Source organism: Yokenella regensburgei ATCC 49455 (assembly GCF_000735455.1).
Lineage (GTDB): Bacteria > Pseudomonadota > Gammaproteobacteria > Enterobacterales > Enterobacteriaceae > Yokenella > Yokenella regensburgei.
The window spans coordinates 57672-115342 of the sequence record NZ_JMPS01000008.1; the positions used below are offsets into that span (position 1 = coordinate 57672).

Genomic DNA, 57671 nt, shown 5'->3' on the forward strand with positions numbered 1-57671 from the left:
CCGACCCACCGTTTACTGTATCAGGCGTTTCCATCGATTGGCGGGATCGTGCATACCCATTCCCGGCACGCTACCATCTGGGCGCAGGCGGGGCAGGCGATCCCGGCAACCGGTACCACGCATGCCGACTATTTTTATGGTGCGATCCCCTGCACGCGAAAAATGAGTGAGCAGGAGATTAACGGCGAATACGAATGGGAGACCGGCCGGGTAATCGTCGAAACCTTCCGACAGCAGCACCTCGACGCACAGCAAATGCCCGGCGTGCTGGTGCACTCTCACGGCCCCTTCACGTGGGGCAATAACGCCGAAGAGGCGGTGCACAACGCCATCGTGCTGGAAGAGATCGCCTACATGGGCATTTTCTGCCGCCAGCTGGCGCCGAAATTACCCGATATGCAGCAAACTCTGCTGGATAAACACTACCTGCGTAAACACGGGGCGAAAGCGTACTACGGGCAGTAATTACTGTACAAAACCTCAGTAAACGAACTAAAACCAGGCTATACTAACGCCTGGTTTTATTTTGTGAGAATGCAGCGTGGTGCAGGCGCAAGAAGGCTTTTTACTCACCCGTCACTGGCGGGATACTCCTCAGGGCACGGAGGTCTCCTTTTGGCTGGCGACTGACGCTGGTCCGCTGCACGTCACCCTGCCTCCGCAGGAATCCGTCGCCTTTATCCCAGCGCAATTTATCGATACCGTTACCACGCTCCTCAAACGTGAAAACGGCTGGCGACTGGCGCCGCTTGCCCTAAAGGATTTCCATCGCCAGCCCGTCCAGGGGCTTTACTGCCGATCGCACCGCCAGCTGATGCGGCTGGAAAAGATGCTGCGGGAAAACGGCGTCACGGTCTACGAGGCCGATATCCGCCCCCCCGAGCGCTTCCTGATGGAGCGTTTTATTACCGCCCCGGTATGGGTTGAAGGCACTTCTCAGGGCAATGCGCTGGTTAACGCACGCATGAAAGCGAGCCCACACTATCGCCCTGCGCTCAAATGGGTGTCTCTCGATATCGAAACCACCCGACATGGTGAGCTGTATTGTATTGGTCTTGAGGGCTGCGGCCAGCGCATTGTCTATATGCTTGGTCCGGAAAACGGCGACGCCACCGGACTCGATTTTCAGCTTGAGTACGTCAACAGTCGCCCGCAGCTGCTGGAAAAACTGAACGCCTGGTTTGCCGAGCACGATCCGGATGTAGTCATCGGCTGGAACCTGGTGCAGTTTGATTTGCGAGTGTTACAAAAACACGCCGAGCGCTATCGTATTCCGCTGATGCTTGGGCGCGGCAACCGCGAGATCGAGTGGCGCGAGCACGGCTTTAAAAACGGTGTGTTCTTCGCCCAGGCTGACGGACGGCTTATCATCGACGGCATTGAGGCACTAAAATCCGCATTCTGGAGCTTCAGTTCCTTTTCGCTCGAAGCCGTCTCGCAGGAGCTGCTCGGCGAAGGAAAGTCTATTGATAATCCCTGGGATCGGATGGACGAAATTGACCGTCGATTCGCAGAAGATAAGCCCGCACTTGCCACCTATAACCTCAAAGACTGCGAACTGGTAACGCGCATTTTCCATAAAACGGAAATCATGCCGTTTCTGCTGGAGCGCGCCACCGTCAACGGCCTGCCAGCCGACCGCCACGGCGGCTCCGTGGCCTCTTTCAGCCATCTCTATTTCCCACGAATGCACCGGCTGGGTTATGTTGCTCCCAACCTCGGAGAAGTGCCTCCGCAGGCAAGCCCCGGCGGCTATGTGATGGATTCGCAGCCCGGTCTGTATGACTCGGTACTGGTGCTGGACTACAAAAGCCTGTACCCCTCGATCATTCGTACCTTCCTGATCGATCCGGTAGGCCTGGTGGAGGGAATGGCACAGCCTGAAGCGGAACACAGTACCCCGGGGTTTCTCGGTGCGTGGTTCTCACGCGAGAACCACTGTCTGCCGGAGATCGTAAGCCAGATCTGGCACGGTCGCGACGAAGCCAAAGCGCACAAAAACAAGCCGCTATCGCAGGCGCTGAAGATCATCATGAACGCCTTTTATGGCGTACTCGGTACCAGCGCCTGCCGCTTTTTCGATCCCCGTCTCGCGTCCTCGATAACGATGCGAGGCCACGCGATCATGCGCCAGACCAAAGCGCTTATCGAAGCGCAAGGCTATGACGTTATCTATGGCGATACCGACTCCACCTTCGTCTGGCTCAAGCGGGCGCACAGCGAAGAGGAAGCGGCGCAGATTGGCGCGCAACTGGTGCAGCACGTCAACGCCTGGTGGGCGGAAACCCTGCAAGCGGAAAACCTCAGCAGCGCGCTGGAGCTCGAGTATGAAACCCATTTCTGTCGTTTTCTGATGCCAACCATTCGCGGAATGGAAACCGGCAGCAAAAAGCGCTACGCCGGCATGATTCAGGAGGGCATCAGCCAGAGGATGGTATTTAAAGGTCTGGAGACGGTGCGCACCGACTGGACACCGCTGGCGCAGCAGTTTCAGCAATCACTGTATCTGCGTATTTTTCGTCACGAGCCGTACCGTGAGTACATTCTGGAAACTATTGATAAACTGATGGCCGGCGAGCTGGATGAACAGCTGGTATATCGCAAGCAGCTTCGGCGTCCGCTGGAAGAGTATCAGCGGAACGTGCCGCCGCACGTGCGCGCCGCGAGACTTGCCGACGAGCATAACGCCCGGCTGGGACGCCCGCTACAGTACCAACGCCGCGGCAGTATCAAATACATCTGGACCACCGGCGGCCCCGAGCCTCTGGCCTATCAGCAATCTCCGCTCGACTACGAACACTATCTGGAAAAACAACTGGCTCCGGTAGCCGATGGAATTCTCCCCTTCGTTGATGACGATTTTGCTACAATACTGACAGGGCAAATGGGGCTATTTTGATACGTGACGAATAACGCGGCTTCCAGTACCATAGCGCCCTTTCCATTCCTGGACCCAATTTTGACTCACCGCCACACTCGCTGGTGGTGATGAATTATTGCCTGCAATTTATAGAGACAGAGCCGAACAACTATGCCTTTTACACTTGGTCAACGCTGGATCAGCGATACAGAGAGCGAACTGGGATTAGGAACCGTGGTAGCGCTTGATGCGCGTATGGTTACCCTACTTTTCCCGGCGACAGGTGAGAACCGTCTGTACGCACGCAACGACTCCCCAATCACCCGCGTGATGTTTAATCCGGGCGACACCGTCACCAGCCACGACGGCTGGCAGCTCCGCGTTGATGAAGTCCTTGAAGAAAATGGCCTGTTTGCCTATACCGGCACCCGTCTGGACACCGAAGAAGAAAACGTCACCCTGCGTGAAGTACTGCTCGACAGCAAGCTGGTGTTCAGCAAGCCGCAGGACCGTCTGTTCGCCGGGCAGATTGACCGTATGGACCGCTTTGCACTGCGCTATCGCGCACGTAAGTACCAGAGTGAGCAGTACCGCATGCCGTGGAGCGGCCTGCGCGGCCAGCGTACCTCTCTTATTCCGCACCAGCTGCATATTGCGCACGACGTAGGCCGTCGCCACGCCCCGCGCGTACTGTTGGCGGATGAAGTTGGCCTCGGGAAAACCATCGAAGCCGGGATGATCCTGCACCAGCAGTTATTGTCCGGCGCCGCCGAGCGCGTACTGATCATCGTTCCGGAAACGCTGCAGCACCAGTGGCTGGTAGAAATGCTGCGCCGCTTCAACCTGCGCTTTGCGCTGTTCGATGATGAACGTTACGCCGAAGCCCAGCACGACGCCTATAACCCGTTCGAAACCGAACAACTGGTACTGTGCTCACTGGATTTCGTGCGCCGCAATAAAGAGCGCCTGACACACCTGTGCGATGCTGAATGGGATCTGATGGTCGTCGATGAAGCCCATCACCTGGTCTGGAGCGAGGACGCCCCTAGCCGCGAATACATGGCTATCGAACAGCTCGCCGAGCGCGTACCCGGCGTTCTGCTGCTGACGGCAACGCCGGAACAGCTGGGCATGGAGAGCCATTTTGCCCGTCTGCGTTTGCTGGATCCGAACCGCTTCCATGATTTCGAGCAGTTTGTTGAAGAGCAGCAAAACTACCGCCCGGTTGCCGACGCTGTCGCCCTGCTGCTGGCCGGTACCCGTCTGGGGAACGAACAGCTCAATACCCTTGGTGAGCTGATTGGCGAGCAGGATATTGAACCGCTGCTGCAGGCGGCAAACAGCGATAGCGACGATGCTGAAGCGGCGCGTCAGGAGCTTATTGCCATGCTGATGGACCGCCACGGCACCAGCCGTGTGCTGTTCCGTAACACCCGTAACGGCGTGAAAGGCTTCCCGAAACGCGAACTGCACACCATCAAACTGCCTCTGCCGACTCAGTATCAAACCGCCATTAAGGTTTCCGGTATTATGGGGGCGCGTAAGAGCGCCGAAGAACGTGCTCGCGATATGCTCTACCCGGAGCAAATTTATCAGGAATTTGAAGGCGAAACGGGTACCTGGTGGAACTTCGATCCGCGCGTGGAATGGCTGATGGGCTATCTGACCAGCCACCGTTCGCAAAAAGTACTGGTTATCTGTGCAAAAGCAACCACTGCGCTGCAGCTGGAGCAGGTTCTGCGCGAACGTGAAGGTATTCGTGCCGCCGTGTTCCATGAAGGCATGTCTATCATCGAGCGTGACCGCGCTGCTGCCTGGTTCGGTGAAGAAGATACCGGTGCTCAGGTGCTGCTGTGTTCTGAAATCGGTTCTGAAGGCCGTAACTTCCAGTTTGCCAACCATCTGGTGATGTTCGATCTGCCGTTCAACCCGGACCTGCTGGAGCAGCGCATCGGGCGACTGGACCGTATTGGTCAGGCGCACGACATTCAGATCCACGTACCGTATCTGGAAAAAACGGCGCAGTCGGTGCTGGTACGCTGGTATCACGAAGGTCTCGATGCCTTTGAGCACACCTGCCCGACCGGGCGCACCATTTACGACAGCGTCTATAGCCAACTGATTAACTACCTTGCCGCGCCGGAAACCACTGAAGGATTTGATGAGCTCATCAAATCCTGCCGCGAACAGCACGATGCGCTGAAAGCTCAGCTTGAGCAGGGTCGTGACCGTCTGCTGGAAATCCACTCCAACGGTGGCGAAAAAGCGCAGGCGCTTGCACAAACCATCGAAGAGCAGGATGACGAGACCAGTCTTATCGCGTTTGCGATGAACTTGTTCGATATCGTTGGTATTAACCAGGACGATCGCGGGGAAAACCTGATTGTGCTGACGCCGTCCGATCACATGCTGGTTCCGGATTTCCCAGGGCTGCCAGAAGACGGTTGTACCATCACCTTTGAGCGTGATGTGGCGCTTTCTCGCGAAGACGCCCAGTTCATTACCTGGGAACATCCGCTTATTCGTAACGGACTCGACCTGATCCTCTCCGGCGATACCGGCAGCAGTACAATTTCTCTGTTGAAAAACAAAGCGCTGCCGGTAGGCACCCTGCTGCTGGAACTGATTTATGTCGTCGAAGCCCAGGCGCCGAAACAGCTGCAGCTTAACCGCTTCCTGCCGGCGACTCCGGTACGTATGCTGCTCGACAAAAACGGTAACAACCTCGCAGGCCAGGTAGAGTTTGAGAGCTTCAACCGTCAGCTGAGTGCCGTGAACCGCCACACCGGAAGTAAGCTGGTGAACGCGGTCCAGCAGGATGTTCACGCCATTCTCCAGTTGGGTGAAGCTCAGGTAGAGAAAGCGGCGCAGGCGCTTATTGAGGCTGCTCGTCGTGAAGCTGACGATAAGCTCAGCGCAGAGCTGTCACGCCTGGAAGCGCTGAAAGCCGTCAACCCGAACATTCGTGATGACGAACTGGCAGCTATTGAAAGCAACCGTCAGCAGGTAATGGAAAGCCTGGCAGAGGCGGGATGGCGTCTGGATGCACTGCGTCTTATCGTCGTCACTCACCAGTAACAGGAGTCCCTGATGGGAATGGAAAACTACCATCCGCCGCAGGATCCGTGGTTGGTTGTCCTCTACCAGGACGAGCATATTATGGTGGTCAACAAGCCGAGCGGCTTGTTGTCCGTGCCTGGTCGCCAGTCCGAGCACAAAGACAGCATCATGACCCGCATCCAGCGTGATTTTCCGCAGGCGGAGTCGGTGCATCGTCTGGATATGGCGACCAGCGGTGTGATTGTAGTGGCCCTGAATAAGGCGGCTGAGCGCGAGCTTAAGCGCCAGTTTCGCGAGCGCGAGCCGAAAAAGCAATACGTGGCACGCATCTGGGGACATCCGGAAAAAGCACAAGGAATGGTGGATTTGCCGCTGATATGCGACTGGCCGAACCGGCCAAAGCAGAAAGTTTGCTATGAAACCGGAAAAGCGGCGCAGACCGAATATGAAGTGGTTGAATTTGCGGAAGATAACACCGCCCGGGTGGTGTTAAAACCGATCACCGGGCGTTCTCATCAGCTTCGTGTTCATATGCTGGCGTTAGGCCATCCGATTCTGGGGGATCGCTTTTATGCTTCCCCGGAAGCGCTGGCGATGGCTCCGCGCCTGCTACTGCATGCTGAAATGCTAACGATTACTCATCCGGTCTACGGCAACAGCATGACGTTTAAAGCACCGGTCGATTTTTAAATCGTGCGCACGATGCCGGATCAGCAAAGCGTATCCGGCAACAAGCTAAAAATATTATTTAAATCCTTTCTGCTCTTTAATCAGCTCGTAAGCTTTCTGGATTTCCTGCGCTTTTTGCTTCGCCATCTCCATCATTTCCGGCGGCAAACCTTTCGCGACCAGCTTATCCGGATGGTGCTCCGCCATCAGCTTACGATAGGCGCGCTTGATGGTGGTGCTGTCATCTGACGATTTCACACCCAGTACGTTACAGGCATCTTCGAGCGTTGGCCCACGCTGAGCCTGTTGCCATCCGCCGCCCTGAGACTGCTGCTGGTAGCCACCGCCAAACTGTGCGCCACCCTGCATCATGCGCAGGAACATTTCAAACTGCTGGCGCGAAATACCCAGCTCATCGGCAATAACAAACAGCACTTCACGTTCATTAGGATGCAAACTACCGTCGGCAAAGGCCGCCTGAATCTGAATTTCCAGAAACATCCGAATTAAATCAAAGCGTCCAAAACAGACGCTACGCAGCTGACGCATTTTTTCGCGCAGCGGATAGTTGTCGGATTTGCCTACACGAAACGCCTCTTGCGCGGCGGCGCGGGAATCGCCATGCAGATTCATGCGATCCATCAGCTGAGTCGCAATATGGATATCTGCTTCAGTGACGCGGCCTTTTGATTTGGTTAAATGCCCCATCACTTCGAAGGTGGTCGCGAAAAACAGCGACTGTCGCTGCTGTTGATTCACAAAGCCATGCAGCCTGCGCGCGCGGGCCTGATCGAACAAATGACCAACGATAAGCCCCAGCACAACGCCCCAAAAGCCACCGCCCATCATCAGCGCAATAGCGACACCAATCACTTTACCCCAATACTGCATATACTCCCCAAATCGTCCAATTCGTCATGCCAGCGGCTAAAATATGCATTATCATACTCGTCATTCTGCACCGTGCCTAACACCACTGGTGCTAAACGGGAATATACTCGAATGATTCGAGCGGCAATGACGAGGATTAAGACTAGCGTGTTGATGTTGAGTACGTTAGTCTCTGACCGTTTGCCAGCAATGCTTGCCATAGATGACGGAACAACAAATACAACGTATGAAAAAACGTATCCCCACCCTCCTGGCCACGATGATAGCCAGCGCCCTGTACAGCCAGCAAAGCCTGGCCGCCGATCTTGCATCGCAATGTATGCTGGGCGTTCCGAGCTATAACCGTCCTCTGGTGCAGGGCGACACGAATAACCTGCCAGTCACTATTAATGCCGATCATGCGAAAGGGGACTACCCGGATAACGCTATTTTCACCGGCAATGTGGATATTAATCAGGCGAACAGCCGACTGCAGGCCGATGAAGTGCAACTGCATCAGAAACAGGCTGAAGGACAGGTGGATCCCGTACGTACGGTCGATGCGCTCGGCAATGTACACTACGATGACGAGCAGGTAATCCTGAAAGGTCCGAAAGGCTGGTCGAATTTAAATACCAAAGATACCAACGTCTGGAAAGGGGATTACCAGATGGTGGGACGTCAGGGCCGCGGTACGGCGGATCTGATGAAACAGCGTGGTGAGAACCGCTACACCATTCTGGATAACGGTACCTTTACTTCCTGTCTGCCGGGTTCGAATACCTGGAGCGTTGTCGGCAGCGAAGTCATTCATGACCGTGAAGAACAGGTGGCAGAAATCTGGAACGCCCGCTTTAAGCTCGGCCCGGTGCCCGTGTTCTACAGCCCGTATTTGCAGTTACCGGTGGGCGATAAGCGCCGCTCCGGTTTCCTTATTCCGAACGCGAAGTACAGCACCACTAACTATTTCGAATTCTACCTGCCGTACTACTGGAACATCGCACCAAACTTCGATGCCACCATTACCCCGCACTACATGCATAAGCGTGGCGGCGTGATGTGGGAGAACGAATTCCGCTACCTGACCAAAGCAGGAATGGGTACCGTTGAATTCGACTATCTGCCTACCGATCAGGTCTATAAAGACGAAAATCCGAATGTAGATAACAGCCGCCGCTGGTTGTTCTACTGGAACCATAACGGCGTGGTCGATCAGGTCTGGCGTTTCAACGCCGACTACACAAAAGTCAGCGACCCTAACTACTTCAACGATTTCAGCTCCAAATACGGTTCCAGTACCGATGGCTACGCCACGCAGAAATTCAGCGTCGGCTATTTCGTCGATAACTTTGACGCCACACTTTCCACCAAGCAGTTCCAGGTGTTTAACACCAACGGCAACAACTCTTATGCCGCCGAACCGCAGCTGGACATGAACTTCTATCAAAACGACGTCGGTCCGTTTGATACCCGCGTTTATGCGCAGGCGGTGAAGTTTGTCGGTACCAACAGCACCGCGCCGGAAGCGACGCGACTGCATATTGAGCCAACCATCAACCTGCCGTTATCTAACGGCTGGGGCAGCATCAATACCGAAGCCAAGCTGATGGCCACCCATTATCAGCAGACTAATCTCGACAGCTATAACGCCGCCAACCCAAATGCGCAGCTGGATGATACCGTTAACCGCTTCCTGCCGCAGTTCAAAGTCGACGGTAAGATGGTCTTCGAACGCAATGTCGACTGGTATGAGGGTTACACCCAGACGCTGGAACCGCGCGTACAGTACCTCTACGTCCCGTACAAGGACCAGAGCAACATCAACATGTACGACTCAACGCTGCTGCAGTCTGACTACAGCGGCCTGTTCCGCGATCGCGCCTACGGCGGTCTGGACCGTATCGCTTCCGCAAACCAGGTGACCACCGGTGTCACCACGCGTATTTATGATGAAAACGCCACGGAACGTTTTAACGTTTCTGTGGGTCAAATCTACTACTTCACCCAAGCGCGCACCGGAGATAACAATACCTTTAACGATAACGACCAGACCGGTTCCGTTGTCTGGGCAGGCGACACCTACTGGCGCATCTCCGATCGCTGGGGTCTGCGCAGCGGTGTGCAGTACGACACCCGCCTGGATAATATCGCTAACAGTACTTCCAGCATCGAGTACCGCCGCGACGCGGATCGGATGATCCAGTTGAGCTACCGTTACGCCAGCCCGGAGTATATTCAGGCGACGTTGCCGAACAATACGTCTTCCGAGGATTACTGGAAATCTCCGCAGTTTAAAAACGGGATTTCGCAGGTCGGGATGGCGGCAAGCTGGCCTATCGTTGATCGCTGGTCCATCGTCGGTGCCTACTACTTCGACACCAACGAGAACAAACCTGCCGACCAGATGCTCGGTCTGCAGTACAACTCCTGTTGTTATGCGCTGCGCGTCGGCTACGAACGCAAGCTCAACGGCTGGGATTCGCAGAACAACCAGGGCAAGTACGACAACGTGATTGGTTTCAACGTCGAACTGCGCGGTCTGAGTTCCAACTACGGACTCGGCACCCAGCAGATGCTGCGTTCGAACATTCTGCCGTATCAAAGCTCTTTGTAACGTAACAGACTTGAACCCGCCGGACTGGCGGATAATTGAAATGGAAAAAGTATGAAGAACTGGAAAACGCTGCTTCTCGGTCTCGCCATGATTGCGAATACCAGCTTCGCGGCCCCGCAGGTTGTCGATAAGGTAGCAGCCGTCGTTAATAACGGCGTTGTTCTGCAAAGTGACGTCGATGGTCTGATGCAGTCAGTTAAACTGAACGCAGGCCAGGCCGGGCAACAGCTGCCCGATGACGCCACGCTGCGTCATCAGATCCTTGAGCGTCTGATCATGGATCAAATCGTTCTGCAGATGGGTCAGAAAATGGGTGTGAAGGTCACTGACGAGCAGCTCGATCAGGCCATTGCCAATATCGCCAAGCAGAACAACATGAGCATGGATCAGATGCGCAGCCGTCTGGCCTACGATGGGCTCAACTACAACACCTATCGTAACCAGATCCGCAAAGAGATGATCATCTCAGAAGTACGTAACAATGAAGTGCGCCGCCGCGTTACCGTTCTGCCACAGGAAGTCGACGCTTTGGCAAAACAGATTGGCAACCAGAATGATGCCAGCACCGAATTGAATCTGAGCCACATCCTGATCCCACTGCCGGAAAACCCAACGTCCGATCAGGTGAGTGAAGCTGAGAGCCAGGCGCGCAGCATTGTTGACCAGGCGAACAAAGGTGCCGACTTTGGCAAACTGGCTATCTCCTACTCTGCTGACCAGCAGGCGCTGAAAGGCGGACAGATGGGCTGGGGACGAATTCAGGAACTGCCTTCTATTTTCGCTCAGGCATTAAGCACCGCGAAGAAAGGCGATGTGGTTGGCCCTATCCGTTCCGGTGTCGGTTTCCATATTCTGAAAGTGAACGATATGCGTGGCCAGTCACAGGGCGTGAAGGTGACCGAGGTTCATGCTCGTCATATTCTGCTGAAGCCATCGCCTATCATGAGCGACGATCAGGCCCGCGCGAAGCTTGAACAGATCGCGGCAGACATCAAGAGCGGCAAAACCACCTTTGAGAAAGCAGCCAAAGAGTTTTCTCAGGATCCAGGTAATGCTAACCAGGGTGGCGATTTAGGCTGGAACTCCCCGAGCATGTACGACCCGGCATTCGCCGATGCGCTGATGAAACTCAGCAAAGGTCAGGTTAGTGCTCCGGTTCACTCCTCCTTTGGCTGGCACCTGATCCAGATGCTGGATACGCGCAACGTTGATAAAACCGACGCCGCCCAGAAAGACCGGGCTTACCGTATGCTGATGAACCGTAAATTTGCGGAAGAAGCAGCCACCTGGATGCAAGAACAGCGCGCCAGCGCTTATGTGAAAATTCTGAGCAACTAATGACTCATCGTGTCGTTATCACTCCCGGCGAACCCGCCGGGATTGGTCCAGACCTCGTCGTCCAGCTCGCCCAGCGCGAGTGGCCGATGGAGTTGGTGATATGTGCCGACAGCGATTTACTCACAGACCGGGCGGCAACGCTCGGTTTGCCGTTAACGCTCCTGCCCTATCAACCTGACCAACCCCCGGTTCCCCAGCGCGCCGGTACTCTGACGCTGCTGCCCGTTGCTTTACACGCTCCTGCCGAACCAGGCAGACTCAATGTGCTGAACGGTCCTTATGTGGTTGAAACCTTAGCACGCGCCTGCGACGGTGCCGTTAACGGCGAATTTGCAGCCCTCATTACTGGCCCTGTGCACAAAGGTATCATCAACGATGCCGGCATCGCCTTTACCGGCCATACCGAATTCTTTGAAGAGCGCTCGCGGGCAAGCAAAGTGGTGATGATGCTGGCAACGGAAGAGCTTCGGGTGGCGCTGGCTACAACGCATTTGCCGCTGAAAGCCATCAGCGATGCGATTACGCCCGATCTGTTGCGCGAAGTGATTACCATCCTGCACGATGATCTGCAGAACAAGTTCGGTATCAAAAACCCACACGTGCTGGTCTGCGGCCTGAATCCGCATGCCGGTGAAGGTGGGCACATGGGAACGGAAGAGATAGACACCATCATCCCGGTGCTGGAAGAGATGCGTGGAAAAGGTATGAATCTGAGCGGACCGCTGCCGGCGGATACTCTGTTCCAGCCCAAATATCTCGACCATGCCGACGCCGTGCTCGCAATGTACCACGATCAGGGTCTGCCCGTGCTAAAATACCAGGGCTTTGGCCGTGGCGTGAATATCACACTCGGTCTACCCTTTATTCGAACCTCTGTCGATCACGGAACTGCGCTCGATCTCGCAGGCACCGGAACCGCAGAGGTCGGCAGTTTTATTACGGCGCTTAATCTCGCCATCAAAATGATTGTTAAATCTAAATGAATAATCGAGTCCATCAGGGCCACTTAGCCCGTAAACGTTTCGGGCAGAACTTCCTCAACGATCAGTTTGTGATCGAAAGTATCGTCTCGGCCATCAATCCACAAAAAGGTCAGGCTATGGTCGAAATCGGCCCAGGTCTGGCAGCACTGACGGAGCCCGTTGGTGAACGCCTCGATAAACTCACCGTTATCGAGCTGGACCGCGACCTGGCGGCACGCTTACAAACCCATCCGTTCCTTGGCCCGAAGCTGACAATTTATCAGCAGGACGCCATGACCATGGACTTCGGCAAACTGTCCGAAGAGTTGGGCCAGCCGCTGCGCGTCTTCGGCAACCTGCCTTACAACATCTCTACCCCGTTGATGTTCCACCTGTTCACCTATACCAACGCCATTGCCGACATGCATTTCATGTTGCAAAAAGAGGTGGTGAATCGTCTGGTTGCAGGACCGAATAGTAAAGCGTATGGTCGATTAAGCGTCATGGCGCAGTATTATTGCCAGATTATCCCGGTACTGGAAGTACCGCCAGGCGCATTTACGCCGCCGCCAAAAGTGGATTCTGCCGTTGTCCGCCTGGTGCCGCACGCGGTACCGCCGAACCCGGTGAAGAATATTCGTGCGCTCAGCCGCATTACCACTGAGGCATTTAACCAGCGTCGTAAAACTATTCGCAACAGCCTGGGTAACGTGTTCAGCGTCGAGGTGCTCAACGAGCTGGGTATCGATCCGGCACTGCGCGCCGAGAACATTTCTGTCGCCCAGTACTGCCAGTTGGCAAACTGGTTGACGGACAATGCGCCCCAGAAGGAGAGCTAAAGTATGATCGATTCGCCCCGTGTGTGTGTTCAGGTGCAAAGCGTCTACATCGCATCCCAATCATCCCCGGATGATGAGCGTTATGTCTTTGCGTATACCGTTACCATTCGCAACCTGGGGCGTTCGAGCGTACAGCTGCAGGGCCGTTACTGGCGTATCACTAACGGCCATGGGCGTGATACCGAAGTTCAGGGTGAAGGTGTTGTGGGTGAACAGCCACACATCGCCCCCGGCGAAGAATTCCAGTACACCAGCGGCGCGGTTATCGAGACGCCGCTGGGTACCATGCAGGGCCATTATGTGATGGTCGATTTTCATGGGGAGCAATTCTTAGTCGATATCCCCGTTTTCAGTCTGGCTGTACCTGGGCAAATTCACTAATACATGTCTACATATCTCATTGGCGACGTCCATGGTTGCTACGATGAACTGGTCGCGCTGCTCAGGCAGGTCGATTTCGCCCCTGAGCGCGACACGCTCTGGCTCACCGGCGATCTGGTTGCACGTGGCCCGGGCTCACTGGAAGTACTGCGCTTTGTAAAATCACTTGGCGACTGCGTGCGCCTGGTGCTCGGCAACCATGATTTGCACCTGCTGGCGGTCTTTGCGGGCATCAGCCGCAACAAGCCAAAAGACCGGCTGACCCCGCTTCTGGAAGCACCGGATGCCGACGAGCTTATCAACTGGCTGCGCCGCCAGCCGCTGCTGCAGATTGATGAAGAGAAGAAACTGGTGATGGCGCATGCCGGGATCACGCCGCAGTGGGATCTGGCTACCGCAAAACAGTGTGCCCGCGATGTTGAAGCGGTACTGAGCAGCGACTCTTACCCGTTCTTCCTCGACGCCATGTATGGTGATATGCCGAATAACTGGTCCCTGGACCTGAGCGGGCTGTCGCGTCTGAGATTTATCACCAATGCCTTCACGCGTATGCGCTACTGCTTCCCGAACGGCCAGCTGGATATGTACAGCAAAGAGTCCCCGGATAGCGTCCCCGCGCCGTTAAAACCCTGGTTTGATCTGTCTGGACCGGTGACCGACGAGTATAGCGTCGCCTTTGGCCACTGGGCATCTCTGGAAGGTAAAGGCACACCGGAGGGCATTTATGCTCTGGATACCGGTTGCTGCTGGGGCGGGGTGCTGACCTGTCTGCGCTGGGAAGATAAAGCGTACTTTATTCAGCCTTCTAACCGCCATCTGGATCTGGGTGAAGAAGAAGCGGTTGCCTCCTGACAGCGCCTTCCTACTGGCGAAAAAAAAGCCCCGTCTCGGGGCTTTTTTATTAACGACGTTCTAAGATCTCGAAACAGTAGCTGTGCGAGTTCTGTCCGTCAGCATCGTGAAACTCGCTGAAGGTGGATTCCCAGTGGTCAGGATCGTAATCCGGGAAATGGGTATCACCCTCGACTTCCGCATCAATGTGCGTCAGGTACAGGCGCTGCGCTTTTGGCAGGAACTGTTCGTAAACACGACCACCGCCAATCACCATAATTTCTTCCACGTTGCCACAGGCGGCAATCGCTTCATCAACCGATTTTACCCACTGCACGCGATCGTCAGTACCAGGCTGGCTGCTGATCACGATATTCTTACGCCCAGGCAGCGGGCGACCGATGGATTCCCAGGTCAGACGACCCATTACCACTGGCTTATTTAACGTATTGCGTTTAAACCAGGCGAGATCGGCAGGCAGGTTCCACGGCATAGCGTTTTCCATGCCAATGACACGATCTACCGCTAACGCCGCAATCAAACTGATCATTGAATATTTCCCGGATGCAAAAAATTGTCGCCACTATACGGAAAGCGTAATCTTTCGTCGACTGGCGGTAGAGTAAAGAAAGCGAAAAATTTCCGAATTGCTGGCGAGTCCACGTCCCTGCGATGGACTGCCAGCATTACAGTGGTTATGAAACAAAACGTTAGCCGTAAAGTTTGCGTAACGTCACATTTTGTCTCAGGCGGTTGGTTTACTTTCCGGCTCATCATTGACGTCGCCGGTATGCTTACCTTCTTCCGTTCCCTGCCAGCCGTGGCGCTGAATCAAAGACAGATGATTACGGTCTTCGTTGATGATCCCGGTGAGCATGGTACTCGTCCGTTTGTATACAGCAGCAAACGAGGCATCGTCTTCTTCCGCCATATCCACCATCTCTTCCACCATCTGAATATTGAAGCGGCGGAACAGGTCGGCCCGCTCGCGCGCCTCATAGGCACCCAGACCAAGAGCCTCCAGAACCATACGCCCGGTTTTCAGCGCCCCTTCGAAGGTTTCACGCTCCGGTGCTTCAACCCCTGCCTGACGCAGCTGAATGTAATGATCGACATCGCGGGCGCGAGAAATAATGCGCAGCGACGGGAAGTGCTCTTTTACCAGCTCGGTCAACTGCATGCTGGCCTGCGGGTCGTCGATGGCGTTGATAATCACCTCCGCCTTTGCCGCTCCCGCTGACTCAAGCAGATCCACTCGTGTGGCATCGCCATAGAACACTTTCATTTCAAATTTGCGCAGGGTTTCCACATGGTCCGGATCGTGATCGAGGATAACCATTTTAACGCCGCTTGAGAGCAGCAGACGCCCGGCAATCTGCCCAAAACGTCCGAAACCGGCAATGATGACGCGCGGTTGCTCTTCATCGATTTCATCTGCTTCGCGTTCATCGCCAGCGGTTTTCTCGAAGCGACTTAACAGAACCAGCAGAACCGGCGTTGCCGCCATCGACAGTGCCACCGTCAGGGTCAGTGCCTTCGCCCATTCTGGATCGAGCACGTCAGCCATCTGCGCAGCACCAAATACCACAAAGGCGAACTCACTCCCCTGCCCTAACAGAGCGGCAAACCAGCGACGCTGCGCCTTAGGCACTCCCAGCGGGCGGGCAACCAGCCACAGCATGATAAGCTTGATGGCAAGGAACCCGGCCAGCAAAATCAGGATCCTCAGCGGATGCGTCATCAGGGTGCCAAAGTCCACCGACATTCCGACGCCGATGAAGAACAACCCCAGCAGCAGCCCTTTAAACGGTTCGATATCGCTTTCCAGCGCATGACGGTATTCGGAGCTCGCCAGCAATACTCCGGCGAGAAACGCCCCCATCGCCATCGACAATCCGACTTCTTCCAGCAACAGTCCAAAACCAAACACGAGGAACAGTGCCACGGCGCTGAATACTTCACGCAGCCCCGAACGCGCGACAAAACGCAGAACCGGGCGCGTCACATAGCGCCCGAGCAGCACGACCAGCACCAGTGCGCCCGCCACTTTCAAGGCCGAAAGTGCAAACGCGCCAAGCGTTGTGGAAGCACCGCTGGCCGCCAGCAGTGGGATCATCGCCACCAGCGGGATCGCGGCGATATCCTGAAACAGCAACACCGCAAATGCACTGCGCCCCATCGTGGACAGCGTTAAGTTGCGTTCATTCATTGCCTGCATGGCGATCGCCGTTGATGACAGCGCAAGCGTCATACCGATGAGCTCCGCCACCTTCCAGTCGAGCCCCAGCAGAATACAGAATCCACCGATCAGCACGCCGCAGGCCACCATTTGCAATGCCCCGCCGCCAAATACCGATGCGCGCAGCTTCCACAGCCGCTGCGGATCCAGCTCGAGGCCAATCACGAACAGCATCAGCACCACGCCGATTTCAGCGAAGTGGAGGATGGACTCAGCATCGGTCACCAGCCGTAGCCCCCACGGGCCAATAATACAGCCGGCAATCAGGTAACCGAGCACTGAGCCAAGACCAAGGCGTACAGCAATCGGCACAATCAGCGCCGCAGAACCAAGGTAAATCAACGCCTGTATGAGCGTATGGCTATCCATGATGCGCCTCCTGCCACTCTATCAACCGCTGTTTATAGTGCCGCGCCTGCGCCTGCAGCGTTTCATCATCACAGATAAACGTACAATGCATCGCAAACGGCGGTAACCACTTCAGACCGCAGTAAAGCGCGGTGGCCTGCAGAGGCTGAGAAAGAACGTCAAACCCTGGGTGAGAACCGATATCGAAATGGCTTTCGCCACCGCCGGTAGTCACCGCCCACATCAGGCTTTTGCCGTTCAGCGCCTTTCCGCCATGGCCATAAGCCCAGCCGTGCGACAGCACTTTATCCATCCACAGTTTGAGAAGAGGTGGGACGCTGTACCACTGCATTGGATGTTGCCAGACGATGAGGTCAGCGCGGGAGAGCGCTTCCTGCTCGGCGGCGATATCGATATTGAAATCGGGATAGAGGTGATAAAGGGAGCGGATCTCAACGTCGTCGAGTTCCCTTGCCTGCTCAATCATCCGTTTATTCGCATGCGAGTGATGCGGATACGGATGTGCATAAATAATCAAAATCATCTGTTAGCCTGCCTGCACTTCCTGTTGTTATCCGCAAAGTGTAGTCAGAATGCGGGCAGGCTAACAGTGAATCTTTGTGATCAAGCTGGTTGATAAAATTGAACTAGTTGTCCAGCTCCCCCATCGATTTCACCTGATCGCGGTTAATCTGCTCCGTTTTTCCGGTTTCCGCATTTTTGTAGGACACAAGGCCAGTATCACTATCTACCTGTGGTTTGCCGTCGGTCACGATGGTTCTACCGTCGGTGGTTTTCACCGCCTGGTTAGAAGAGCAGCCCGCAACCATAAAGAGGGATGCTGCGGCAAAGACGGAGGCTGTCAGAAGCGTGTTACGCATAGTGTTCTCCCTGTTTTCAGTGAAAATCATTATCAGTCTAACGATTTTAGGCTAACGGACTGACAGGAGATGGAGAACCAGAACACTCTGAAGTCGCTAAAAAGACGTAGGCCCGGTAAGCATATCGCCACCGGGCCTACGGGATTACGAGAGGATGAGGATTATTTGCTAATCTTCGCGTGCATCTCCTGCACCGAAGTCACCTTCTCAGTCGCATCCGCATTCAGCGCCATGGCTGTTGCGAAACCGCCGTTCAGGGTGGTGTCGTAGTGCACTTTGTACTGCAGCGCGCTGCGGCGAATCAGCTTGGAGTCTTCAATCGCCTGGCGACCTGCGGTGGTGTTGATGATGTAGGTGTACTCGCCATTCTTAATGCGGTCCTGAATGTGCGGACGGCCTTCATGCACCTTGTTCACCAGGCGCGGGTTGATACCGGCTTCGCCCAGTACAATCGCGGTACCGTGGGTGGCATCAAGCTCGAAGCCCTGTTTCAGCAGCTTGGCGGCTAAATCCACCACACGTGCCTTATCGCCTTCACGTACCGACAGCAGCGCACGACCATTACGCTTCATCGTAGAGTTACTGCCGAGCTGCGCTTTGGCGAACGCTTCCGCGAAGGTGCGGCCGACGCCCATGACTTCCCCGGTAGAGCGCATTTCTGGCCCTAACAGCGGGTCAACGCCCGGGAATTTGTTGAACGGCAGCACCACTTCTTTCACCGAGTAGTACGGCGGGATAATTTCTTTGGTAACACCCTGCTGGCTCAGCGTCTGGCCAACCATCACGCGCGCGGCTACTTTTGCAAGCGGTACACCGGTCGCTTTAGAGACAAACGGGACGGTACGTGCAGCACGCGGGTTCACTTCAATCAGGTAAACTTCGTTGTCTTTCACCGCGAACTGAACGTTCATCAGACCACGAACCTGCAGTTCGAAGGCCAGTTTCTGCACCTGCTGGCGCATCACATCCTGAATTTCCTGGCTCAGCGTATAGGCTGGCAGAGAACAAGCGGAGTCACCGGAGTGAACGCCTGCCTGCTCGATGTGCTCCATAATGCCACCAATCAGCACCATTTCGCCGTCGCAGATGGCATCCACGTCCACTTCCACCGCGTCGTCGAGGAAGCGGTCGAGCAGCACTGGCGCATCGTTAGAAACGCTGACTGCAGTCTGGAAATAGCGCTTAAGGTCGGCTTCGTCATAGACGATTTCCATCGCGCGGCCACCCAGAACGTAGGACGGGCGCACTACCAGCGGGTAGCCAATCTCTTTTGCCTTCTCAACGGCCTGTTCGATAGCGGTCACAGTGGCGTTTGCTGGCTGCTTCAGCTTCAGACGGTCAACCGCATGCTGGAAGCGCTCGCGGTCTTCGGCACGGTCAATGGCGTCCGGGCTGGTACCGATAACCGGTACACCGGCCGCTTCAAGCGCACGCGCCAGCTTCAGCGGAGTCTGGCCACCGTACTGCACGATAACGCCCTTCGGCTTCTCGATGCGCACGATTTCCAGCACGTCTTCCAGCGTTACCGGCTCAAAGTACAGACGGTCGGAGGTGTCGTAGTCGGTAGAAACGGTTTCCGGGTTACAGTTGACCATAATGGTCTCATAACCGTCTTCACGCAGCGCCAGCGAGGCGTGAACGCAGCAGTAGTCGAACTCAATGCCCTGACCGATACGGTTCGGGCCGCCGCCGAGGACCATCACTTTATCGCGGTCAACGGACGGGTTCGCTTCACACTCATCTTCATAAGTGGAGTACATGTAGGCGGTGTCGGTAGCAAATTCAGCCGCACAGGTATCCACGCGCTTATAGACCGGGTGCAGGTTGTACTGGTCACGCAGTTTACGGATTTCTGCTTCGCGAACCCCTGCCAGTTTTGCCAGACGCGCATCGGCGAAGCCTTTACGCTTAAGCGTGCGCAGGAAATCGGCGTCGAGGCCGGTGATACCGATTTCAGCCACCTGCTCTTCCAGGCGCACCAGCTCTTCAATCTGTACCAGGAACCAGCGGTCGATGTTGGTCAGGTTAAATACGCCATCGACGGACAGGCCCGCACGGAACGCATCGGCGATATACCAGATACGCTCGGCGCCAGCGTCTTTCAGTTCGCGGCGGATTTTGGTCAGCGCTTCCGGGTCTTCAAGGCTCACTTTCGGGTCGAAACCGGTAGCACCGACTTCGAGGCCACGCAGCGCTTTCTGCATGGATTCCTGCTGGGTGCGGCCAATGGCCATCACTTCACCAACCGATTTCATCTGGGTGGTCAGACGGTCGTTAGCACCGGCAAATTTTTCGAAGTTGAAGCGTGGGATTTTAGTCACGACGTAGTCGATAGACGGTTCGAAGGAAGCCGGAGTGCGGCCGCCGGTGATGTCGTTCATCAGCTCATCAAGGGTGTAACCCACCGCCAGCTTGGCGGCGACTTTAGCAATCGGGAAGCCGGTTGCTTTCGAGGCCAGCGCCGAAGAGCGGGACACGCGCGGGTTCATTTCGATAACAATCAGTCGACCGTTTTTCGGGTTCACCGCGAACTGAACGTTAGAGCCGCCGGTTTCCACACCGATCTCACGCAGCACCGCCATCGAGGCGTTACGCATGATTTGGTATTCTTTATCGGTCAGGGTCTGCGCTGGTGCAACGGTGATGGAGTCACCGGTGTGAATGCCCATGGCGTCGAAGTTTTCGATGGAGCAGACGATGATGCAGTTGTCGTTCTTATCACGCACCACTTCCATCTCGTACTCTTTCCAGCCGATCAGCGACTCATCAATCAGCAGCTCGTTGGTGGGAGAGAGATCCAGACCGCGTTCGCAAATCTCTTCGAACTCTTCGCGGTTATAGGCAATACCGCCACCGGTGCCACCCATGGTGAAGGATGGGCGGATAATGCACGGATAACCGACATCAGCCGCAACCGCCAGGGCCTCTTCCATCGTATGAGCGATGCCAGAGCGTGCAGTGTCGAGGCCAATTTTCTTCATCGCCACGTCGAAACGGCGGCGGTCTTCGGCTTTATCGATGGCATCGGCAGTGGCGCCAATCATGGTGACGCCAAACTCAGCCAGCACACCCTGACGCTCCAGTTCGAGCGCACAGTTCAGCGCCGTCTGGCCGCCCATGGTCGGCAGGACCGCATCCGGACGCTCTTTTTCAATAATCTTACGCACGACTTCCCAGTGAATCGGCTCGATGTAGGTCGCATCAGCCATTTCCGGGTCAGTCATAATGGTTGCCGGGTTGGAGTTCACCAGAACAACGCGGTAACCCTCTTCGCGCAGGGCTTTACACGCCTGGGCGCCGGAGTAGTCGAATTCGCAGGCCTGGCCGATAACAATCGGGCCAGCGCCGAGGATCAGGATGCTTTTAATATCTGTACGTTTTGGCATGGTCTTTTCAGCTCCTGATTATTTAGCGGTCTTACGGTAAAGCTCGATAAGTTCGATGAAGTGATCGAACAGCGGCGCGGCATCGTGCGGGCCCGGGCTCGCTTCCGGGTGTCCCTGGAAGCTGAACGCCGGTTTATCCGTACGGTGGATCCCCTGCAGGGTGCCGTCGAACAGTGATTTGTGGGTCACGCGCAGATTGGCAGGCATCGAGGCCTCATCCACCGCAAAACCGTGGTTCTGCGCGGTAATCATCACCGTATTGTTATCGATATCTTTCACCGGGTGGTTACCACCGTGGTGACCGAACTTCATCTTGACGGTTTTCGCACCGCTCGCCAGCGCCAGCAGCTGATGGCCGAGGCAGATGCCAAATACCGGAATATCGGTTTCGAGGAATTTTTCGATAGCGGCGATAGCATAATCGCACGGCGCCGGGTCACCAGGTCCGTTGGAGAGGAAGATACCGTCCGGGTTCATCTTCAGCACGTCTTCCGCGGAGGTCTGCGCCGGAACCACCGTCAGGCGGCAGCCGCGGTCAACCAGCATGCGCAGGATATTGCGCTTGGCGCCGAAATCGTATGCCACCACGTGGAACGGCAGTTCGTCTTCTTTTTTAGCTTCCGGCAGGTCGCCTGAAAGCGTCCAGCTACCCTGAGTCCAGCTGTAGCTTTCAGCCGTGGTCACTTCCTTTGCCAGGTCCATCCCACTCAGGCCCGGGAAAGCTTTTGCTTTTTCCTGCGCCAGGGTCGCATCCAGGTTATCACCGGCGATGATGCAGCCGTTTTGTGATCCGGTCTCGCGAAGTTTTCTGGTCAGCTTACGAGTATCGATATCGGCAATCGCCACAATGTTGTGACGTTTCAGGTAGGAAGAGAGGTCTTCAGTGTTGCGGAAGTTGCTGGCAATCAGCGGCAGGTCACGAATGACGAGGCCTTGCGCATGTACCTGGGAAGATTCTTCATCAGCGGCGTTGGTGCCGACATTACCGATATGGGGATAAGTAAGAGTGACGATTTGGCGGGAGTAGGAAGGATCAGTGAGGATTTCTTGATAACCGGTCATTGAAGTATTGAAAACGACTTCCCCAACCGCCGTGCCTGTTGCCCCTATGGCCCGACCGATAAACTGGGTTCCGTCTTCCAGAACCAAAAGCGCTGACTTTATCAAAACACCCTCCAAAGAATATTCACTCACTTTATCTGCATATTAATTCACTAAATATAGAGAAGCAATGCAAATTTGTTGCCCGCGAAAATTTGGCAAACGGCGGCATTCTGGGGACTGGGTGGGTAAAAGTCAACTCAAAACGCCATTTTTAATGTTAATTTTGCGTCACTGGGAAAAATACTGCGGTTTAACAGGCAAAATGATCAACAAAGTCGTATCAGAAAACGCTTGCGCTCCTTTCAGAGTGTAAAAATAGCCCTGAACAGAGAAAAAGGTGGACCATTTGGTCAGATTTTACATTTAATAAACACAAAAACTAAAGATAAGTTGTTATTTACAAGGTTTGGACAGTAAAAAACATCAAACATGATAAAATTAAAGGGCAATAAAATATTGCCCTATGCAATCAATCAATTATGACTGCCAATACCACATCACGATGGGTAATAAACACTATAAACTATTGAGGTCAAGCACATCTCGCATGTCATAAAGACCATCTTTCTTACCTTTAAGCCACAATGCGGAACGAACGGCACCATTTGCAAATGTCATTCGGCTGGAAGCTTTATGGGTGATCTCAATACGCTCACCGATATCCGCGAACATGGCGGTATGTTCACCGACGATATCCCCGGCGCGCACGGTCGCAAACCCAATGGTGCCCGGCACACGCTCTCCGGTGTACCCTTCCCGGCTGTAGACGGCACAATCTTTGAGGTCTTTATCCAGCGCCTGCGCGATAGCTTCGCCCATTGCCAGCGCCGTGCCCGATGGCGCATCGACTTTATGACGGTGGTGAGCTTCGATGATTTCGATATCGGTGTAGTCGCCCATCACCTTTGCAGCCTTCTCCAGCAGCTTTAACATCACGTTAACGCCCACGCTGAAGTTCGCGGCGAAGACAATGCCGATATCGGCTGACGCCTCGCGAATAGCGGCTTTCCCGGCGTCATCAAAACCGGTCGTGCCGATGACCATCCCTTTACCATGCTGGCGGCAAAACGCCAGATGATGCAGCGTGCCCTCCGGACGGGTAAAATCGATGAACACGTCGAAATCGTCCTTCACGGCCTCCAGGCTGCTTTGCACCATAACGCCGGTTTTACCTGCTCCTGCCAGCTCGCCGGCATCGCTTCCCAGTAATGATGAGCCTTCACGCTCCAGCGCAGCACCCAGCTGCACACCCTGCAGCTGCGTCGCCGCCTGAATTAACTGACGCCCCATTCGGCCGCCCGCGCCCGCAATGGCAACGCGGATTTGTGCATCATGCATATCTATTCTCTTAAGTTAATCAGATGTAAATCGTTTTCAGAGTAACCAGCCCCCGCAGAGGCTGCCACTCAAAAACAGCGATAATTAGAATTTAACGTGAAAACGGGATTGCTATCAGTAAAAGACATAACGATCAGCGAAAACCGCATGATTCTCTGACCACCAGCGCCGGAGGCAGAATAATGCGTTTCGGCGGCTCATCGTTGCCCTGAATACGACTATAAAGCAGTTCACCCGCTTTGCGACCTATCTCTTTTGCCGCCACGGAAACCGTCGTCAGCGCCGGTTGTACCAACGCCGCTTCGGTAATATCGTCAAAACCGACCAGCGCAAAATCACGCCCCACCTCACGCCCCATTTTGCGTAGCGCCTGCATTACTCCGAGGGCTACAATATCCTGATAGCATACCGCCGCGGTGATTTGCGGAAACTGATAGAACAATGCTTCTGCCACCCGCGCACCATCACTCTGGCTTGCCTGACTTGTTGCAATCCAGCGGGGGTCTGCCGACAGCCCATTTTCCAGAAGCTTACTGGTAAAGCCACCGATACGCTGTGCCCGGGTGCCCGAACTCTGGCTTCCGCCGATAAAGGCAATATGCCGATGCCCAAGCTTCAGCAGATGCGCGGTAGCCATCTGGGTACCAAGAAAGTTGTCGGTACCGACAAAATCGAAATCGGGATCGTTGACCGGTCGTACCACCATGATGGCGGGAATATTACGCCGCTTCAGGCTGTCAAAAAATGTGCGCGGAGTTTCCCGGGCCGCACACAGCACCATCCCGCAGGCGTTATTACGCATCAGTGAATCGACAAACTTTTGCTGCCGCTCGCCGGACTCCTCGCTGTTGGCCAGAAACAGCAGCATCTCATGGCGCTCCATTTCATGGCTGAGGCCAGCGGTCATTTCACCGTAAAAGGGGTTGGTAATGTCGTGTAGCAGCAGCCCGACCTGATTACTGCTGCGGTTGCGCAGGTTCGCGGCCGTCTGGTTATAGACATAGCCGGAGTCATCCAGCGCTTTCAGGACTCTTTCCCGGGTTGCCTGCGAGATCCTCCCGCGATTACGCAACACCATCGACACCGTGGCGGTCGACACGCCTGCTCGTTCAGCGACCTGCGCCAGCGTTACAGTTGTCATTGTTCCTCCTTCGTTCCCCACAGATTAATCGAATAACCTAAATTTTGCATTTTTCCCTGTGAGACGCTTCACACTCCCGGGCAGAAAAGACAATTTCCTCGTCGTTTTGTCAGGTTAATCGCGTTAACCACTCTTCCACATTAAGGTTAATCGATTAATCTTAATTTAACGATAACGGAGTGAACACATGAAACCTACCCACTATGACAAATACCCTGAAGTGTCAGTTCAGGGATTCGATACCCACGCCCGGCAAGGGTGGGAAGCGATTGTTGCTGCGCTTAACACCAGGCTTTCCGCTAACCAAAAAACCGTACTGGTCATCGACTGCTACCCGGGCGTCCGTCTTAAAGAGATCGAGCAGAAATTACTGACTCACTTTAAAGAGGCGCTCTACCTCAACGTAGAGACCGCCCGGCAAAACGAGGAAGCGCTGCACGCCCTTCTGGCCCGCAATCTCACCGATGACCGCGTGTTTGGCGTCCTCTCCTGCCACCAGCTTCCGGAATTTTTCGACGCTGCTGCGTTGACCTCTCTCCAGCAGCAGGTGGCACAACACCCGGCAGGGCTTACGGTGGTATATGGCCCAGGTGCTGCGCTGGTGCATCCAGGCGACGTGCTGGTGTATGCCGATCTGCCGCGCTGGGAAATTCAGCAGCGCATGCGCAGCGGCGAGCTGGGTAACTGGGGGGTAGAAAACCAGAGCGAAGATATTCTCCGCCGCTATAAGCGTGCCTTCTTCATCGAATGGCGGGTCTTTGACCGCCATAAAACACCGCTGCTTAAGCGCTGTGATTTCTTGCTGGATACCACCGTGGCGGATGCACCAACGCTTGTCAGCGGCGAAGCCCTGCGTGCCGGGTTACAGCAAACGGCACAACAACCATTCCGCGTCGTACCGTTCTTCGACCCCGGCGTCTGGGGCGGTCAGTGGATGAAACAACGATTCGATCTCGATCCGGCGAAACCAAACTACGCATGGTGTTTTGACTGCGTGCCCGAGGAAAACAGCCTGCTGATGCGGTTTGGCGACGTCAGGGTCGAGATCCCCTCTCTGGATTTGGTGCTGTTGCAGCCCCACGCGCTGCTCGGTGAAAAAGTGCATGCCCGCTTTGGGGCCGAATTCCCTATCCGCTTTGATTTCCTGGATACCATCGGCGGCCAGAATCTCAGTTTCCAGGTGCATCCGCTGACAGAATATATTCAGCAGCAGTTCGGCATGCACTACACCCAGGATGAGAGCTACTACATCCTTGATGCCGAGCCGGGTGCGGTGGTCTATCTCGGTACCAAAACCGGGGTGAGGCCGGCGGAGATGCTGAGCGATTTACGCCAGGCGGCACGCGGTGAAAAGGCATTTGACGACGCGCGCTTTGTTAACCAGATTGCTGCGCGAAAGCATGACCACTTCCTGATCCCGGCGGGTACCGTACATTGCTCCGGCTCAGGCACAATGGTGCTTGAGATAAGCGCCACACCGTACATCTTCACTTTCAAACTCTGGGACTGGGGACGCCTGGGGCTCGACGGACAGCCGCGTCCGGTGCATCTCGACCACGGCGAGCAGGTCATCGACTGGCAGCGCGATACCCGGTGGGTCAATCAGCATCTGGTCAACCGCATCGAGCCCATCGATGAAGGTGACGGCTGGCGCGAAGAGCGCACCGGCCTGCACGAGCGCGAATTTATTGAGACCCGACGCCACTGGTTCACCGCGCCGGTGAGCCACCACACCGACGGTGGCGTGAACGTACTCAACCTGGTCGAAGGGGATGAAGCCCGTGTGGAAAGCCCGAGCGGCGCATTTGAGCCTTTCGTGGTGCACTACGCCGAAACCTTCATCATTCCGGCTTCGGTGGGCGAATACCGCATTTCGCCGTGGGGTAAGGGAATTGGCCAGCAGCTGGCGACCGTCAAAGCCTGGGTCAGGGGATAAACGATGATTAATGTGATTGTGGCTTCACACGGCCCGATGGCAAAAGCCATGCTCGAGAGCGCCAGCATGGTCTACGGCGAGCTGCCTTACTGCTTCGCCGTGACGCTCACTGGCGAAGCCGGTATCGAAGGCTTCAGGCAGGATTTTGCCGACGTGCTGGCAATGGCGTCGAAAGATGCCGATGGGGTGCTGGTACTTTGCGATATGCAGAGCGGGACCCCGTGGAATGTCGCCTGCCAGTCAGCCTTCTCGGCAAAGACGGTTCCGCCGGTCGCGGTACTGGGCGGCATAAACTTCCCGATGCTTTTACAAACCGACGATATTCACGAATTTACCGATGTTAACGCCGCAGCCCGCCAGCTGCTGGCGCTAACCCAACCTACGCTGGTGCTGGCGGCCCCCGCCGCCAGTGAGCAATCAGACGATTTTTAAGGAGCCTGCTATGAGCATTTCTTTTGTACGCATCGACGACCGCGTCATTCATGGGCAGCTCGTCACACGTTGGGCCAAAGAGCTGCCCTGCGACGGTATCGTAGCCATCGACGATGCCGTGGCGGCCGATCCGCTTCTTTCTTCGGTGATGAAAGGCGCAGTATCCGACACCAAAGTGTGGCTGTTTGATACCGCCACCGCGATTGAAAAGCTACCGAAGGTGATTGCCAGCGACAAACGCTACTTTGTGATAGGTAAATCTCCACTCACGTTACAGCGTATTGAGCAGGCGGGGATCAGCCTAAAAAACAGCAACGGCAAAATCAACGTCGGCCCGATGAGCGCCCGTGCAGATACCACCACCATTGGCCCCAATCAGTCCGTTAATGCCGAAGAGATTTCTGCTTTCGACTGGCTGCACGCGCAGGGCCATGCGATTGAGTTTCGTCTGGTACCTGATGCCAGCAGCTACAGCTGGCAGGATGCGCGGCAAAAACTGAAATAAGGAGCGGATGATGATTATCGAAGCGGCATTAATTGGCGTGCTCTGTTATCTCGGCGCGCTCAGTAGTCCCTGGCTGTTGGGTCTGACCGGCGGCTGGTATCTGATTACCCGTCCGCTGGTGTCGGGCATGCTGGTCGGGTTTATTCTCGGTGATGTCAAAACCGGGATCATGATTGGCGTAGCGGTGCAGGCGGTGTATATCGCGATGGTGACGCCCGGTGGTTCTATGCCAGCGGATCTCAACTTCGTCGCCTTTCCTGCGATTGCGCTGGGTATTTTGTCGGGCAAGGGGCCAGAAGTCGCCGTGGCGCTGGCTGCGACTATCGGCATTGCCGGGACCATTCTCTTCAACACCATGATGGTACTGAACTCCTTCTGGAACCATCGCGCCGATAATGCCGTCGATCGCGGTGACGAACGCGGTATTTACCTTAACAGCGCCATCTTCCCGCAGGTCACTAACTTTGTCCTGCGCTTCGTGCCAACCTTCATCGCGGTTTATTTCGGTGCGCAGTACATCAGCGGTTTTATGGACAGCCTGCCAAAAGTCGTGCTTTCCACCATGAACGTGCTGGGGGGCATTCTACCTGCCGTTGGTATCGCTATTCTGCTTAAGCAAATCATCAAAAACTACACCATGTTGATCTACTTCCTGGTGGGCTTTGTGTGCATCGTTTTCCTGAAGCTGAACATGGTCGCGCTGGTGATCGTCGGCGCGCTGCTGGCGCTTATCCATTACAACTACAAGCCAGAACCTCCGCAGGCCGTTACCTTTGCGCGGGCGGCAGATGATGAGGATGAATTCTGATGGAAGAACGTACAATTACGCCCAAAAACCTGACCCGCAAAGATCTGCGCCGCTGCTGGCGGGCATGGATGATGCACAATCTGTCGTCGATGAGTTTTGAACGTCTGGAATCCTTCGGTTTTTGCCTGAGCATGCTACCGGTGGCGAAGAAGCTCTACCCCGATGACAAAGAACGCCAGGAAATGCTGCGCCGTCATGCGTCGTTCTACAATACAGAACCGCAGATAGGCGCCATCGTCAACGGTATGACCCTGGGCCTGGAAGAGAAAAAAGCCAATGGCGAACCTATCGACGGTGAGACGATCAACACGCTCAAAGTGGGTCTGATGGGGCCGATCGCCGGGATCGGCGACTCGATGATCCCGGGCATGCTGATCCCTATTCTGCTCAGCATCGGGATGGCGCTGGCGGCGGGCGGCAACATTCTAGGGCCGCTGTTCTACATTGTCGCCTGGCTTGCCATCATTATTCCCGGCTCGTGGTTTTTGTTCCTTAAGGGTTATCAGATGGGCTCCGGCTCCGTCGAAATGCTGGTGAGCAGTAAATCTGCTCGCCTGCGTGAAGCATTATCGCTACTGGGCGTATTCGTGATGGGCGGCGTGGCGGCAAGCTACGTGAAGCTGGGAACCGGCCTTGAGTTCATCACCAAAGACGGCGTGAACATCCATGTACAGCAGATGCTGGACGGGATCTTCCCGCAGCTCCTGCCGCTGGTCGTAGTGCTGGGGACGTGGTATCTGATGGCAAAACGTGGCGTCTCACCGGTGAAAGCGATGATCCTGCTGCTGGTACTGGCGGCGGTCGGTGTCGCGACGGGCCTGTTTGCCGGTTAAACAGGAAGATTAACGAAGAACCGGGGCCTGGCCCCGGTTTTTTTATGGATGGAAGTTATGCCACAGCCCGGCCACTTTATCAGGGCGGGAGATAAACTGAAAACGCGTCGGATCTTCAATAAATTGCTGATACAGCGGCTCCGCCGTGATGCCAAACTCGTCGTACACTCTTGGTGTGATAGCCTGTAGTCGTCCGGGCGCATAGTGCGGATTATGCTGCCAGATAACCTGCCGATCCTGCATCAACGGATACCAGGCGAGCCCTTTATGTGCCCGCACTGCGTCATATTCGAAACCATATTCCCGGTCGCACCAGGCACCGAAGGTCAGCGGCACGTCAGGGTTGGCTGAGATAGTGGCGTGCCCCCAGCCGGGCGGTACCAGCACCTTATCCCCGGCCTGCGCTATTACCGCAAAACAGCGGCCAGGATCGTCCTCTACCCTTTCCTGCATGTAGATAATGGCGCTGCCCTGCCAGATCTCGTACAACTCCGGCGGCGACCAGCCGCTGTGCTGGCTGATGCGGTGCACGTGCCCCTGGCTGCGAACAGGCTCATCACCAAGCTGACCGGCGGCATAAGTGACGACGCCGAATAGCAGCATCCGCTTACGTAGCGCTTCGCGGTCCTGCATACGCGCGACATCCATGGCGATAGCGTACACCTCTTCCGGCCCTTCACAATCGGGATCCCGCAGCGAGGCGCGGATCTGATCCAGGCGGCGGATCTCCGGCATCGGGCCGGTCACATCTTCGCCATAGGAAAAACCCAGCGGCTGATGATGAATCTGCATATCAAGCCCGTATTCAGCCATTCTGCACCTCACGGACCAGAATTTGCCGATTGGCCTCCGTTACCCTAACGGAAAACCCACTCGCCAGCGCAGTGTAATCATGCCCGGCAATAGTCGGCCATACCGCCAGCGCAGAAAGCACCTCACTGCCGGTGTTGATAAGCCGGTGAGCGGTAAACCCAGGGATGATGTGTACTGAACCTGGCGTGACCGTTTGCAGATAAGCCCTGCCGTGTTCGGGTTGTAGCAGCAACAGGCCCGTACCGCGTAAGCCATAATAAACCTCGCCCTGCTCCCGCCTGGCGTGGAAATGACCACGGGTCATGAAAAATTCGTCACCGATTTTGCCCGGCTGAAGATGCGTGACGCCGGTGTAGAGCTCGCCTTCACCTGTCGGGCTTTCGAGCATCTCTACGTCATAAACGGCGAAATCGGGATCGGTACGGTGCCATGCCGCAGTATCAGCGAAGATGCCTGCAAGATCGGCAATGCGGGTAGATTTACGCAGGGTTGCGCCGTGCGCGAACGCACCAGTGAACCAGTCCACCTGAGGCGGCTGGATAATAACAGGTTTCATATGCGTCTCCGGCCCGAGGAGAACAACATGAAGAGAATAGCAGATTAATCGATTAACCTGCTTATCAGGGCGCGATGATGCGCCCTGCATCACAAAATATCAGGGAGCCAGCGCCAGAACTTCCGCCACCCAACGGCGGAACCCGGCAACATCCAGCCCCAACGCAACCTGAGCGTTCGCTGGCTGCCCGAGCTTACCTTCAATATCCACCACGGTTGTGCCGGACGTCCAGGTTCCCTGGGTTTCCACCGCGACAAAGCAAGGCTTCAGCGTAAACAGATCCGGCCGCACCAGCCAGGCAATGGCACAGAGATCATGCATACGCAGACCGCTGGTCATACTACCGCTACGGTAATGACTGAACAGGGCATGCAGCATCTGTCCGGTACGGTTGAGAGTAGGTAAAGTCGCCAGATATTCTGCATCAAGCATCGCATCATTGGTCACGTCGAGCCCACACATGACGATCTCCAGCCCGCTGCGGAAAACGATAGCCGCCGCTTCGGGATCGATGGCGATATTGAACTCGGCGTTCGGGGTGAAGTTGCCCCGGCCGGCCGAACCGCCCATCAGCACCAGTCGACGGATATTGAACTTGCACTCCGGATACTGGGTCAGTAACAGCGCAATGTTGGTCAACGGGCCAATGACCACCAGAGTCACCGGTTGCGGCGCGCTCATCAGCAGGTCACGAATCGCGATAAACGCCGGTTTCGCCAGCGGCTGACGATCGTGAGCAACAAAATCGTAGCCTTCCATGCCGGATTCACCATGCACGTCTGCCGCATCGCGCAGCGGGCGGACAAGCGGTGCGGACGCACCCTGCGCCAGCGGTACATCGGCTTCCCAGAAGTGCAGAAGCTGTAGCGCATTACGCGTGGTTTTCTCCAAAGAGACATTACCCGCAACGGTGGTCATCAATGCCAGATCCAGCTCTGGTGCAAACAGCGCAGCAGCAATAGCGGCAGCATCGTCAATGCCGGGATCGGTATCAAGAATTATCGGTATACGCATGTTTCCCCCATAAAAAATGCCAGGTGATTAGCCTGGCATTTTTTCATATTTCACAGCGGATTAACTTACTCCACTTCGCGAATATCGAGTCGCAGCTCTTTCGGCACTTCGAACACGATATTTTCTTCACGCCCTTCCAGCGGCAGCGCTTCGCCACCTCCGAGTTCCTGCAGACGACGAATCACATTCTGCACCAGAATGTCCGGAGCCGATGCCCCTGCCGTAACGCCAACGCAGGCGGCGTCTTTCACCCAACGTTCCTGAATATCCGTCGCATCATCAATAAGATACGCCGCTTTACCCATACGCTGGGCCAGCTCGGCCAGACGGTTGGAGTTAGAGGAGTTTTTCGAACCAACAACCAGCACCACATCCGCCTGCTCAGCCAGCGCCCGTACGGCTTCCTGACGATTGGTCGTGGCATAGCAGATATCATCTTTACGCGGCCCGACAATTTTCGGGAAGCGTTGACGCAACGCGTCGATAATGTCTGAAGTGTCGTCAACAGAAAGGGTCGTCTGGGTCATAAACGACAGTTTTTCTTCGTTTTTAACCTTAAGTTTCCACACGTCGTCTGGTGATTCGACAAGGTACATGCCTCCCGCCGGGTTGCTGTACTGACCCATCGTCCCTTCCACTTCCGGATGCCCGGCGTGGCCGATAAGGATGGATTCTTCACCACGACGGCTGGCGCGGGCGACTTCCATATGCACTTTAGTCACCAGCGGGCAGGTCGCATCAAAGACCGTTAAGTCACGGCTTTTGGCTTCATTACGAACGGCCTGAGAGACGCCATGCGCGGAGAAAATCAGGATGGTACCGTCCGGCACTTCACTGATTTGCTCGATAAAGATGGCACCGCGTTCACGCAGGCTATCAACCACATAGCGGTTATGGACTACCTCGTGACGCACGTAAATTGGCGCGCCATAGATTTCGAGGGCGTTTTCGACAATGCTGATAGCGCGGTCGACACCGGCGCAAAAGCCGCGCGGGTTGGCCAACAGAATCTGCATTTAAACCTCCAGTACCGGATCGATTTCCAGCACTTCAACATCAAAATGAACGGTCTGGTCCGCCAGCGGGTGGTTAAAATCAACGGTGATAGAATCGCCATTGATTTCACGGATAACCCCCGGCATTTCGCTGCCATCCATTGCAGTAAAGAGCATAATCGCGCCAACTTCCGGCTCGCCTGCGTCCATAAACTCCCGACGGGAAAAGTACTGGATGAGATCCGGGCTCGAAATACCAAATGCGGCATCCGGCTCCAGCGAGAACGCTTTCTTCTCACCCTCTTTCAGCCCCAGCAGGTGCTGCTCCAGCCCTTCAGACAGAGAGGCATCGCCAAGACGAAACAGCGCCGGTTTGCCGTTGTTACGGGTCGACTCGGCCGTGGAGCCATCGTCGAGTTTCAGCGTGAAATGCACCAGTACGGCGCTGTTGCTCTGTACAGATTTAGACATGCAGGTTGCTCTTTAAAATTTCTGCCACCTGTTTGCCCGGCGGCGCTAGCGCTTACCGGGCCGACAGGAGAGAAACCCGGCAAGCTTTCGCCACCGGGCATTTTATATTACGCCTTTTCTTTCTTCGCCGCGTTAGGTAAGAAACCTTCCAGCACGATTAATGCTGCGCCGATACATATAGCGGTATCGGCCAGATTAAAGGTCGCAAAGTGCCAGTCACCGACGTAGAAGTCGATCATATCGACAACAAAGCCGTGCCACAGGCGGTCAAACAGGTTCCCCAACGCCCCACCGATGATCAGCGCATAGGCGATGTTATTCAGCTTCTGGGTGGCTTTTGAGCGATACATCAGCACCGCCAGCACCACACAGATACCAATGGCAATCCCGGCGAAGAACCAGCGCTGCCATCCGCCGCTATCGGCGAGGAAGCTGAACGCCGCACCATAGTTGCGCGCATAATGCAGATTAAGCGACGGGAACAGCGGCACCGTATCCCCCAGAACGAAGTTCTGCAGGATGAGGTACTTACTCCCCAAATCGATAATCAGCACGGCGACGACCACCCACAGCCAGCGCAGCCCGGTAGAACAAACAGATTTACTCATCAGGCAAACTTACGTTGCTCGCCGTCACCGGCGACGTTGCTTACACAGCGTCCGCAGAGATCTGCGTGATCCGCCACCTGACCGATATCAGTCGTGTAATGCCAGCAACGCGGGCATTTCTCACCGTCGGCTTTGTTCAGTACGACCTTCAGACCCTTCAACAGTTCACTCTGCTGAGCATCCGCAGGCGCCTCTGCATAGTCAGCAACCTGAGCGCTGGAGGTTAACAGGACGAATCGTAATTCGTCACCCAGTGCGGTCAGCTTCGCCGCCAGCGCTGGTTCAGCGTACAACGTCACTGCCGCTTCCAGAGAACCGCCCACTTTCTTGTCAGCACGCGCCTGCTCAATGACCTTGTTCACTTCGCCACGGACTTTCAGCAGTTCGTCCCAGAAGCCGTCGTTCATTGCTTCGCTGTCTGCCAGACCAAACAGACCGGTGTACCACTCGCCGGTGAAGACATACTTCTCACGATTGCCTGGCAGGTAGCCCCAGATTTCATCTGCGGTGAAGGACATGATCGGTGCCATCCAGCGAACCAGCGCTTCTGCAATGTGGAACAGTGCAGTCTGGCAGCTGCGACGAGCAACGCTGTCAGCCTTCGCGGTGTACTGACGGTCTTTAATGATGTCGAGGTAGAACGAGCCCATTTCGATGGAGCAGAAACGCATCAGACGCTGCACCACTTCGTGGAAGTCGTAAGACTCGTAAGCTTTCAGGATGTCTTCCTGTGCGGCCTGCGCACAGCCTACCGCCCAGCGGTCCAGCACCACCATATCTTCCGGTTTCACCATGTCTTTTACCGGATCGAAACCGTTGAGGTTCGCCAGCAGGAAGCGCGCGGTGTTACGGATACGACGATAGCTGTCGGCGGCACGTTTCAGGATTTCATCAGAAACCGCCATTTCACCGGTATAGTCGGTAGAAGCCACCCACAGGCGCAGGATGTCCGCGCCCAGTTTGTTCATCACATCCTGTGGGCTGACGGTGTTGCCGATAGATTTCGACATCTTACGGCCCTGACCATCAACGGTGAAGCCGTGGGTCAGTACCTGACGGTAAGGCGCTTTGCCTTTCATCGCGGTAGAAATCATCAGAGATGACATGAACCAGCCACGGTGTTGGTCGGAACCTTCCAGATACATGTCGGCAGCGTGACCGGAAAACTCCGGGCGCACGTCAACGACGGAGGAGTGCGTTGACCCGGAGTCAAACCACACGTCCAGCGTATCCGGAACTTTCTCGTACAGGTCAGCGTCGTCACCCATGATGTCGCGCGGGTCAAGATCCCACCACGCCTGGATGCCGTCTACTTCAACGCGTTTTGCCACGGCCTCCATCAGCTCCAGGGTGCGCGGGTGCAGCTCCTGGGTCTCTTTATGGACGAACAGAGACATCGGGACGCCCCAGGTGCGCTGACGGGAGATGCACCAGTCAGGGCGGTTAGCAACCATGGATTCGATACGCGCCTGGCCCCAGTCCGGGATCCACTGTACGCCTTTGATCTCTTTCAGAGACTGCGCACGCAGGCCTTTTTGATCCATGCTCACGAACCACTGCGGCGTGGCGCGGAAGATGATAGGCGTTTTGTGACGCCAGCAGCACGGATAGCTGTGCTGCATTTTTTCCACGTGCAACAGTGCGCCGCTGGTACGCAGCATCTCAACGATGATGTCGTTAGCTTTGAAGACGTTGATGCCATCCAGAGACGGATAGGTCCCCGGCAGATAAGCACCGTCCGGGCCAACCGGGTTGGCAATTTCCAGACCGTATTTCTGGCTGATGGTGTAGTCGTCCGGGCCGTGGCCACCGGCGGTGTGCACCGCACCGGTACCCGCATCCAGAGTGACGTGTTCGCCAAGGATAGCCGGTACGTCGAAGTCGAGGAACGGGTGCTTGAAGCGCATCAGTTCCAGCGCATCGCCTTTTACAGTGCCCAGAACCGTGTATTCATTGATGCCAGCGCGTTTCAGAACGCTTTCTACCAGATCTTTCGCCAGGATCAGCGCCTGACCGTCAATCTGTACCAGCGCGTATTCGAACTCGCCGGAAAGAGAAATAGCGCGGTTTGCTGGCAACGTCCACGGAGTCGTGGTCCAGATAACCAGGGAGATCGGGCCATTGACGGAGCTTACGCCAAATTTCGCTTTTACCGCATCCTGAGAAACCGCGTGGAACGCGACATCGATAGACGGTGAAGTTTTGTCGTAGTACTCAACTTCTGCCTCTGCCAGCGCAGAGCGGCAGTCAACGCACCAGTGCACCGGTTTAGCACCTTTGTGCAGGTGACCATTACCGATGATTTTACCCAGTGCACGGATGATATTAGCTTCGGTGTTGAAGTCCATGGTCAGGTACGGACGTGACCAGTCGCCCAGCACACCAAGACGGATAAAGTCTTTACGCTGGCCTTCAACCTGAGTCGCGGCGTATTCACGGCATTTCGCGCGGAATTCTGCGGCGGTGAACTTCTCGCCCGGCTTACCGAACTCTTGTTCTACTTTCAGTTCGATAGGCAGACCGTGGCAGTCCCAGCCCGGAACGTACGGGGAATCAAAACCCGTCAGCCCTTTGGACTTCACGATAATGTCTTTCAGAATCTTGTTAACCGAGTGACCAATATGAATACTGCCATTCGCATAAGGAGGGCCATCATGCAGAATGAAGGTTTTTTTGCCTTTTTTCGCTGCACGGATGATGCCGTACAGGTCATCATCGGTCCAACGCGCCAGCATTCCCGGTTCACGCTTGGCAAGATCGCCGCGCATCGGGAACCCTGTTTCCGGCAAATTCAGGGTTGATTTATAGTCACTCATCAGATTCTCGGTTCCGTATTTATCACGTAGGCATTTAAGCCGGGTTTGATAGCCCAAAGCATTCGCGGGCTGTTAATTCATCTCGCGCGATTTGCGCCTTTAATTCATCCAGCGACGCGAATCGCTGCTCGTTGCGTATTTTTTTACGCAGTATGACATCTATATGGCGACCATAGAGGTCCATTACAACGTCCAGCAGGTGGACTTCGAGCTGTTGGCGCACGCCGGACACCGTTGGTCGGGTACCGATGTTTGCCACGCCCGGCAGCAGCGTGTCGCCCAGCCCTGCCACTTCAACCGCATAGACCCCTTTAACCGGGGAAACCTGACGACGCAGCGGTAAGTTCGCCGTCGGGAAGCCGATGGTACGACCCAGCTCATCGCCGTGTACCACGCGACCAGAAATCGTGAAAGGATGCCCCAGCAGCTTTTCAGCCTGCTGCAGATCATCCGCCGCCAGCGCCTCGCGCACCGCAGTGCTACTGATGCGCATACCACCATCGCAAAACGTGTGGGTGCTGGTGACGTCGAAACCGTATTCGGCCCCGGCTTTCTGTAATAACAAGAAATCCCCCTGACGACCAGCGCCAAAGCGGAAATCATCCCCTACCGCGAGATACTGCACGCCAAGACGTTTAACCAGTAGATCGCTAATAAAGGCTTGCGCAGTCAGCGCCGCGAAGCGTCGGTCGAAACGGACACAGAGCACGTAATCCACATGACTTTCAGCCAGATAGCGCAGTTTTTCTCGCAGGCGCGTGAGTCTTGCAGGGGCTTTATCAGCGGCAAAAAGCTCGAGCGGCTGCGGTTCGAATATCATCACGACGACAGGTAAACCACGTTTCTGGCCTTCCGTGCGCAAGCGCTGCAAAAGCGCCTGATGCCCACGATGCACGCCGTCGAAATTACCAATGGTCAACACACAGCCCTGTGGGGCCTGGCTGAGATTATGTATGCCGCGTATCAGCTTCATGTCTGGCTCAAAACAGTGAAAATCGTCCGAGTATACCTTGTACCGCAGTTCACGTTAACCCGCGATTGCACTCCGCAACAGAAAGAGATAAGGATTTCATCAACCTTGCCATTCACGGTGAGAAAAACTGCGGTTGTTATGCGATTTTTGTGCCGGAAAAGCTGTATTCGCCAGGCGCAAGCTGTTAGAATCCTGCGCCATCACTACGTAATCAAGCGTTGTCACATTAACGGCGCTTATTTGCACAAATCCATTGACAAAAGAAGGCTAAAAGGGCATATTCCTCGGCCTTTGAATTGTCCATATAGAACATATTTGGGAGTTGGACCTTGGCTAATATCAAATCAGCTAAGAAGCGCGCCGTTCAGTCTGAAAAGGCTCGCAAACACAACGCTAGCCGTCGCTCTATGATGCGTACTTTCATCAAGAAAGTATACGCAGCTATCGAAGCTGGCGACAAAGCTGCAGCACAGAACGCATTCGATGCAATGCAACCAATCGTGGACCGTCAGGCTGCTAAAGGTCTGATCCACAAAAACAAAGCGGCTCGTCATAAGGCGAACCTGATTGCTCAGATCAACAAACTGGCTTAATCGCCCGCTTGTTATCCGCTTTGAAAAAAAGCCCGCTAACGCGGGTTTTTTTATGTCTGTCGTTTAGCGTTCAGGAAGTGCAAACAGCGCAGAGTAATCCTGATTGCAGATACGCTGAACCGCCGGGTGCTGGATCATCCGCTCGGCAAAGATTGCGTGATACTCCTCCATCACCGTATCCATGCGCCCAATCTCGATGATGTTCTCATCGGCGTAGAGAGCCTGCGCATAAAGCGTTGGTGCCACAAAGATGGCATTGTGTGCCGCACCAAACGCCTTCATCAGCGCCGCATCATCAAACTCCCCCAGAATCTCAACCTTAAGCCCCTGCGAGTTAAACCAGTTCAGCAGTTTGCGCCCGAGCATAGAGCGACGGCCTGGGATCAGCAGGCGACGTTCCTCGAGGCAGGCCGGGAAAGGTTTTTCCGGCGGCGGGTTCATACACCAGAAGCTGATGCCACATTCACCAATTTTGACCGAAAACAGACCTTCCTGTTGGGTAGAATCAATCGGGCAGTCAGAGATAATAATATCCAGCTTATGCTGGCTGAGCTGTTCAAGCAGCATCTCGTGAGTGGATTCAAAGCAGCGTAGATGAATTTGCTCATCTTCGACAACCGCGGCGTCCAGTACGCCACTCACCAGGCGTTTCGACAACGCATCCGCCACGCCCACATCAAACAGCAGATTCGCTTCTTTGCGGTAGTTGACGATATCGAGCATCTCCTGGCTCAGGGTGAACATCTTATCGGCATAGCGAAACACCAGCTCACCGAGCTCGCTCGGCTCAAGCCCCCTGCCCTTACGTTTGAACAGCTTGCCCTGTAGCCTCTCCTCCAGCGCCTTGATCTGCCCGGTAATCGTTTGTGGCGTTAAGTAAAGTGCTTCTGCCGCGCCGACAACCGATCCCTCTTTATAGACGTGCCAGAAGTAGTACAGATGGTTGTAGTTCATATGAGACATGTTTTTCACTCCCTGATATGTCTTAAAAGCACCCCGTAGGGCGCTTCGCTGTTCACTCTGTTGAATCCTGCGAACCACGCATCTGCATGCGCAGCAGGGTGTAACCGACAACGGCTGACAGGACAGAGCCAATCAGGATCCCAAGCTTTGCCCAGTTAATGAGCGCGGGATCAACGTTGCCGAATGCCAGGCTGGCAATGAATATCGACATGGTGAAGCCGATTCCACACAGTACACCCACGGACATAATCTGCTTGCAAGTTGTCCCTTCCGGCAGATGCGCCCACTTCAGCTTCAACGCCAGCCAGCAGAACAAGCTAATCCCGAGCGGCTTACCAATGAACAGACCGGCAATGATGCCAAGCGGTAGCAGCGAGGTCAGCCCTTCAAGCGTGACGCCTCCCAAAGAAACGCCGGCATTGGCAAACGCAAACAGCGGCAGAATAAGGAACGCCACCCACGGGTGCAGAACGTGCTCAAGCTGCTTCGCCGGTGATTTCCCCTCCTTCTCCTTGAGTGGGATCAGGAACCCGACGATAACACCCGCAAGCGTCGCGTGAACTCCTGATTTTAGCACTGCCGTCCACAGGATGGCTCCCACCAGAATATAGATACCCGTCCGGCGGACACCGCACAGATTCAGGCCGATCAGCACCACAATCGCAGCAGCGGCTACCCCCAGTGAGAGCAGCGACAGATCGTTGGTGTAGAACAGCGCGATAATCACGATGGCTCCCAGATCGTCGATGATCGCCAACGCCATCAGGAAGATTTTTAACGCTGCGGGAATACGGCTACCGAGCAGTGCCAGCACACCGAGCGCAAAGGCAATGTCGGTCGCCGCTGGAATTGCCCATCCTTCGCGTGCCACTGGATCCTGGGCGTTAAACGCCAGGTAGACCAGCGCCGGAACCACCATTCCCCCCAGTGCAGCAATCACCGGGAATACCGCCTGACGACGGCTGGCAAGCGATCCCTGAATTAGCTCGCGCTTCACTTCGAGCCCGATGAGCAGGAAAAAGATTGCCATCAGCGCGTCGTTTATCCACAACAGCATGTTTTTGTTGATTTCCAGAGCGCCCACCCGTAGCTGCACGGGGGTTTCCAGAAATGCGTGGTAAATGCCGCTGGTCGCTCCGGTATTGGCAAGCAGCATCGCCAGCGCCGCAGCAATAATGAGGATGATGCCCCCTGCGGCATCACTGCTGAAAAAACGATGTAGATTTTTCATTATCAAATCCCGATTCACTTCGATAAAACAGAATGATAGCCATATTATCTATGATATTAACTCGGGAAAAGTAGCTTATATCTGCATTTTGATTCGATAAAAACGAAAAGACGCTCTATTGAGCGTCTTTGATTTTTTTACAGATAACGATCAGATTGCACCCAGATCGTTCCACGGCTGGCCTACACCGCAGTTCAGGTCTGGCTGATCGCCAACGGTCCACCATCCTGCTTTATATTGATGACCTTTCCAGATAACCAGGTCATTTTCCATATAGGTTGCTGTGGCATCCCAGGTATCGCCTGAAGTTTCACCTTCGTCCGGAGTCGGCTCTGGCTGCGGCTCGACATCAGTATCATCAGGAGTCGGTTCCGGCTGTGGGTCAACAGAAGTCTCATCATCAGGAACCACGCCATCAATAGCAGTCATCCCAGAGAAATAGAACGGTGCCATATCGACAACCTGAGTCTGAACTTCGTAGCCCAGGCCTTCACGTGCGGCGTTCAGCAGAACACCGTTATCCTGGTCGATGGTCCAGGTAAACAGGCCGCCCAGATTATGCTTAGCCGCGTACTCGCCTTTAGCCTTCACTGAACGTGGGGTATCAAGAGACATGAACAGTTTAGATTGCGGGTTATACAGGAAATCAGCATCGGCCACGGTATCGGTATAAACATTAAAACCGTTACGACCAGACTGGTTCTCCAGATCCAGATAGTTATAAATGGTGTCATACCATTCAGTACAGCCGGACTCGAAGGAACCGGTGGTGGTCCCCTGACCTGGGTTGTAGCTACCTTTCAGCGGTGAAACACTTTCAACTTCAGCGTTACGCGCATTACGGGTATAACCAGCATAACCAATGTTAATACGATCGGATGGGAAACCTTCCGCAATCAGATAATCAACAACGGCTTCAACGCTCCAGCTACCTTCCGCCAGCGGTGTCAGGTTGGTATGGTGAGTCAGTTCCGCCGCCCACGGAGTACCGAAGAAGTCGTAAGTCATCACGTTGATGGCATACAAACCTGCATCCAGCAGTGCTTTGACGTTGGAATACCCGAGTACTTCCACAACAGCAGAGCTTGCGATAGAGACTTTTACATCACCACGACCTGCTGCATTGAGCTGAGTTTTCAGCTCTTTGATCAGCAGAGCATAGTTTTCACCATCTTCCACGCCGTGCGGATTCCCGTTCCCCGCGTTGTTCGGGTATTCCCAGTCGATATCGACTTCGCTAAACATAGGGAATTGTTTAAACAGTTTTACGACACCTGCTGCAAATACTTTACGAGTGGCTTCGGTTTTCGCCATCTCGTGGAAGCCATTACTCATGGTCCAGCCGCCAATGCTCATTGAAAGCGCCAGCTCATGATCCATAGATTTTGCTTTTGCCTGCAGGTCACGCAGGCCGCCCAGCAGACCATGAGTCGTAGATTCCGTTACTGTTTTCGGGTCTACATCCCAACCGCTGGTTTCCTGGTTGCAGTTAACGTAAGACTGGAAATCACCCCATGGGTCGAGGAAGGTCGGTTCGCCAGTCACTTTACCGGTCTGAGTCGCGGCATTATTGATGGTGAACTGTTTTTCACCTTGATCGCCAACGATGCCAATAAAGCCAAAAATGATTTTGTCGTATGCAGTAGGGTCGACATGAGCAAGATCATAACCACGGCCGCGGCTCTCAGGTGAGTCCTGGCCCTGCAGGCGACCGTCATATTGAGACCAGTCGGTGTAGTACCCGAATACTTTAGGCTTGTTGGCTTTACGATATTTGTTATACACCGGAGCGGCTACACGAGCAGAGGTATAGCTGTATTTTTCTGTTTCGGTAGCAGGTTTAAACCCATCGGCAGCATTGCTTTTTTCCGTCAGGCTATCGGCTTTAATCAGTTTACTGGTAGACATAATATATTTCCTCACAGGTTAATTTTTGACAGCGTTTTGCTGTGGGGAAATATTTCCATAACGAGTAAAAATAAGGTAATCATTATCCATCATAATTCATCCTTATACTTACCAAAGAGCGATCCAACATTTCATAAATTTAATCACGCTTAAATCCACCTTAAAACAAGCTAAAAACACAGAATGAGATCTTTCTCATCACAAAAACAAAACCCATAAAAATCAGATTAATAAAGCAATCGTCGAAACCAATAAAATCACTTCACCTCAAAATAAACAAAGTCGACTACAAAAGAGTCAATGTGCAAAGTTGCTATCAGCATAATGAGTGACATCAGAGTCAATCAGGAAAAACTAACATGAGCTGCTACGTAATAAACACTAACTGTATTTTCGACGAGAACAATTTAGAAATAGAAAACAAGGATAGTGCGAGAAGGATAAAGATGACACCAATGCGTGCCCGGTGCCTGAGTTTTTTTATTACCACGAGAAGTAAAAGCATTATCGACAAAACAGATATTACTACCGCGTTATGGGGAGAGCGCGGGCAATTTGTCAGCGATGCTAACTTAACGCAGCTCCTTTATCTTTTACGTAAAGACCTTCGTGAGGTGGGTATTGAGAACTTTATGATAACCATCCCTCGCCAGGGTGTTCGGATTAACGATGACATCGACATTCTTCCAGCAAACACCAACCCATCAACATCAGAACAGAAAATCGGGGGACCTAAAAGTTCGTTCCTCTCAGCCCTGATGTGCAAACTATTCCGCTGGTAACGCGGATACTGTAAGGGCCCGGAGAGAAAAGCAGCATAAAAAAACCCGGAAGTATCATCCTCCGGGTTTTGTTTGAAGCCTGCTGAAATGATTAACGCGTCAGGTCGTCAAAAAACTTCTTCACGCCGTCAAAGAAGCTCTTGGAGCGCGGGCTGTTTTTCTCACCCGTCGGGCCACCAAAGCTTTCCTGCAATTCCTTCAGCAACTGTTTTTGCTTGTCGTTCAGTCCGACAGGCGTCTCGACGACGACACGGCACAGCAGATCGCCCTGCGCACCGCCACGAACGGATTTCACGCCTTTACCGCGCATGCGGAACAGTTTACCCGTCTGGGTTTCGCCCGGCACCTTCAGGTTAACGCGGCCATCCAGCGTCGGCACTTCAATCTCACCGCCCAGCGCAGCCATAGCGAAGTTGATCGGGACTTCACAGTACAGGTTGTTGCCTTCACGCTCAAAGATAGCATGCTGCTTCACCTGAACCTGAACGTACAGATCGCCTGCCGGTGCACCATGCTCGCCCGCTTCGCCTTCACCAGACAGACGAATGCGATCGCCGGTATCCACACCCGCCGGAATTTTAACCGACAGCGTTTTAGATTTTTCCACGCGACCGTGCCCGTGGCACTTGTTGCACGGATCTTTAATCAGCGTACCGCGACCCTGACAGTGCGGACAGGTCTGCTGCACCGCGAAGAAGCCCTGACGCATCTGTACCTGGCCGGAACCGTGACAGGTTGGGCAGGTTTGCGGTTGGGTACCCGGTTTTGCGCCGTTGCCATGGCACACGTCGCACTCTTCGAGGGTCGGAATACGAATTTCTTTGGTCACGCCGCGAACGGCTTCTTCCAGCGTCAGGTCCATGTTGTAGCGCAGATCAGCGCCTCGCGCTGCACGCTGACGACCACGACCGCCACCAAAGATATCACCAAACACATCGCCGAAGATGTCGCTGAAATCAGCACCGCCACCGCCAAAGCCGCCACCGAATCCACCGCCGCCCATGCCACCCTGTTCAAAGGCAGCGTGGCCATACTGATCGTACGCCGCACGTTTCTGAGAGTCGGTCAGGATCTCGTAGGCTTCTTTAATTTCTTTAAATTTGGCTTCGGCTTCTTTATCACCCTGGTTACGGTCCGGGTGATATTTCATGGCCAGGCGCTTGTAGGCCTTTTTGATTTCACGCTCTTCCGCTGTTTTGGAAACGCCTAAAATCTCGTAATAGTCTCTCTTAGCCATCTTTTTTCAATGCCCTTAACATGCGAGCACGGGCGGAGAGGAAACCTCTTCGCCCGTGCCAGTAATTACCCGTTCAAAGGGCGATTATTTTTTGTCTTTCACTTCTTCGAACTCTGCGTCAACAACATCGTCGTCTTTCGCATTGCTCGCGGAAGCGTCAGCCCCGCCAGCCTGCTGCTGAGCGTGCTGCTGCTGAGCGATTTCCAGCAGTTTCTGGGAAGCTTGCGCCAGCGCCTGCATTTTCGCTTCGATGTCTGCTTTGTCTTCGCCTTTCAGGGACGCTTCCAGTGCAGTCAGCGCAGACTCGATAGCCGTTTTGTCTTCAGCTGGCAGTTTGTCACCGGCTTCTTCAACCTGCTTACGAGTGCTGTGCAGCAGATGGTCACCCTGGTTGCGGGTCTGAACCAGTTCTTCGAACTTACGGTCAGACTCGGCGTTAGCTTCCGCTTCGCGAACCATTTTCTGGATCTCTTCTTCGTTCAGACCAGAAGAGGCCTTGATGGTGATTTTCTGCTCTTTACCGCTGTTTTTGTCTTTCGCGGAAACGTGCAGAATACCGTCAGCATCGATATCGAAGGTGACTTCGATCTGCGGCATGCCGCGCGGTGCCGGGTTAATACCATCCAGGTTGAACTGACCCAGTGATTTGTTATCGGATGCACGTTTACGCTCACCCTGAATCACGTGGATAGTTACCGCAGACTGGTTATCCTCAGCGGTTGAGAACACCTGGCTGTGCTTGGTCGGGATGGTGGTGTTTTTGTTGATGAGCGCCGTCATCACACCGCCCATGGTTTCAATACCCAGAGACAGCGGAGTAACGTCCAGCAACAGAACGTCTTTAACTTCACCTGTCAGTACACCACCCTGAACGGCAGCACCGATAGCCACGGCTTCGTCCGGGTTAACGTCTTTACGCGGTTCTTTACCGAAGAACTCAGCAACTTTCTTCTGCACCATCGGCATACGAGTCTGACCACCGACCAGGATAACGTCCTGGATATCGGACACGGACAGGCCAGCATCCTGCAGCGCAACTTTCAGCGGCTCGATGGAACGGTTCACCAGGTCTTCAACCAGGCTTTCCAGTTTCGCACGAGTCACTTTGATGTTCATGTGTTTCGGACCGGTCGCATCTGCAGTGATGTACGGCAGGTTAACGTCGGTCTGCTGAGCAGAAGACAGTTCAATCTTCGCTTTCTCAGCGGCTTCTTTCAGACGCTGCATCGCCAGCGGGTCATTACGCAGGTCAATGCCCTGATCTTTCTTGAACTCGTCAACGAGGTAGTTGATCAGGCGAGTATCGAAGTCTTCACCACCCAGGTGGGTATCACCGTTGGTTGCCAGTACTTCGAAGGTTTTTTCGCCGTCGACTTCGTCGATTTCGATAATAGAGATATCGAAGGTACCACCACCCAGGTCGTAAACCGCGATAGTACGGTTACCGACTTCTTTATCCAGACCGTAAGCCAGTGCTGCTGCGGTCGGTTCGTTGATGATACGCTTAACTTCCAGACCTGCGATACGGCCAGCATCTTTCGTTGCCTGACGCTGAGCATCGTTGAAGTATGCAGGTACGGTGATAACAGCTTCAGTTACCGGCTCACCCAGGTAATCTTCCGCGGTTTTCTTCATTTTCTTCAGCACTTCAGCAGAGATCTGCGGCGGTGCAGTTTTGGTGCCTTTCACATCAAGCCATGCGTCACCGTTATCAGCAGCAACGATTTTGTACGGCATGATGGAAACATCACGCTGAACTTCTTCGTCCTGGAAGCGACGGCCAATCAGGCGTTTGATTGCGAACAGCGTATTTTGCGGGTTCGTCACTGCCTGACGTTTAGCCGGCTGACCAACCAGAGTTTCACCATCCTGGGTATAAGCAATGATAGAAGGCGTGGTGCGATCGCCCTCGGCGTTCTCAAGCACGCGCGCGGTAGTGCCATCCATAATCGCTACACAAGAGTTGGTAGTACCCAGGTCGATACCAATAATTTTACCCATCTAAACGTCTCCACTATAAATTCGATCAACATGTGGTTGTGAACCTGTAATAGGGGCGAAACGTGTCGTTTCAAGCTCCCTGAATCGTTTTTTTTCAGGCTCACCACTGCGGTTGAGTACTAAATGGGGTCGCATCGCTGCGCATCAAGGGGCAAAGTAAAAAATTTTTAATTCAACCCTCTCAGATCATAGACACGCCACCAGCACCTTATTATGATGCCGCGCCCTGCTACCAGAGGATTGGCACAGGGTATTTACACTTCACCATTTAAATGATGATTTTGAGGAATTATGGGCAACACTAAGTTGGCTAATCCGGCTCCGCTGGGTCTGATGGGTTTCGGGATGACTACCATCCTGCTGAACCTGCACAACATTGGGCTTTTCCCGATGGATGGCATTATCCTGGCAATGGGCATTTTTTACGGCGGTATCGCGCAAATCTTCGCGGGACTGCTGGAATATAAAAAAGGCAATACCTTTGGTTTAACCGCCTTTACCTCTTACGGCTCTTTCTGGCTGACTCTGGTCGCTATTCTGCTGATGCCGAAAATGGGTCTGACCGAAGCGGCAAACGCGCACTTCCTGGGCGTTTATCTGGGTCTGTGGGGCGTCTTCACGCTGTTCATGTTCTTCGGCACACTGAAAGGCGCGCGTATGCTGCAGTTCGTGTTCCTGAGCCTGACCGTTCTGTTTGCTCTGCTGGCCATTGGCCACCTGGCTGACAACCCGGGCATTATCGTGGTTGCAGGCTGGATTGGCGTTATCTGTGGCGCCAGCGCAATCTACCTGGCGATGGGCGAAGTGCTGAACGAGCAGTACGGTCGTACCGTACTGCCGATCGGCGAAGCGCACTAATCTGCCGTTGTGCCCGGTGGCGTCTCACGCGCCGGGCCAATTTCACCTTTCCCTTCCCACTGCAGCCAGACCCCAATCCCCAGCCCCATTAGCGAAAGCGCCAGTACATACCAGGACGGTGCCAGCGGCGACACGCCCATCATTACCGTCACGACAATCGGTGTCAGGCCGCCAAAAATGGCGTAGGAGAGATTGTAAGAAAAAGAGATTCCGCTAAAACGAACTTCCGCCGGAAAGGCCCGAACCATAACATATGGAACGGCCCCGACTACGCCGACGCACAACCCAACCAGACCGTAGAGCAACACTAACTGTTCCGGATGCATACCCACCAGATGGTAGAACGCCCAACTGGTACCTGCCAGCAACAATGAACCGACAATCAGCGTAGGGCCGGAGCCAAACCGGTCCGCCGACATTCCCGCCAGCAAACAACCGATACAAAGCATGATAGTCGCCACGCTATTCGCCTGCAGCGTCAGCGCGGGTGCCATACCATGCTGTTTTTGCAGCCAAACCGGCGACATCAGGATCACCACCACAATGCCTGCCGAAAGGAGCCATGTCAGCAACATCGAAAGCACTACCGCCTGACGGTGTTTTGTCACTACCGCTTTGACCGGTAGCTCCTCTGCCAGCGCTTTACGCTTTTGCATCTCGAGGAATACCGGCGTCTCCTGCAGCCAACGGCGCAGATACATCGCCAGCAGGCCAAACGCACCGCCGAGCAGGAACGGGATTCGCCATCCGCCATCGTGAATAGCCTGCGGCGTCATGCTGGTATTGATGAGAGTTGCCACAACAGAACCCAGCAGGATCCCTACCGTCAGCCCGGCGGTCAGCGTACCGCAGGCAATACCGATGCGTCTGAAAGGCACATGTTCAGCAACAAACACCCACGCTCCCGGCACTTCTCCGCCAATTGCCGCGCCCTGCAGAATACGCATCAGAAGTAGCAGCAATGGCGCAACCAGGCCCGCCGAGGCGTAGGTTGGCAGCAAGCCAATCACCAGCGTCGGGACCGCCATCAGCAAAATGCTCAGCGTGAACATCTTTTTGCGACCAACGAGATCGCCGAAGTGCGCCATGATGATGCCGCCAAGCGGTCGCGCCAGATAGCCTGCGGCGAAGATGCCGAAAGTCTGTACCTGACGTAGCCATTCAGGAATGTCAGCCGGAAAGAAAAGTTCGCCGACGACGGCCGCGAAGAAGACGAAAATGATGAAGTCGTAAAATTCCAGCGCGCCGCCGAGGGCGGCGAGCGTCAGCGTTTTATAATCCTGGCGATTCAGAGGGCGTGCGTGTTGTGACATAGCGGACCATTCGTCTATTTTGGTTTACAGCAAGTGTAAATAAAAAGTGACTATACCGTAAAACCCACAACACGCTACTGCTGGCACAGGTTATGTTACAAACACCGCTTATTCAGGATAATGTCTCACGGCGTGCGCTTTTCGGGCGAAAAGCTGCTACCACCTGCGGGTTGGTTTCTACATACGGGCCTTCAAGAAGCTGTATACAATACGGTACACTGGCAAAAATCCCCGCCACCAGCACCTTACCATCAGCATCCTTCACCCCTTCAAGGGTTTCCTGAATCGATTTCGGTTGGCCCGGCAGATTGAGAATTAGCGCCTGCTTACGAATGACCCCCACCTGACGAGAGAGGATCGCCGTTGGGACAAAGTTTAGGCTAATCTGACGCATCTGCTCACCGAAGCCCGGCATCTCACGATCGGCGATAGCCAGTGTTGCATCCGGTGTAACGTCACGACGCGCCGGTCCGGTACCGCCGGTGGTCAGCACGAGATGGCAGCTCATCTCATCTACCAGTTCACACAGCGTCTGCTCAATGATTGCCTGTTCATCAGGAATAAGCCGTGTCTGCACCTCAAACGGGGTGGTCAGCGCACTTTCCAGCCATGCTTCAAGCGCGGGGATGCCTTTGTCCTGGTAAACACCGCCAGAGGCGCGATCGGAAACAGAAACTAAGCCAATACGTAAGGTATTCATGATTTTCCTGTGCAAATAAAGACGAATACACAGAATGATACACTGCAAGGAAGGGAACAGACAGGTTTCAGAAGAGGTAGCGTGACCGGGAACCCGGTCACGCAAGTAATGATTACAGCAGGTCGCCGATCATTTTTTCCAGTTTTTCCTGGTCGATAGCAAACTTACGGATACCGTCCGCCAGTTTGTCTACTGCCATCGGATCCTGGTTGTGCTGCCACAGGAACTGAGATTCGGTAATACGCTGCGGACGTGCTTTCACTTCGCCGGTGTAGCTCAGTTTACGCTCGATAGCGCCTTCGCTTTCTGCCAGCTCTTTCAGCAGCGCCGGAGCGATGGTCAGACGGTCACAACCGGCCAGCTCAAGGATCTCGCCGACGTTACGGAAGCTTGCGCCCATCACCACAGTTTCGTAACCGTGCTGTTTGTAGTACTGATAAATTTCAGTCACTGACACCACGCCCGGATCTTCTGCAGGTGCGTACTCTTTCTTATCGGTGTTGGATTTGTACCAGTCGAGGATACGACCAACAAACGGAGAAATCAGGAACACGCCCGCTTCCGCACAAGCACGCGCCTGGGCGAAGGAGAACAGCAGGGTCAGGTTACAGTTGATGCCTTCTTTTTCCAGCTGCTCAGCGGCACGGATGCCCTGCCAGGTAGAAGCCAGTTTGATAAGGATGCGGTCGTTGCTGATACCGGCATCGTTATACAGTTTGATCAGGCGTTTGGCTTTCGCGATAGAGGCGTCGGTGTCATAAGACAGACGAGCATCGACTTCGGTAGAGATACGGCCCGGGATAAGTTTCAGGATTTCCAGACCGATGTTCACCGCCAGTTTGTCGGTCGCATCAACGACCTGCTGAGCGCGATCGCTGCTCTGCGCTTTTGCCCATGCAACCGCTTCGTCAATCAGTTTACGGTATTCAGGGATCTGCGCGGCGTTCAGAATCAGTGAAGGGTTGGTTGTAGCATCCTGCGGCTGATACAGCTTCATTGCCGCGATGTCTCCGGTGTCTGCCACCACAGTGGTGTACTGACGCAGGGAGGTCAATTTATCCGTCATGATAGTGTCTCTTTAAACAGCTGTTAAGGGGATATAACCAATGTTCACTGATGATAACACGACGTTGGGTCAGCGCAACCTGGGACCGTGCAAGAGCGCAGAGTATGATAAACTCATCGTCACCGATAATGGATTATCCTTAAAAATGGTAGCGCTTACACGGGTGTGCCAGAAAAGGCTCGAGGATGCTAAATGCCTGATTTTTTATCTTTCATAAATGAAATCCTCTGGGGCTCAGTGATGATTTATCTGCTGCTGGGTGCCGGAGTCTGGTTTACCTGGCGGACGGGCTATATTCAGTTCCGTTATATTCGTCACTTTGGTAAAAGTCTGAAAAGCAGCCTGCGCCCTCAGGAAGGAGGCTTAACTTCTTTTCAGGCGCTCTGTACCAGCCTCGCCGCGCGCGTGGGCAGCGGTAACCTGGCGGGGGTCGCGATTGCCATCACCGCAGGCGGCCCGGGTGCGGTTTTTTGGATGTGGGTTTCCGCTATCATCGGCATGGCCAGCAGTTTTGCAGAGTGTTCCCTGGCACAGCTCTATAAAGAGCGTGATGCTAGCGGGCAATTTCGCGGTGGTCCGGCATGGTATATGGCGCGGGGTCTTGGCATGCGCTGGATGGGCGTGCTGTTTTCTGTTTTCCTGCTCATCGCCTATGGCCTTATCTTCAATACCGTACAGGCAAACTCGGTCGCCAACGCTGCCCATTACGCATTTCAAATTCCTAAGCTTGCTACCGGCGTGCTTCTGGCGCTCCTGACGCTGCTGTTCATCGTGCGCGGACTGCGCGGTGTGGCGCGGCTGATGCAGTGGATCGTGCCATTTATGGCCATCCTGTGGGTGGCGACCAGCGTGATAATCAGTCTTAGCCACCTGAGCGAACTCCCGGGCATTCTGAGCGGAATTATCCGTAGCGCCTTTGGCTGGCAGGAAGCCGCAGCCGGTGCGGTGGGCTACACCATCAGCCAGGCCCTGACCAGTGGGATCCAGCGCGGCATGTTTTCAAACGAAGCCGGGATGGGTTCTACCCCAAACGCAGCGGCAGCGGCGGCGTCCTCTCCCCCGCATCCGGCGGCCCAGGGCATCGTGCAGATGATAGGCGTTTTTACCGACACCATTATTATCTGCAGCGCCAGCGCGATGATTGTTCTGCTGGCAGGGCACGAAACCGCCTTTAGCGGCAGCAGCGGGATCACCCTCATCCAGCAGGCTATGGCGGCACTGACCGGCGGCTGGGGGGCGGGTTATGTCACCTTTATCGTATTATTGTTTGCCTTTACTTCGATCGTTGCCAACTACGTTTATGCGGAAAACAATCTGTTCTTTTTACGACTGCACACGCCGCGCAACGTCTGGATCTTACGCAGCGTCACACTGCTAATGGTGATAGCGGGGACCATGCTGACGATACCGCTCGTCTGGCAAATGGCGGATATCATTATGGCGTTAATGGCTATAACCAACCTGACGGCTATTCTGCTGCTTTCACCGGTGGTCAAAATCATCGCCAGCGACTACCTTCGCCAGCGCAGACTCGGTTTAAAACCGGTCTTCGACCCAGCACGCTACCCGGAAATTGAACAGCAACTGGCACCTGAGAGCTGGGACGATGCGTCACGCCAATAGCAACCATCGAACACTTCACATCCATTTTTTGTTAAAGTCTGGGGAAAATTCCTGCAAGGACTGGATATGCTGATACTGATTTCACCTGCAAAAACGCTCGATTACCAAAGCCCGCTGGCAACACAGCGCTATACCCAGCCTGAACTGCTGGATCACTCGCAAAAGCTTATCCGTGAAGCCCGTAAGCTGTCAGCGCCGCAAATCGGCAAACTGATGCACATCAGCGATAAGCTCGCCGATCTCAACGCCACCCGTTTTCACGACTGGCATCCGGACTTTACGCCGGATAATGCGCGCCAGGCGATCCTTGCGTTTAAAGGCGATGTCTATACCGGACTGCAGGCTGAAACCTTCAGCGAGGCAGATTTCGATTTTGCCCAGCAGCATCTGCGCATGCTCTCAGGCCTGTACGGCGTACTGCGCCCGCTGGATCTGATGCAGCCATACCGCCTGGAGATGGGCATTCGTCTGGAAAACAGTCGGGGAAAAGATCTGTACCATTTCTGGGGCGATACCATCACCGACAAGCTCAACGATGCGTTGAAGGCACAGGGTGACGACGTCATCATTAACCTCGCCTCAGATGAGTATTTCAAATCCGTTAAACCGAAGAAGCTGCAGGGCCAGCTGATTAAGCCGGTGTTCCTGGATGAGAAAAACGGCACGTTCAAAGTCATCAGCTTCTACGCCAAAAAAGCACGTGGCCTGATGAGCCGCTATATCATAGAAAATCGCCTGACGAAGCCGGAGCAGCTGACAGGATTTGACGGCGAAGGCTATTTCTTTGATGAAGAAGCCTCAGCGAAAGGTGAACTGGTGTTTAAACGCCACGAACAGCGTTGAGTTCAGGCCCCATCCCGCGGGATGAGGCCTGAGTAAGAAGTTAGTCGCGATCGTGACCGTAAGCATGGCCGTGGCCATGATCGTGATGATCGCCCTGATCGTTGTCATCGCCATGACCATGATGACGGTATTCATCATGCGGATGCCAGCGATTGTCGCGCCATTCGTAGTGTCTGCCCCACCAGTCATGATCGCGCCAGTTGCCACCATCCCAGTAGTAACCGCGATCGTCGCGATCGCCAATCTGCAGTTTCACTGCAGGCACCAGGGTGATTTCTTCTGCGTGTACGATGACCGGAGCAACTATGGTCGGAGCAACCAGCAACATGGATAGCGCAAGGAAAACAGGTTTCATAACAGACATAGGTAACGCCCTCCATCACTGCCCAATGTGGGCTGATAGATTAAGCGTATCCGAGCACTACCCATTTCGTTATTGTCCGCAATCCTAATCTTTGCGAACCCGCATTTAATGAGCATTCCTGCACGATTTCTACATAATTTCTCCCCGTTTCCCCCTCCGAAGAAGAGGAAACAGAGAAATTACGCTTTACTCATCAGCAGCTGACGCAGCGCGGCGAAATCAGCAGGCAGATTCTCTGAAAGCAGCGGTAAATCCGCACGTTCCGCCAGCGCCTGCGGTAACGGCAGCGTTTCACCAAGAATCGCTTCCACGCTCTCTTTAAACTTCGCCGGATGCGCTGTACCGAGGAACAGGCCATATTCGCCAGGATGAAGCTGGTCGCGCAGCGCGCGATACGCCACCGCCGCATGCGGTTCAGAGGTGTAGCCAATCTGCTGAAGTTCAAGCATCGTGGCTTTGGTGGTTTCGTCATCCACCGCCGCATAGCCGAGATCGCTCAGGCGCCAGATTTTACGGCGGAACAGCTCCTCTACGCGCGGCCAGTTGTTCGGCTGGCTGACATCCATCGCGTTGGAAAGCGTGGCCTGGGTTTTATTTGGCTTCCACTCCCCTGCTTTCAGGAAGCGCGGCACGGTGTCATTTACGTTGGTCGCCGCAATAAAGCGCTTCACTGGTAAACCTAATGATTTCGCCAGCAGGCCAGCGGTCAGGTCGCCGAAGTTACCGCTTGGTACCGAGATAACCAATTGGTTGCGAGCTTCCTGCGGCAGCTGCGCCACCGCCTCAAAGTAGTAGCATATTTGCGCCAGCAGACGGCTGATATTGATTGAGTTTGCCGAATTCAGCCCCAGCGCCTTTTTGAGTTCTTCATCGTCGAAGGCCTGTTTGACCAGCGCCTGGCAGGCATCAAAATCACCATCAATTGCCACGGTTTCAATATTGCCGCCGAGAGTACAGAACAGCTTCTCCTGCAGCGGGCTGATTTTGCCACGCGGATAAAGGATCACCACGCGAACGTTTTTCAGACCATAAAACGCATGCGCCACGGCAGCACCAGTATCACCGGAGGTGGCGGTCAGAATCGTCACCGGCGTGTCACCGCTGATGTGGGTAAGCATCTGAGCCATAAAACGGCCGCCGAAGTCTTTGAACGCCAGCGTCGGACCATGGAACAGCTCCAGGCAGCCCACGTCGTCTTCAACTTTGCTCACCGGTGCCGGGAAGGCAAACGCCGCGCGGACGCGCTCTTCCATCAGCTCCTGAGGAATTTCATCACCAATGAAGGCGGAGAGAATTTTGGCACTGCGGGAGACGAAATCCTGTTTCAGCATCTCGTCAATTTCCGTCAGATTGAACTCCGGCAGGTCATGCGGGAAGAACAGCCCTTGTTGCTTACCAAGCCCTTGTGTAACGGCCTGCGCAAAGCTGACCTGCTCATTGTGATCTTTTAAATTGTAGAGTTTCATCGGTTATCCCACTACTCGAGCGCCCGCCGTATCCAGCCGGCAAATATGAACGAAGCCTTCCTGATTTTGCAGATAGTGTTTACTCAGCCAGTCTGCCACGCGCTGCGCGGTTTCCGGTTTATCACACAAAGCAAACATCGTCGGGCCGGAGCCAGAAATACCGCTGGCAAGAGCACCAATTTCCGCCACCGCCTGGCGCGCTTCGCCGAAGCCTGGCAACAGTTTGGTGCGATAAGGTTCAGCAATCACGTCCTTCATCAGTTTCGCCGCCAGCAGTGGCTGACGGGAATAACAGGCGTGAATGAATCCGGCCAGGTGTCGCCCGTGGGCAATACAGTCCTGGCGGCGATACTGCGCGGGTAAAATCGCCCGCGCTTCGGCCGTTGAGACTTTAATCCCCGGATACGCCAGTACCCACAGCCACTCATCAAAGCCTGGCACCTGCTGGCTGATAATGCCGCATTCCTCAATCATCAACTGCATCCCACCGAGATAGCACGGCGCGACGTTGTCATAGTGAATGCTGCCAGAGATCCGCCCTTCCAGCTCGCCCATCAACGCCAGCATCCGGTGCTGGTTGAGCGGCTTTCCGCAGTACTCATTCATCGCCACCAGGGCCGCAACCACCGAACAGGCGCTGGAGCCAAGGCCGGAGCCGATGGGCATATTTTTTTCCAGCGTCATAGCAACCGGAACAGTTTTGCCAATCTCCTGGCAAAAACGCTCCCAGCATTGATAAACAATGTTCTCACGGGGTTCTGGCGGCAGTTTACTGGCAAAACGTCCCAGGTTTTGCAGGCTAAAGCTGCTGGCTGCCTCAACGGAGACGTTGTCGCCAAGCAACGTACCGTCAACCGGCATGACCGCCGCGCCGAGGACATCAAATCCAACGCTCATATTGGCGCTGGAGGCCGGGGCATAGACTTTCACCATCTTAGACTCCTAACTTCCATGACAGGGTGCGCAGCAGGTCGGCAAACACGCCCGCGGCCGTCACATCGTTCCCTGCACCGTAGCCGCGCAGGACCAGCGGCAGCGGTTGATAATAGTGGCTGTAGAAGGCCAGGGCGTTCTCACCATTTTTCACTTTGTACAGCGGATCGTTACCGTCCACTTCGGCAATCTTCACCCGGCATACGCCATCGTCTTCGATATTGCCAACATAGCGCAGAACCTTACCTTCATCACGGGCTTTCGCCACCCGATCGGCAAACACGGCATCCAGCTCCGGCAGACGCGCCATAAAACTCTCGGTGTCACCGGTAGCATCGAAGCTCTCAGGCAGTACCGACTCCACAACAATATCGTTAAGCTCGAGCTCACGCCCGGTTTCACGTACCAGAATCAGCAACTTACGCGCTACGTCCATTCCAGAGAGATCGTCACGCGGGTCCGGTTCGGTATAACCCATTCCCCGCGCCAGGATCGTTGCTTCTGACAGGCTCATTCCCTCATCCAGCTTCCCGAAAATAAAAGAGAGTGAACCGGAAAGAATGCCCGAGAAGCGCTGCAGCTCATCCCCGGCGTTCAGCAGATTTTGCAGGTTTTCGATAACCGGCAACCCCGCGCCAACGTTGGTGTCGTAGAGGAACTTGCGTCGTGAACCTGCCGCCGCCTGGCGCAGTTCATGATAGTAGTCCATTGATGAGGTATTGGCCTTTTTGTTCGGCGTTACCACGTGGAAGCCTTCGCGCAGGAAATCGGCATACTGGTCCGCCACCGCCTGGCTGGAGGTACAGTCAACGATCACCGGGTTCAGCAAATGGTATTCTTTCACCAGGCGAATCAGACGCCCCAGGTTGAACGGCTCTTTCGCCTCCGCAAGCTCTGCCTGCCAGTTGTCGAGGTTCAGGCCATGCACGTGGGTCAGCATCGCTTTCGAGTTAGCAACGCCGCACACCCGCAGATCGATATGTTTGTTTTTCAGCCAGGACTGCTGACGTTTAAGCTGCTCCAGCAGCGCTCCGCCGACGCCACCGACCCCAATCACGAATACTTCGATAACCTGATCGGTATTGAATAGCATTTGATGAGTCACGCGCACGCCGGTTGTCGCATCGTCGTTACTCACCACCACTGAAATTGAGCGCTCGGAGGAACCCTGGGCAATCGCCACGATATTGATATTGGCACGTGCCAGGGCGGCGAAGAACTTGGCCGAAATGCCACGCAGCGTGCGCATGCCATCACCCACGACGGAGATAATCGCCAGCCGCTCCATGATGGCGAGCGGCTCCAGCAGCCCCTCTTTCAGCTCCAGATAGAACTCATCTTCCATCGCCTTCTTCGCGCGGGCACAATCGGCCTGGGCAATACAGAAGCTGATGCTGTACTCAGAAGATGACTGGGTGATCAGCACTACGGAAATCCCTGCCCGCGACATGGTGGCAAAGACGCGCGCCGCCATCCCGACCATCCCCTTCATGCCAGGACCAGAGACGTTGAACATGGCCATATTATTCAGGTTAGAGATCCCTTTCACCGGTAGACCATCTTCGTTGCTACTGGCACCAATCAACGTACCCGGTGCCTGCGGATTACCGGTATTTTTAATCAGGCAAGGGATCTGGAACTGGGCGATGGGCGCGATGGTGCGGGGGTGCAGGACCTTGGCGCCAAAGTAGGACAGCTCCATCGCTTCCTGATAAGACATTGATTTCAGCAGACGCGCATCTGGAACCTGACGCGGGTCGCAGGTGTACACGCCGTCAACGTCAGTCCAGATTTCACAGCAGTCTGCGCGCAGACAAGCCGCCAGCACCGCGGCAGAATAGTCAGAGCCATTACGCCCCAGCACCACCAGCTCGCCCTTCTCGTTCCCTGCGGTAAAACCTGCCATCAACACCATGTGGTCAGCCGGGATCTGGCTTGCCACGATACGACGAGTAGATTCGGCGATATCGACGGTAGATTCGAGGTAATGCCCCACGGCCAGCAGTTTTTCGACCGGATCGATGACCGAAACGTTGTGACCGCGCGCTTCGAGCAGACCCGCCATAATGGCTATTGAGAGTTTTTCGCCACGGCAGATAAGCGCCGCGTTCACCGCGTCCGGGCACTGCCCGAGCAAGCTAATACCATGCAGAACATGTTTGATCTGCG

Annotated in this window: 49 protein-coding genes (2 of these 49 cut by a window edge); 20 read left to right on the forward strand and 29 right to left on the reverse strand. The window is 54.7% G+C overall.

Annotated elements, in window-relative coordinates:
* From araD to rluA, 4 genes are all read left to right on the forward strand, one after another.
* Positions 1 to 465: the 3' portion of an L-ribulose-5-phosphate 4-epimerase gene (gene araD / locus GYRE_RS00725; RefSeq protein ID WP_038252170.1), read on the forward strand. Its footprint begins 231 nt before the window's first position; the window shows 465 of its 696 coding nt (coding positions 232-696); the start codon falls outside the window, past its left edge; the stop codon is at positions 463 to 465.
* A 76-nt stretch (positions 466 to 541) separates the two neighbouring features.
* Complete coding sequence (gene polB, locus GYRE_RS00730; protein WP_038252172.1) at positions 542 to 2899, forward strand: DNA polymerase II; 2358 nt, start codon at positions 542 to 544, stop codon at positions 2897 to 2899.
* 132 nt (positions 2900 to 3031) lie between these two features.
* Positions 3032 to 5938, forward strand: a complete 2907-nt coding sequence (rapA, locus tag GYRE_RS00735; protein ID WP_038252174.1) for an RNA polymerase-associated protein RapA — start codon at positions 3032 to 3034, stop codon at positions 5936 to 5938.
* Positions 5939 to 5950: 12 nt separating this feature from the next.
* Entirely contained in the window at positions 5951 to 6610 is a 660-nt protein-coding gene (gene rluA, locus GYRE_RS00740; RefSeq protein WP_038252176.1) for a bifunctional tRNA pseudouridine(32) synthase/23S rRNA pseudouridine(746) synthase RluA, read from the forward strand.
* 54 nt (positions 6611 to 6664) lie between these two features.
* On the opposite strand, the gene djlA is transcribed toward rluA, so the two are convergent.
* On the reverse strand, positions 6665 to 7480 hold the full coding sequence (gene djlA / locus GYRE_RS00745) for a co-chaperone DjlA (protein ID WP_006817106.1): 816 nt from the start codon (positions 7478 to 7480) through the stop codon (positions 6665 to 6667).
* Between the two features lie 226 nt (positions 7481 to 7706).
* Here djlA and lptD point away from each other — a divergent pair, with 226 nt between their 5' ends.
* From lptD to apaH, 6 genes are read left to right on the forward strand one after another with little or no spacing between them, the layout of a single operon-like run.
* Positions 7707 to 10073 (forward strand): LPS assembly protein LptD, encoded by a 2367-nt coding sequence (gene lptD / locus GYRE_RS00750; protein ID WP_038252179.1) that lies wholly within the window; start codon positions 7707 to 7709, stop codon positions 10071 to 10073.
* A 51-nt stretch (positions 10074 to 10124) separates the two neighbouring features.
* Positions 10125 to 11411: a peptidylprolyl isomerase SurA gene (gene surA / locus GYRE_RS00755; protein WP_006817104.1), complete on the forward strand. Its 1287-nt coding sequence runs from the start codon at positions 10125 to 10127 to the stop codon at positions 11409 to 11411.
* Complete coding sequence (pdxA, locus tag GYRE_RS00760) at positions 11411 to 12394, forward strand: 4-hydroxythreonine-4-phosphate dehydrogenase PdxA (RefSeq protein ID WP_038252181.1); 984 nt, start codon at positions 11411 to 11413, stop codon at positions 12392 to 12394. Before surA ends, pdxA begins: the two co-directional genes overlap by 1 nt.
* Positions 12391 to 13212, forward strand: coding sequence for a 16S rRNA (adenine(1518)-N(6)/adenine(1519)-N(6))-dimethyltransferase RsmA (gene rsmA, locus GYRE_RS00765; protein ID WP_006817102.1), 822 nt, complete (start codon positions 12391 to 12393; stop codon positions 13210 to 13212). The genes pdxA and rsmA overlap by 4 nt, the downstream gene beginning before the upstream one ends.
* 3 nt (positions 13213 to 13215) lie before the next feature.
* Positions 13216 to 13593, forward strand: a complete 378-nt coding sequence (gene apaG / locus GYRE_RS00770; protein WP_038252184.1) for a Co2+/Mg2+ efflux protein ApaG — start codon at positions 13216 to 13218, stop codon at positions 13591 to 13593.
* 3 nt (positions 13594 to 13596) lie between these two features.
* On the forward strand, positions 13597 to 14445 hold the full coding sequence (apaH, locus tag GYRE_RS00775) for a bis(5'-nucleosyl)-tetraphosphatase (symmetrical) ApaH (protein ID WP_038252186.1): 849 nt from the start codon (positions 13597 to 13599) through the stop codon (positions 14443 to 14445).
* A gap of 49 nt (positions 14446 to 14494) precedes the next feature.
* Here apaH and folA read toward each other — a convergent pair whose 3' ends face one another.
* The 8 genes from folA to GYRE_RS00815 all read right to left on the reverse strand — a co-directional run bounded on the left by folA (position 14495) and on the right by GYRE_RS00815 (position 24861).
* Positions 14495 to 14974, reverse strand: coding sequence for a type 3 dihydrofolate reductase (gene folA, locus GYRE_RS00780; RefSeq protein ID WP_006817099.1), 480 nt, complete (start codon positions 14972 to 14974; stop codon positions 14495 to 14497).
* Between the two features lie 195 nt (positions 14975 to 15169).
* A complete protein-coding gene (gene kefC / locus GYRE_RS00785) occupies positions 15170 to 17032 on the reverse strand; it encodes a glutathione-regulated potassium-efflux system protein KefC (protein ID WP_038252188.1) in 1863 nt (620 codons plus the stop codon).
* Complete coding sequence (gene kefF / locus GYRE_RS00790) at positions 17025 to 17555, reverse strand: glutathione-regulated potassium-efflux system oxidoreductase KefF (protein ID WP_038252196.1); 531 nt, start codon at positions 17553 to 17555, stop codon at positions 17025 to 17027. The genes kefC and kefF overlap by 8 nt, the downstream gene beginning before the upstream one ends.
* Before the next feature lie 103 nt (positions 17556 to 17658).
* Positions 17659 to 17892 carry a YgdI/YgdR family lipoprotein gene (locus GYRE_RS00795; protein ID WP_038252199.1) on the reverse strand — a complete coding sequence of 78 codons (234 nt, stop codon included), beginning with the start codon at positions 17890 to 17892 and terminating at the stop codon, positions 17659 to 17661.
* A gap of 161 nt (positions 17893 to 18053) precedes the next feature.
* The gene (gene carB, locus GYRE_RS00800) at positions 18054 to 21278 is read right to left on the reverse strand and encodes a carbamoyl-phosphate synthase large subunit (protein WP_038252201.1); all 3225 of its coding nucleotides are present in this window, start codon (positions 21276 to 21278) and stop codon (positions 18054 to 18056) included.
* Between the two features lie 18 nt (positions 21279 to 21296).
* Positions 21297 to 22445, reverse strand: a complete 1149-nt coding sequence (gene carA, locus GYRE_RS00805) for a glutamine-hydrolyzing carbamoyl-phosphate synthase small subunit (RefSeq protein WP_038252203.1) — start codon at positions 22443 to 22445, stop codon at positions 21297 to 21299.
* Positions 22446 to 22898: 453 nt separating this feature from the next.
* Positions 22899 to 23720 (reverse strand): 4-hydroxy-tetrahydrodipicolinate reductase, encoded by an 822-nt coding sequence (dapB, locus tag GYRE_RS00810; protein WP_038252205.1) that lies wholly within the window; start codon positions 23718 to 23720, stop codon positions 22899 to 22901.
* 133 nt (positions 23721 to 23853) lie between these two features.
* Positions 23854 to 24861, reverse strand: coding sequence for a LacI family DNA-binding transcriptional regulator (locus tag GYRE_RS00815; protein WP_038252207.1), 1008 nt, complete (start codon positions 24859 to 24861; stop codon positions 23854 to 23856).
* A gap of 187 nt (positions 24862 to 25048) precedes the next feature.
* On the opposite strand from GYRE_RS00815, the gene GYRE_RS00820 reads away from it, so the two are divergent.
* From GYRE_RS00820 to GYRE_RS00840, 5 genes are read left to right on the forward strand one after another with little or no spacing between them, the layout of a single operon-like run.
* Positions 25049 to 26797 (forward strand): class I mannose-6-phosphate isomerase, encoded by a 1749-nt coding sequence (locus tag GYRE_RS00820; RefSeq protein WP_038252209.1) that lies wholly within the window; start codon positions 25049 to 25051, stop codon positions 26795 to 26797.
* Between the two features lie 3 nt (positions 26798 to 26800).
* On the forward strand, positions 26801 to 27229 hold the full coding sequence (locus GYRE_RS00825; RefSeq protein ID WP_038252211.1) for a PTS sugar transporter subunit IIA: 429 nt from the start codon (positions 26801 to 26803) through the stop codon (positions 27227 to 27229).
* Positions 27230 to 27239: 10 nt separating this feature from the next.
* Positions 27240 to 27734 carry a PTS sugar transporter subunit IIB gene (locus GYRE_RS00830; RefSeq protein ID WP_006817088.1) on the forward strand — a complete coding sequence of 165 codons (495 nt, stop codon included), beginning with the start codon at positions 27240 to 27242 and terminating at the stop codon, positions 27732 to 27734.
* A gap of 10 nt (positions 27735 to 27744) precedes the next feature.
* Positions 27745 to 28542 (forward strand): PTS mannose/fructose/sorbose/N-acetylgalactosamine transporter subunit IIC, encoded by a 798-nt coding sequence (locus GYRE_RS00835; protein ID WP_112471437.1) that lies wholly within the window; start codon positions 27745 to 27747, stop codon positions 28540 to 28542.
* Positions 28542 to 29375: a PTS system mannose/fructose/sorbose family transporter subunit IID gene (locus GYRE_RS00840; RefSeq protein ID WP_006817086.1), complete on the forward strand. Its 834-nt coding sequence runs from the start codon at positions 28542 to 28544 to the stop codon at positions 29373 to 29375. The genes GYRE_RS00835 and GYRE_RS00840 overlap by 1 nt, the downstream gene beginning before the upstream one ends.
* 42 nt (positions 29376 to 29417) lie before the next feature.
* Here the strand turns inward: GYRE_RS00840 and GYRE_RS00845 are convergent, their stop codons facing one another.
* The 8 genes from GYRE_RS00845 to ribF form a co-directional block, all read right to left on the reverse strand.
* Entirely contained in the window at positions 29418 to 30188 is a 771-nt protein-coding gene (locus tag GYRE_RS00845) for a glucose-6-phosphate isomerase family protein (RefSeq protein WP_038252217.1), read from the reverse strand.
* Positions 30181 to 30744: a glucose-6-phosphate isomerase family protein gene (locus GYRE_RS00850; RefSeq protein WP_006817084.1), complete on the reverse strand. Its 564-nt coding sequence runs from the start codon at positions 30742 to 30744 to the stop codon at positions 30181 to 30183. The genes GYRE_RS00845 and GYRE_RS00850 overlap by 8 nt, the downstream gene beginning before the upstream one ends.
* Before the next feature lie 99 nt (positions 30745 to 30843).
* Positions 30844 to 31758: a ribonucleoside hydrolase RihC gene (gene rihC, locus GYRE_RS00855; protein WP_038252219.1), complete on the reverse strand. Its 915-nt coding sequence runs from the start codon at positions 31756 to 31758 to the stop codon at positions 30844 to 30846.
* A 65-nt stretch (positions 31759 to 31823) separates the two neighbouring features.
* On the reverse strand, positions 31824 to 32774 hold the full coding sequence (gene ispH / locus GYRE_RS00860) for a 4-hydroxy-3-methylbut-2-enyl diphosphate reductase (protein WP_006817082.1): 951 nt from the start codon (positions 32772 to 32774) through the stop codon (positions 31824 to 31826).
* Positions 32775 to 33224, reverse strand: a complete 450-nt coding sequence (gene fkpB, locus GYRE_RS00865) for an FKBP-type peptidyl-prolyl cis-trans isomerase (RefSeq protein WP_006817081.1) — start codon at positions 33222 to 33224, stop codon at positions 32775 to 32777.
* A gap of 107 nt (positions 33225 to 33331) precedes the next feature.
* Complete coding sequence (gene lspA / locus GYRE_RS00870) at positions 33332 to 33832, reverse strand: signal peptidase II (RefSeq protein WP_006817080.1); 501 nt, start codon at positions 33830 to 33832, stop codon at positions 33332 to 33334.
* The gene (ileS, locus tag GYRE_RS00875) at positions 33832 to 36648 is read right to left on the reverse strand and encodes an isoleucine--tRNA ligase (RefSeq protein WP_006817079.1); all 2817 of its coding nucleotides are present in this window, start codon (positions 36646 to 36648) and stop codon (positions 33832 to 33834) included. Before ileS ends, lspA begins: the two co-directional genes overlap by 1 nt.
* 34 nt (positions 36649 to 36682) lie before the next feature.
* Positions 36683 to 37621: a bifunctional riboflavin kinase/FAD synthetase gene (ribF, locus tag GYRE_RS00880; RefSeq protein WP_038252221.1), complete on the reverse strand. Its 939-nt coding sequence runs from the start codon at positions 37619 to 37621 to the stop codon at positions 36683 to 36685.
* A 329-nt stretch (positions 37622 to 37950) separates the two neighbouring features.
* Here ribF and rpsT point away from each other — a divergent pair, with 329 nt between their 5' ends.
* Positions 37951 to 38214, forward strand: coding sequence for a 30S ribosomal protein S20 (gene rpsT / locus GYRE_RS00885; protein ID WP_038252226.1), 264 nt, complete (start codon positions 37951 to 37953; stop codon positions 38212 to 38214).
* Between the two features lie 63 nt (positions 38215 to 38277).
* On the opposite strand, the gene nhaR is transcribed toward rpsT, so the two are convergent.
* The 3 genes from nhaR to GYRE_RS00900 form a co-directional block, all read right to left on the reverse strand.
* Complete coding sequence (gene nhaR, locus GYRE_RS00890; protein ID WP_038252227.1) at positions 38278 to 39177, reverse strand: transcriptional activator NhaR; 900 nt, start codon at positions 39175 to 39177, stop codon at positions 38278 to 38280.
* A 52-nt stretch (positions 39178 to 39229) separates the two neighbouring features.
* Complete coding sequence (nhaA, locus tag GYRE_RS00895; protein WP_038252228.1) at positions 39230 to 40408, reverse strand: Na+/H+ antiporter NhaA; 1179 nt, start codon at positions 40406 to 40408, stop codon at positions 39230 to 39232.
* A 150-nt stretch (positions 40409 to 40558) separates the two neighbouring features.
* The gene (locus GYRE_RS00900; RefSeq protein ID WP_038252231.1) at positions 40559 to 42316 is read right to left on the reverse strand and encodes a glycoside hydrolase family 18 protein; all 1758 of its coding nucleotides are present in this window, start codon (positions 42314 to 42316) and stop codon (positions 40559 to 40561) included.
* A gap of 359 nt (positions 42317 to 42675) precedes the next feature.
* On the opposite strand from GYRE_RS00900, the gene GYRE_RS00905 reads away from it, so the two are divergent.
* Entirely contained in the window at positions 42676 to 43098 is a 423-nt protein-coding gene (locus GYRE_RS00905) for a winged helix-turn-helix domain-containing protein (RefSeq protein ID WP_038252232.1), read from the forward strand.
* Between the two features lie 91 nt (positions 43099 to 43189).
* Here GYRE_RS00905 and dnaJ read toward each other — a convergent pair whose 3' ends face one another.
* Both dnaJ and dnaK read right to left on the reverse strand, forming a co-directional pair.
* Entirely contained in the window at positions 43190 to 44335 is a 1146-nt protein-coding gene (dnaJ, locus tag GYRE_RS00910; protein ID WP_006817071.1) for a molecular chaperone DnaJ, read from the reverse strand.
* An 84-nt stretch (positions 44336 to 44419) separates the two neighbouring features.
* The gene (gene dnaK, locus GYRE_RS00915) at positions 44420 to 46336 is read right to left on the reverse strand and encodes a molecular chaperone DnaK (protein WP_006817070.1); all 1917 of its coding nucleotides are present in this window, start codon (positions 46334 to 46336) and stop codon (positions 44420 to 44422) included.
* A 291-nt stretch (positions 46337 to 46627) separates the two neighbouring features.
* Between dnaK and satP the strand changes: the two genes are divergently transcribed.
* Positions 46628 to 47194, forward strand: coding sequence for an acetate uptake transporter (gene satP / locus GYRE_RS00920; RefSeq protein WP_006817069.1), 567 nt, complete (start codon positions 46628 to 46630; stop codon positions 47192 to 47194).
* Here the strand turns inward: satP and GYRE_RS00925 are convergent.
* The 3 genes from GYRE_RS00925 to tal form a co-directional block, all read right to left on the reverse strand.
* Positions 47191 to 48507, reverse strand: coding sequence for an MFS transporter (locus GYRE_RS00925; RefSeq protein ID WP_006817068.1), 1317 nt, complete (start codon positions 48505 to 48507; stop codon positions 47191 to 47193). The two genes, satP and GYRE_RS00925, sit on opposite strands and share 4 nt — an antisense overlap.
* 112 nt (positions 48508 to 48619) lie before the next feature.
* Positions 48620 to 49207 carry a molybdopterin adenylyltransferase gene (gene mog / locus GYRE_RS00930; RefSeq protein WP_006817067.1) on the reverse strand — a complete coding sequence of 196 codons (588 nt, stop codon included), beginning with the start codon at positions 49205 to 49207 and terminating at the stop codon, positions 48620 to 48622.
* Between the two features lie 112 nt (positions 49208 to 49319).
* Complete coding sequence (gene tal, locus GYRE_RS00935; protein ID WP_038252234.1) at positions 49320 to 50273, reverse strand: transaldolase; 954 nt, start codon at positions 50271 to 50273, stop codon at positions 49320 to 49322.
* A gap of 192 nt (positions 50274 to 50465) precedes the next feature.
* Between tal and GYRE_RS00940 the strand changes: the two genes are divergently transcribed.
* Both GYRE_RS00940 and yaaA read left to right on the forward strand, forming a co-directional pair.
* Positions 50466 to 51896 (forward strand): alanine/glycine:cation symporter family protein, encoded by a 1431-nt coding sequence (locus GYRE_RS00940; protein WP_038252235.1) that lies wholly within the window; start codon positions 50466 to 50468, stop codon positions 51894 to 51896.
* A 66-nt stretch (positions 51897 to 51962) separates the two neighbouring features.
* Complete coding sequence (gene yaaA / locus GYRE_RS00945; protein WP_038252243.1) at positions 51963 to 52739, forward strand: peroxide stress protein YaaA; 777 nt, start codon at positions 51963 to 51965, stop codon at positions 52737 to 52739.
* A 40-nt stretch (positions 52740 to 52779) separates the two neighbouring features.
* Here yaaA and GYRE_RS00950 read toward each other — a convergent pair whose 3' ends face one another.
* The 4 genes from GYRE_RS00950 to thrA form a co-directional block, all read right to left on the reverse strand.
* Entirely contained in the window at positions 52780 to 53103 is a 324-nt protein-coding gene (locus GYRE_RS00950) for a DUF2502 domain-containing protein (protein ID WP_006817062.1), read from the reverse strand.
* A 179-nt stretch (positions 53104 to 53282) separates the two neighbouring features.
* Complete coding sequence (gene thrC / locus GYRE_RS00955; protein ID WP_038252245.1) at positions 53283 to 54569, reverse strand: threonine synthase; 1287 nt, start codon at positions 54567 to 54569, stop codon at positions 53283 to 53285.
* 3 nt (positions 54570 to 54572) lie between these two features.
* Positions 54573 to 55502: a homoserine kinase gene (gene thrB / locus GYRE_RS00960; RefSeq protein ID WP_038252246.1), complete on the reverse strand. Its 930-nt coding sequence runs from the start codon at positions 55500 to 55502 to the stop codon at positions 54573 to 54575.
* 1 nt (position 55503) lies between these two features.
* Positions 55504 to 57671 carry the 3' portion of a bifunctional aspartate kinase/homoserine dehydrogenase I gene (gene thrA, locus GYRE_RS00965; RefSeq protein ID WP_038252247.1) on the reverse strand. 295 nt of this gene lie beyond the right edge of the window, so only the last 2168 of its 2463 coding nucleotides appear in the window; its start codon lies off the right edge, out of view; the stop codon is at positions 55504 to 55506.

Bases quoted from the DNA above. Each gene is read 5' to 3' on its own strand.
- rapA (WP_038252174.1), top strand. From the start codon at position 3,032: ATGCCTTTTACACTTGGTCAACGCTGGATCAGCGATACAGAGAGCGAA.
- rluA (WP_038252176.1), top strand. From the start codon at position 5,951: ATGGGAATGGAAAACTACCATCCGCCGCAGGATCCGTGGTTGGTTGTC.
- djlA (WP_006817106.1), bottom strand. From the start codon at position 7,480: ATGCAGTATTGGGGTAAAGTGATTGGTGTCGCTATTGCGCTGATGATG.
- lptD (WP_038252179.1), top strand. From the start codon at position 7,707: ATGAAAAAACGTATCCCCACCCTCCTGGCCACGATGATAGCCAGCGCC.
- surA (WP_006817104.1), top strand. From the start codon at position 10,125: ATGAAGAACTGGAAAACGCTGCTTCTCGGTCTCGCCATGATTGCGAAT.
- pdxA (WP_038252181.1), top strand. From the start codon at position 11,411: ATGACTCATCGTGTCGTTATCACTCCCGGCGAACCCGCCGGGATTGGT.
- rsmA (WP_006817102.1), top strand. From the start codon at position 12,391: ATGAATAATCGAGTCCATCAGGGCCACTTAGCCCGTAAACGTTTCGGG.
- apaG (WP_038252184.1), top strand. From the start codon at position 13,216: ATGATCGATTCGCCCCGTGTGTGTGTTCAGGTGCAAAGCGTCTACATC.
- apaH (WP_038252186.1), top strand. From the start codon at position 13,597: ATGTCTACATATCTCATTGGCGACGTCCATGGTTGCTACGATGAACTG.
- folA (WP_006817099.1), bottom strand. From the start codon at position 14,974: ATGATCAGTTTGATTGCGGCGTTAGCGGTAGATCGTGTCATTGGCATG.
- kefC (WP_038252188.1), bottom strand. From the start codon at position 17,032: ATGGATAGCCATACGCTCATACAGGCGTTGATTTACCTTGGTTCTGCG.
- kefF (WP_038252196.1), bottom strand. From the start codon at position 17,555: ATGATTTTGATTATTTATGCACATCCGTATCCGCATCACTCGCATGCG.
- GYRE_RS00795 (WP_038252199.1), bottom strand. From the start codon at position 17,892: ATGCGTAACACGCTTCTGACAGCCTCCGTCTTTGCCGCAGCATCCCTC.
- carB (WP_038252201.1), bottom strand. From the start codon at position 21,278: ATGCCAAAACGTACAGATATTAAAAGCATCCTGATCCTCGGCGCTGGC.
- dapB (WP_038252205.1), bottom strand. From the start codon at position 23,720: ATGCATGATGCACAAATCCGCGTTGCCATTGCGGGCGCGGGCGGCCGA.
- GYRE_RS00815 (WP_038252207.1), bottom strand. From the start codon at position 24,861: ATGACAACTGTAACGCTGGCGCAGGTCGCTGAACGAGCAGGCGTGTCG.
- GYRE_RS00820 (WP_038252209.1), top strand. From the start codon at position 25,049: ATGAAACCTACCCACTATGACAAATACCCTGAAGTGTCAGTTCAGGGA.
- GYRE_RS00825 (WP_038252211.1), top strand. From the start codon at position 26,801: ATGATTAATGTGATTGTGGCTTCACACGGCCCGATGGCAAAAGCCATG.
- GYRE_RS00830 (WP_006817088.1), top strand. From the start codon at position 27,240: ATGAGCATTTCTTTTGTACGCATCGACGACCGCGTCATTCATGGGCAG.
- GYRE_RS00835 (WP_112471437.1), top strand. From the start codon at position 27,745: ATGATTATCGAAGCGGCATTAATTGGCGTGCTCTGTTATCTCGGCGCG.
- GYRE_RS00840 (WP_006817086.1), top strand. From the start codon at position 28,542: ATGGAAGAACGTACAATTACGCCCAAAAACCTGACCCGCAAAGATCTG.
- GYRE_RS00845 (WP_038252217.1), bottom strand. From the start codon at position 30,188: ATGGCTGAATACGGGCTTGATATGCAGATTCATCATCAGCCGCTGGGT.
- GYRE_RS00850 (WP_006817084.1), bottom strand. From the start codon at position 30,744: ATGAAACCTGTTATTATCCAGCCGCCTCAGGTGGACTGGTTCACTGGT.
- rihC (WP_038252219.1), bottom strand. From the start codon at position 31,758: ATGCGTATACCGATAATTCTTGATACCGATCCCGGCATTGACGATGCT.
- ispH (WP_006817082.1), bottom strand. From the start codon at position 32,774: ATGCAGATTCTGTTGGCCAACCCGCGCGGCTTTTGCGCCGGTGTCGAC.
- fkpB (WP_006817081.1), bottom strand. From the start codon at position 33,224: ATGTCTAAATCTGTACAGAGCAACAGCGCCGTACTGGTGCATTTCACG.
- lspA (WP_006817080.1), bottom strand. From the start codon at position 33,832: ATGAGTAAATCTGTTTGTTCTACCGGGCTGCGCTGGCTGTGGGTGGTC.
- ileS (WP_006817079.1), bottom strand. From the start codon at position 36,648: ATGAGTGACTATAAATCAACCCTGAATTTGCCGGAAACAGGGTTCCCG.
- ribF (WP_038252221.1), bottom strand. From the start codon at position 37,621: ATGAAGCTGATACGCGGCATACATAATCTCAGCCAGGCCCCACAGGGC.
- nhaR (WP_038252227.1), bottom strand. From the start codon at position 39,177: ATGTCTCATATGAACTACAACCATCTGTACTACTTCTGGCACGTCTAT.
- nhaA (WP_038252228.1), bottom strand. From the start codon at position 40,408: ATGAAAAATCTACATCGTTTTTTCAGCAGTGATGCCGCAGGGGGCATC.
- GYRE_RS00900 (WP_038252231.1), bottom strand. From the start codon at position 42,316: ATGTCTACCAGTAAACTGATTAAAGCCGATAGCCTGACGGAAAAAAGC.
- GYRE_RS00905 (WP_038252232.1), top strand. From the start codon at position 42,676: ATGAGCTGCTACGTAATAAACACTAACTGTATTTTCGACGAGAACAAT.
- dnaJ (WP_006817071.1), bottom strand. From the start codon at position 44,335: ATGGCTAAGAGAGACTATTACGAGATTTTAGGCGTTTCCAAAACAGCG.
- dnaK (WP_006817070.1), bottom strand. From the start codon at position 46,336: ATGGGTAAAATTATTGGTATCGACCTGGGTACTACCAACTCTTGTGTA.
- satP (WP_006817069.1), top strand. From the start codon at position 46,628: ATGGGCAACACTAAGTTGGCTAATCCGGCTCCGCTGGGTCTGATGGGT.
- GYRE_RS00925 (WP_006817068.1), bottom strand. From the start codon at position 48,507: ATGTCACAACACGCACGCCCTCTGAATCGCCAGGATTATAAAACGCTG.
- mog (WP_006817067.1), bottom strand. From the start codon at position 49,207: ATGAATACCTTACGTATTGGCTTAGTTTCTGTTTCCGATCGCGCCTCT.
- tal (WP_038252234.1), bottom strand. From the start codon at position 50,273: ATGACGGATAAATTGACCTCCCTGCGTCAGTACACCACTGTGGTGGCA.
- GYRE_RS00940 (WP_038252235.1), top strand. From the start codon at position 50,466: ATGCCTGATTTTTTATCTTTCATAAATGAAATCCTCTGGGGCTCAGTG.
- yaaA (WP_038252243.1), top strand. From the start codon at position 51,963: ATGCTGATACTGATTTCACCTGCAAAAACGCTCGATTACCAAAGCCCG.
- GYRE_RS00950 (WP_006817062.1), bottom strand. From the start codon at position 53,103: ATGTCTGTTATGAAACCTGTTTTCCTTGCGCTATCCATGTTGCTGGTT.
- thrC (WP_038252245.1), bottom strand. From the start codon at position 54,569: ATGAAACTCTACAATTTAAAAGATCACAATGAGCAGGTCAGCTTTGCG.
- thrB (WP_038252246.1), bottom strand. From the start codon at position 55,502: ATGGTGAAAGTCTATGCCCCGGCCTCCAGCGCCAATATGAGCGTTGGA.